The sequence below is a fragment of the Candidatus Poriferisodalis sp. genome, assembly GCF_965221945.1.
GTDB lineage: Bacteria > Actinomycetota > Acidimicrobiia > Acidimicrobiales > Poriferisodalaceae > Poriferisodalis.
Genome location: NZ_OZ244925.1, coordinates 3202341 through 3257893, shown reverse-complemented (window position 1 = coordinate 3257893; position 55553 = coordinate 3202341). Strand labels below are relative to the sequence as shown.

Here is a 55553-nt window from a genome sequence, read left to right as displayed (position 1 = left end):
CGCATCGCCAAGTCTGGACTCTCGTCGACGTTGACCTTCGCGATGCGGATGTTGTCGTTCTCAGCGGCGATTTCTTCGAGGATGGGGGCGATCATCTTGCACGGCCCGCACCATTCGGCCCAGAAGTCCACCAACACGGGGCTGTCGGCGCTGCCGACGGTCTCGTCGAATGTGCTGTCGTCCAAGGTGGAAATGCCTTCGGCCATCGCCGGCTCCTCATCTCGTGATTGCCGCGAGGCTACCTCTCGGTCTGGCTCGACGGCGGTTGGACCGGCGGTCGTCAGTGTCCTTGGGCTTCCAGCCAGCGCTCGGCGTCGATGGCCGCCTGGCATCCCGAGCCGGCGGCCGTTACCGCCTGACGGTAATAGTCGTCTTGCACGTCGCCGCAGGCAAAGACGCCGGCGATGTTGGTGCGCGCGCTGCCGGCCTCGGTCACGAGATAGCCGTTGGGCTTGAGGTCGAGCCAATCCGCGAACAACTCCGTATTCGGCTGATGTCCGATCGCGATGAACAGGCCGGTCACATCGAGCGCGGAACGCTCCTGGGTCGCAGTGTCCACCAGCGTGACGCCTGCGAGCTGCTCATCACCCCGGATCTCCACCACCTGACGATTCCACAAGAACTCGATGCGCTCGTTGGCGAACGCCCGGTCCTGCATGATCTTCGAAGCCCGCAGCCGGTCGCGCCGGTGCACGACGTACACCTTGGAGGCGAATCGGGTTAGGAACGTGGCCTCCTCGAGCGCGCTGTCGCCGCCTCCCACCACTGCAATCTCCTGTCCCCGGAAGAAAAAGCCGTCGCAGGTGGCACAGGTGGATACCCCGTGGCCGATGAGGCGTTCCTCATTCGGTAGCCCGAGCAGCAGGCTCTGCGCTCCGGTCGACACAATCACCGTGCGGCTTTGGTAGCAGTCGTCACCTACCCAGACTGAGAACGGTCGTTCGCTAAAGTCCACCTTGGTGGCCTTGGCAGTGATGAACTCGGCACCGAAGCGCTCCGCCTGGGCCCGGAAGCTCACCATCAAGTCGGGACCCATGACGCCATCGGGGAATCCGGGGTAGTTCTCCACGTCGGTGGTCAGCATGAGCTGGCCTCCTGGCTGGTCGCTGGTGGAGGACGGCTCGCCCTCGATGACGAGGGGCGCCAGTCGGGCGCGAGCGGTGTAGATGGCAGCGGTCAGGCCAGCCGGTCCGCTTCCGACGATGATGACGTCGCGCGGCTCGGCGCCGTTGCTACTCATGTCCCCCTCGCCGTGCGTGGCCGCCGCTTGGACCACGCCCATGCACCAGCGAGGCCGAACGCGCCGCTCCCAATCAGGTACGCCGACCACACCTCGCCCGGCACGACGATGTCGAGCGCTCGGATGGCCGCGATTGCCACGAGCACCAGGACGCCGACGGCTGCGGTGGCGATGACGAGGCCGTACACCAGTGCTCGGCCAGCCGTGACCAGCGGTCCGCTGGTGCGGGCGCGCACGGCCTCGACCGCGTCCACGAAGCGAGCGATCGCTGCAGCCACGTTGTCGTCGTCCGCCTCGTGAGGGTCCGCCGTCGAGCTGCGCCGCCCCCGCTTGGAGATCATCGGCGGAAGCCTACGAGAACGATTGGCCGCTAGGGCGTGACGGCATCGGTGCTGGGTGGCGCCTCGGCGGCGGCTGTGGTGTCGATTTCGATCCGGGAAATGGTCACGCGATGCCCGCCGCTGGGCAGTTCATCACCGAGATTGGTGATCCACACGAGCACGGCCGCTGCGTCGGTGGTGGGCACGTCCAGAGCGGTCGAACCTGTGATGTCCTGCGCCGCGGCCAGGGGGCGACCCCAGTCGATCAGCGTGCGATTGCGCTCGCCCGATGCGTACACCTCGAAGGACCAGCCCACGGTGGGGGAGTCGACGGCCAAGCGCTCGATCGGGCGCGGCTCGTCTCCTGCGAGCACGACAATGAGTCCGACACCGTCTTTCAGGCCGCCGAAGTCGCGCGAGCTGTAGCGCGCCGTGCTCCACCCGGTCGTCGGGTCGCCGTTATTGATGAAGATCAGCCGTTCGGGATGCTCGACCCGGTCGTCACCGGCGGGATCGAAGTCGGTGATGGATTCGAGGAGGATCGACACGCGACGGACTTGGGTCGTAGTCGGTGCGGGCACGATGGCAGGTGTGGTCTGCGGCGCGATGGTCGCGGTCGCGACCGGGGCAACCGTGACGGCCGTCGGTGCATCAGGATCCGGGACAGTGGTCTCGACTGATGGCGTGGCATCTCCGCTGCGATCAGCCGGCTGCTCGATGAGCAGCGCGATGCCAACCAGCGTCGCCGCAGCGGCCACGAGTACGCCAACAGGGGCTAGCCAGTGCCGCTCCGCCTGCCACACCGACCTGCGGTCGGTGCGCACGCCGTCGGCTATTGGCAAGTCGTCCACAATCGATCGCAGCGCGAGCAGCATCGACGGCACGTCTGGCCACGGATCCGACGCACTCATTGCCCGCGCCAGCACAGGCGCCACAACGTCAGGAATGACGGAGTCGAGCTCCCACGTCCCGTCGGGACGCCGCTGGGGCGCCGCCCCGACGATCAGGCGATGCGCGAGCACAGCGAGCGACACCAGATCGGCTCGCCGAGTGGCCGGGATCGTCACGGCGTCGTCGGTCGGCGGGCCGTTGAGAATGACCCATCCCACCTCGGCGCGCCACCCGATGTAGTCCGCGTCGACGCCGCCGTGAGCGAAGCCCGCGCTGTGCAGGACGGCCAGCGCCTCCGTCACTGCAATGACGATGCGGACTGATTCGGGCGCGGTGAGCCGTCTCGTGTCTCCGTTGGGTGCCGTGAGCTCGTCGACGAGCAATCTCGTGGGCAACTGTTCGGTGACGATCGCGAAGTGGTCTGCTTCGTCGTAGGTGTCGAGGATGTGCAAGAGGCCGTGGTGCTCCACCCGCGCAAGCGCCTTGGCCTGCAGGCGCAACCGGTGCCCGATCTCGCTGTCGGCATCGGCGCGGCGAATGGTGACGGGTCGGTTGAGCGTGCGGTCGAGCCCCGACCACGTCTCGACGGCCCCCGGCTGCAGCAGCTCGCGCCGCTCGTACCGTTCGCTCGAGGCGGTGTTGGTCACTCCTGGCGCGGAGCGGACTCTCGCTCGATGAAGACCACACCGATGGTGCCGACACCCGCGTGCGCGCCGACCACGGGGCCGATCAGCATCACCATGGGCTCAATGTCTGTGAGCGGCGCGACCCGTGCCACGAAATCGTCGATGTCAGCGCAGTCCGCATGCATCACGGCGAGCTGGGAAATGTTGGCGCTCTGCGCTGACACCAAGTCGACCAGGTGCGTGAGTGCCCGAGTGCGCGTCCGCTGCTTGCCCGCAGGTTCGACGCGGCCGTCCGTGACCGTGATCAGCGGCTTGATCGACAGCACCGAACCGAGTAGTGACTGTGCCGCGCCGATGCGGCCGCCCTTGCGCAGGTTCTCCAAGGTGTCCAGGGCGGCGTGAACGCGGACCCGCTGCGCGGCCGCGCGCACAACTTCGGCAATCTCGGCCCCGCTGGCGCCGCCCGAGGCGAGCTCCGCCGCGCCGATGACGAGCAAGCCAAGGCCTGCGCTCACGGAGCGGCTGTCGACAACGTGGCACGTGATGCCGTCGGGGGGCTGCGACGCAGCTTGCTGTGCTGCTTCGATCGTGGCGGAGAGATCGCCGCTCAGCGTGATGACGACGACCTCGCTCGCGCCGGTGTCGCCAGCGCGTTGATACGCCTCGGTGAAGGCACCGGGAGAGGGCGCGGCAGTGGACGGCAGATCATCGCTTGCCCTGCACCGTTCCCAGAAATCGGCCGTGCTCAGCTCGACGCGGTCGGTGAACGTCTGCATGCCGAACCGGATTTCCAGCGGGACGATCGTGATGCCGAGTTCTGTGGCTACGTCGTCGCTGAGGTCGCAGGAGCTGTCAGTGATGATGTGAACCGGGGCTTGCGCTGTCATTGCGTCACGCCTCCTTCGTTGTCGTCAGTAGGCGACTGAACTGTGTCGTCGCCCGTGGTGCCGCCCGCGTTGTCGTGCGGGCGCTGCCGCCGGTTCAGTACGAGTCGGGACAGTTGCGAAGTTAGTGCTTTGGCCGCGGGCAGCCGGAGTGCGAGCCCGCAGCCGAGGTGGAAACCCGCCATGACCAGCACCGCGACGGCGGCTCGCAGTACCGAGGGCAGGACCTCCAGCGCCAGCGCTGTAGGGAGGCCGACGACGAATGCCACAGCGCCCGGCACCAAATGACGGCCGAGCGCGCCCCCGAACAGCCGCTGGTTCGGCCAGTCAGCTTGCCGTGGCAGCCCAGTTCGCGCGGAACGGCGTTGCAGGAGAGCTCGGCGCAGCAATCCCAATTCGACCCAAGCGCCGACTGCTGCGCCGATGGCCAGACCCACGGCGCCTAGGCGGGCTGGCAGCGCGGGATTGGAGCGAATCTTCGAGTCCAGCAACGACCAGGTGGACTCCAGCGAGAACAGATCGATGTCGCCGAACCCGGTGAGGGCACCGTCGACGACGAGCACCCGATCCAGCGGCAGCATCAGCGCAGCGCCGATGGCCAGCGATACTGCCAGCCGGATTGCTGCGATGGTGGCGGCCGTGCGAGTGTCGCGGGCAGCAAACAGGACGTTCTGGCAGAGCCGCGAAGCAACCAACGGCACCAGACCCACTGAGTAGGCGCCGAGCACCAAGGCGATCAGGGTGATGTCGTCATTTGCGATCGCGTTGCGGAGGCCGGCCAGATTGAACACCGTGTCGGTGAGGGGTCCTCCGGCTGCGAAGTAGATCGCCACCACGCCCGAGACAGCGAAGGCAGTGGCGCACAGGCGTCGAGCTGTGCGCTCTGCAATGGCTGCGGGATCGCGGACCCGGCTCAATTCGGTCAGCTCAGCCGCGGCGATGCTGGTGCCGATCAGGCTCAACGGCAGCAGGTACAGCGTCTGTGCAGCGGCCATTGCTGCCGCTGCCCCCACGCTGAGCAACGAAGCCAGGGCGAGATCCAAGAATGCGGAGATCTGCAGCACGCCCCGTCCAGCCACCGCAGGACCGAATCGCTTGATGACACCTGCCGCCTCCCGCTCGCGCCAGCCGAAGTTCAACGCGATCTGGGGGTCTGCCCGCCAGACGCCCCGCAGCTGCACCAGGACTTGGGCGGCCGCGCCAGCGGTCACGCCCCAGGCCAGCGCTGTTGCGCGGTCAGCGCCCGCGACCCCCCACGCGAGCACGCCGACGAGTACCGCAATCTGGGTGGCGTTCCACACCACCGGCGCCACATAGGACAGGAAGAAACGTCGATGGCTGTTGAGCACGCCCAAGCACCACGCGCTCAGCACCGCCAGCGCCGTCCCGCACACCGTGATGCGCACGAGGGTGACGGTCAGCTCGAAGCGTTCACCGACAAAGCCCCAGGCGATGAGCCGCACCAACGGCCGTGCGGCGAAGATGCTGATCAGCGCTGCGGTGGCCGTGGTCGCCACCAGGAAGGTTGCGATCGCGCCGGCGAGCCTTCCCGCCGCACGCTCATCGCGTTCGGTCAGCGAGCTGTACGCCGGGACGAATGCCCCCGACAGCGCACCTTCGCCCAGAAGGTTCTGCAGGAAGTTCGGGATGCGCATCGCCGCAGCGAAGGCATCGCCGATGGTGCCGATCCCGAGGACGTTGACGATGAGCGCCGTGCGTGCGAGACCTGACAGGCGAGAGACGCCGATGCCAGCGGCAGCTGCCCCGGCGCCCTGCGGTCGGCGCATCTTCGCGCCCGTTCGCTGCCCGCTCAGCCGGCGAGCCGCAGTTCCACCTGTTGGCGAGCCTCGTCCTCAGTGACGTCCATGCTGATGGACAGCTCCGACACGAGGATCTGCCGGGACTTCTCGAGCATCGACTTCTCGCCGGCCGAGAGACCCTTGGCGTTCTCACGAAGCGCGAGGTTCCGCACCACCTCGGCGACTTGGTAGATGTCGCCGGACTTCAACTTCTCCTGGTGATTCTTGAAGCGCCGACTCCAGTTGGCCGGCTCACGCACGTCCTTCTTGGCGAGCAGCTCGAAGAGATCCTCGACGTCGTCGGTGTCGATCGGCGGCCGCATGCCGACTTCGTCTACCATGTCGGTGGGGACCTTGACGGTCAGATCGCCGTGAGCAGTCTTGAGCACCAAGTACTCGCGGGCTTCGCCGAATTCGTCGCGCTCCTCCCGGGCTGTGATCTCCGCTGCACCGTGGTGGGGGTAGATCACGCGGTCGCCAAGCTCAAACTTCATCGTCACCTGCTCCGCCGCCGGCTGCTGCGGGAGCCCGTAGAGGCCCGCGCCGGACAGCTAGAAGGATGCCAGAAACTCCCACTGCTGCCACTGCCGGGCCGGACTCACTGAGCGGACGGCATTCAGGCTGCCCGGGTGTGTCCCCTGATCAGCTGGGGCCCAGCGGATAGCGCCGGATGAGGTGGTTCCAGCCGCACTTGGGACAAACCTCCACCTCGTAGGCCACGAAGTTCCCGTTTCGCTGTGCGACGCGTTGGAGTTCTACATCCGAGAGCACGCACTTGCCCCCGCTGCCCATCCGGGGCCCGAAGACATAGCCGACGATGCGGAGGTCACCGTCGGAGCACAGTGGGCAGCTGCGGCCCAGCGGCGGTGCTGCATTGCGAGCAGCCCGCAACAGGTCGGGGTGCGCATCGCAGGCCTCGGCACGTGAGATCACTCCCGCCTCCACATCGGCAAGCAGGCGCCGCCGCCTGAGGCGGTAGTCGACCGATCCGGGAACGGCCGGAGCGGGCTCGGGTGCAATGTGAGGCTGAAGCGTCACGCGGCTCACGCTAGTGCGCGGCCTCAAATGCACCCGTCCCCTATTGCGGCCGGCGTCGATCCCATTCCGCGAGCAGCGCGCAGGCACGTTCGGAACTCAACGGGCCGTGTTCGATCTGCTGGTTGCGCAGCCATGCCAGAGCTTCACCCACCACGGGACCCGACCTCCCGAGCACCTCCATGACGCAGTGGCCGTCCACGGGGAGGCGCCTGAGGGCTTCGCCTTCGGCTGTTTGGACCTCCGCCAGCAACCTGACGAACGTCTCGCTCAGCGAGCCGTCCCAAGCGGTCACGGTGGCGGTGGCAGCGTCCAGCTGCGGGCCATGATCCGCGACCAGTCGACGCGCAACCGGTCGCCCTGTGTCGGGTCCGCCGCCACCTGACGCCGCCGCGTCGGCGGAAGCCGTCTGGAGCGCACGCGCAGCCCGCCCGATCGCGATGGCCCCCTGGATTGTCGCGCCCCTGATACGAAGCGCAGACAGGCAGCGTGCCGCGGTGGCCTCGTCGTCGCAGACGAGTCCCAGCAGGATCGCCCAGCGAATCTCGACGCGCTCGTCAAGGTCGCCGACGGCGTCGAACCCCGGAGCCGGAATGGCAGTGCCGGACTGCTGCCACGGCGGCAACAGGTCGCCCAGCAGGCCCGTGTCGTCGAGGAATCTCACTCCGGCGGACGGCCGCGGCAGCTCCAGCAGCTTGGTGAGTTCCGTTCCGATGCGCTCACGTGACACGATGGCCAACCGGGGACGCATGCCGCGGATTGCCGTGACCAATTCCTGCGTCGGGGCGAGCGCGAGCTGCGCGCTGAATCGAGCCGCCCGCAGCATCCGCAGCGGATCATCGGAGAACAGTCCCTCTGGTTCCGACGGCGTGCGCAGGACACCGTTCGCCAGATCCGCCAATCCGCCGAACGGGTCGTACAACGTCCAGCCCGGCACCTCGATGGCCATGGCGTTGACGGTGAAATCGCGCCGCCCCAGATCGGTCACGATGTCGTCGGAGAAGCGCACGTGCGGCTTACGCGAACCGCTGTCGTAGGACTCGGCTCGATGCGTGGTGATCTCGACTGCGGTGTCTTTGCGGCGCGCACCGATGGTGCCGAAGGCCTTTCCCTGTTCCCACACCGTGTCCGCCCAGTCGGCGACCAGTTGCGCGATCTGGTCGGGAATCGCGTCGGTCGTGATGTCGATGTCGCCGGTGAGCCCGTGACCGAGCAGCGTGTCACGCACAAGCCCGCCAACGAGGAAGAAGCGGTGCCCTGCGCGGGTGAAGGCCGCTGCAAGCGGACCGATCCGCCCGCTCAGCTCTCGCCGGTCATCGTCACTCAGCGCTGGTGTGCCCGGCGGGGATGCTCGGGCCGGGGTCGATCCCACCACTCCGAGGGTACAAATCGACCGCACCCATGTTGGCAACCATGTTGGCCCGCACGTTCGCTGTACTCTGCGCCGCGCGAGCGACATGGACCGCCCCAGCCCTTCTGGCACGCCCACCTCATCAGGGTCGCCGACCTCGGGCGCCCCCCCAGGAGCCGCCCGTGAGCCGGTCCGGTCGGGCCGAGGTGCTCGGGCGACGCCGGCCTCTCAGCGCTGGGCGCGGCGGCTGTTGTGGCTGATATTGGCGTTGGCGATCGCGGTCGGCGTCGGCAGTCGAGTGTTTGACAGCCTGCGGTCGCCACCTGCCCATGCGGAGGTGATGCCGAGCGTGCTGTATGACCGCTACGGCACGCCGATTGCCGAGATCGGCCCGAGCGTCGCGCACGCTTCGCTGGGCCTCGAGGACATGGCACCTGCACTTGTCGACGCCATCGTTGCGGTGATCGACCCGAGCTTCTTGGAACGCGATGGCGTCGATGCCACGTCATATGCAGCTTCGCTGCGGCGGGTCTGGGATGAGCCGGACGCTCCGGGTGACGGTGACGGTGACGGTTCCGGTTCCGGTGACGGGGTCATGCGCAGGTATCTCGACACCGTCCATGACGATGACACCGGCGCGGTCGCCGAGGCGCGCATGTTGTTGGCAGAGCTGCGCCTGGGTCGCCAGCTCAGCCGACCAGAAATCCTTGAACGCTTTGCGAACGTCGCGTACCTGGGCCGTGGCTCCTACGGCGTGCATGCCGCCGCCACTGTTTGGTACGGCGTCCCGGCGTCCGATCTCACGGTGACCCAAGCGGCCTACATCGCTTCGCTCATTGACGCTCCCTGGGGTGTCGACGCGATATCGGATCGTCCCGACGACCCGTACCGACCGGCCCGACTCGGTCGTGACCGGGTACTGGTGGCCATGTACGAGCACGGTGTTCTCACCTCCGACGAGCTGGCAGCCGGGCGATCGGTGCCGGTCGAGTCTGACGTCCGAGCGGCTGGCTCCGACGCACTGGGGGAGGCGGCTGGCGGGTACGTCCGGATGCTCGTCGCCGACGCCGGCCTCGTGACGGCGGTGGGGGAGGCGTACTTGCAGCTGGTCGAGCGGTACGGCATTCATCGGATCGTCACTGCCGGCCTGCATGTCACGACCAGCCTTGACCTGCCTGCCCAGCGTGCCGCTGTTGAGACGGTTCGCAATCAGCTCGGTCCCGCAGCCGGCGCCGACGTCGTCGTGCTGGACCGCAGCGGTGACGTGCGCGTGCTCGTGAGTATCGCTGCCGCCGGGCCGGCAAGCGACGTCGATGTTGTGTCCAGATTGCGCCCACGGCCACTCGGTGATCTCCTCGTTTCGGCCGCGAGCGCCCTGGGTCCGTGGATCGCTCCGGACATCTCCTCCGACGTCGTCCCCCAAGTTGCCGACGTCGCCCAGGTTGCAGCAGCGTTCAGCGTTGTCGCCACCGACGGGGAGGAACGCACCTCTCGGATCGTGCTGGAGGCAGGTGACGCAGCACCGAGTCGATCGCTGCGAGTCCGCGACACCGACCGTTGGCCGGTGAACCGCCGGACCGTCTTCGAGGCGGCCGTGGTCTCGCAGCTACGTGCGGACATGGACACGATCACTCTGGCGTCGGGTGTCACAGCGCTCGGCCGAGCGGGAATCTCACCGGAAACCGGCGATGCATGGTTCGCGGGGTGGACCTCCCACTACACCGCTGTGGTGCGCATCACGCTGACCCCGCCACACGAACCGGTCGATGCCGCGGAGCGGGCGAGCCAGCTGTTCGCGGCAGTGTTGGATCCCTTGCAGTACCCGCCAGGGACACCTGGAGACTCAGGCTGAACGTGGTCTCGTGGCGCCGCAGGATTGCCGCCCGGCATGAGGGGCAACGGGTCGAAGCCACAGACTCGATAGAAAATGCAGGTGTGATCGACGAGCGCCGGGCCTAGCGTTGCGAGCGCACCACGGGCACTGCGTGCCCGTTCGGCCACAGGCGTCAGTGACGCTTGCCGCAAGTCCGCTCATTGGGGCCGGGCTCGCAAGGTGGGTGCATCAACCAGTCCCTGCCCCGAAAGGGGCCCCGCCCCGGCGGGTCCACAGGAGGTCGCCCCCAATTGCGCGCGTACGAGCTAATGGTCATCTGCGATGGTGACCTGGAAAACGCTGAAGCCCGCAAGGCCATGGATGATGTCCAAGGCCGGATTTCGGAGATCGGCGAGGTCGCCTCGTTCGACTTCTGGGGTCTGCGCGATTTTGCGTACGAGATCAACCACAAGACACGCGGCTATTACTCGGTCATCGAGCTGCGGGCTGAGCCCGGAGCGATGGACCCGGTAGAGCGATACCTGCGGATCGCGGACGAAGTCGTCCGCCACAAGCTCATCCGACTCCCCGACGACGAAGCGCAGCGACGCGGATTGATCGACGCGGGGTCGGCCAACAGCCACTAAGCGGAGGCGTCATGGCTGACAACACCATCACCGTGGTGGGAAATCTCACCCGCGATCCCGAACTTCGATTCACCCAGACCGGCCGCGCCCGGGCAGTGCTCGGCATGGCCGTGAACCGGCGGTGGATGAACCGCCAGACCAACGACTGGGAGGAGCAAGTCAGCTTCTTCAACGTCGTCTGCTGGGCCGAACTTGCCGAGAACGTCAGCGAGTCTCTGGCCAAGGGCAACCGCGTGGTCGTCACCGGTCGGCTCGAGCAGCGCAGCTGGGAGACACCGGACGGCGAGCAGCGCAGCGTCGTCGAGATCGTCGCCGACGAGATTGCACCATCGCTGCGCTGGGCGACTGCCGAAATCACACGAATCCCACGGGGACCGGCAGGCGAAGCTGGCGGAACCCGCGAACGCCGCGGCGGCGCCCCCGCTTCGGAGGCCAGCGACAGGCCACCGCAGCACTCACCTGAGGAGGAGCCCTTCTAATGCCGCCACGCAAGCGAACCGGTCGAGCGCGCACCAAGGATCTGCGCAATCGTCCGCGCCGGCGCAAGATCAGCCCGCTCACGACGTCTGGTGCGACCTACGTCGACTACAAGGACGCCGAACTGCTCCGGTCCTTCATCTCGGAGCGAGCCAAGATCCGCGCCCAGCGAGTCTCTGGGAACAATCGCCAGCAGCAGCGCGAGGTGGCGCGTGCCATCAAGACCGCTCGGGAGATGGCGTTGATCGAGTACGCGCGCCGGCCGATGACGCAGCGACGCGGTGACAAGCGACGCGGTCAACGCTCGGGCGACGACCGCCAGCCGCCCCCCGACCGGGCAGATGGGCCTGTGGACGACGAGCAGGAAGACCACGACAACGGGGTTGCAGAGCTCCTCGACGACGTCGTTGAACAACTGCCAGCGGCGGTTGACGGAGAGCAAGCATGAAGGTCGTGCTGCGCAGCGACGTCGACGGTGTCGGCACCGCAGGTTCTGTCATCGACGTCGCCGACGGGTTCGCCCGGAATCACCTGATACCTCGTGGGCTGGCCTTGCGAGCGACGGATGGCACTGTCAGCCAGGCTGCTGCCATGGCTCGGGCACGCTCGGTGCGTGACCTGCGCGACCGCGAGACGGCCGAGCGTGTCGCACAGCAGCTAGCCGCGGACGGTGTGACGATCGCTGCCCGGGCGGGATCGGGTTCGTACCTGTACGGATCGGTCACCACCAGCGAAATTGCCGTTGCGATGACTGCCCGTACGGGCGTCGAGGTCGATCGGCGCAAGCTGACGCTGCCCGCGCCGATCCGGACCGTGGGTTCGCACGAAGTCTCGGCGCAGTTGCATCCCGCGGTGGCGTTCACGTTCAACGTCGAGGTCGTCGCGCTCAGCTAGCGCTGCGCCGGCTGGTTCCTCCGACAAGGGGTTCGCCAGTCTTGGCGTCACACCCCCTCTGTTTGATGGGGGTGTGATCTCATCGGGTGCGCAGGGCATGTGGACAAGCGGCTGTTTGTCCACACCTTGGGGCCGAGATTTCCACCGGAAGTGGGACTGTCGGTCCCCAGGCAGTGCGCGAGAGAGTCACTGGCAATGAGTCTCACCGAGCTGCAGATCGATGTCGCGCGCCGACCGGGCGGGCGGGTCCCGCCGCAGAACGTCGATGCTGAGGAGTCCGTGCTCGGCGCGATGCTGCTCTCGAGCGATGCCATCGGCGCTGCGGTCGAGCGCCTCGGTGCCGACCATTTCTACGTGCCGGCGAACGGTCTCGTCTTCGAGGCGATCGAGGCGCTCTATGTCACCTCCGAGCCTGTCGACTGCCTGACCGTCGCCGATCAGCTCGAACGCACCGGCAACCTCGCCGCCGCCGGCGGCCCCGAGCGCCTGCTGACACTCGAAGCGGCAACGCCGACGCTGACCCACGTCGACCGTTACGCGCGCATCGTGGAGGACACAGCACTTCTACGGCGCCTGATCGCTGTCTCATCGGAAATTTCCGAATTGGCCTACAGCCGGCCCGGTGACACAGCCGCGGCCATCGATCAAGCGGAATCCTTGGTGTTCAGCGTGGCCGAGCGCCGCATCATCGACTCCACCCAGTCGTTGCACGACTTGTTGGACGAGAGCCTGGATCGGCTGGAGGAACTGTACGAACGGGGCGATGCATTCTCCGGCCTGGCGACCGGTTTCAACTCGCTGGACCGCATTCTGGCTGGCATCCAGCCGTCGTCATTGGTGGTCGTGGGCGGCCGGCCCTCGATGGGCAAGACAGCGTTCGCACTGACGATGGCTTCCAGCGTGGCTCTCGAACTGCAGGAGCCAGTGCTGCTGTTCTCGCTGGAGATGAACCATGCCGAGCTGACGGGCCGGCTGTTGGCCTCCGATGCCCGCGTCGATGCCACCCGCGTGCGTACGGGCCAGCTGCGCGCCGAGGAGTGGAACCGCATCACGCGCAGCGTGGGCCGCTTGGGCGACGCGCAGATGTGGATCGACGACAACCCGAACGTGACCGTCACCGAGATCCGTGCCAAGGCCCGCCGGCTGCGCAGCCGCCTGGGCGGCTTGGGACTCATCGTGGTCGACTACCTGCAACTCATGAGCGGCCGAGCGAACGCCGAGAACCGCCAAGTGGAGATTGCAGAGATCTCACGCGGCTTGAAGATCCTGGCCCGAGAGCTCGAGACGCCGATCGTGGCGCTCTCGCAGCTGAGCCGCAACCTGGAATCCCGCGGCGACAAGCGGCCGATGCTGTCTGACCTGCGCGAATCAGGCTCGATCGAGCAGGACGCCGACATCGTGATGTTCATCTACCGCGACGAGGTCTACAACGAAGAAACCGCTGAGCGAGGCATGGCCGAGATCATCGTTGCGAAGCACCGCAACGGACCGACGGGCACGGCGCGGTTGGCGTTCATGCCGCAGTACACGCTCTTTGCCGACATGGCCCACGAGAACTGAACACCGTGTTTCTTGGCGAAGATCTCATCCCGTACCTGGTCTTGGCGTTGGGTGGCGCGCTGTTCGTCGGCAACGTGGCAGCCATGGCGCGGCCGCGGCGTGCCGGCGAAGGAGGAGAGCTGGTACGAGCGCCCGCGCGACGCGCCGTGCCGCTCGCGCTCGTGGGACTCGTCGCGGCCATCTGGGGGCTCGCGACCCTCCTGTGGGGGTGAGTGAGCGGGTGAGGGGAATCGAACCCCCATTATCAGCTTGGGAAGCTGAAGTTCTGCCATTGAACTACACCCGCGGACCGACGCAAGAGCCTATTCAGTACGGGCATCTTGACGGGCGTCCTGAAGGGCTCGGCGGCGCTAGCGTCGCCCGTCGGCCCACCGCAGGAGTGGCGCCGGGAGCGTGCGGCAGAGGGGGACTGCGGTGATCCTGTCGGACCGGAGCATCCGTGAAGCCTTGAAGACCGGCCGCATCGTCATTGAACCGCTGGGCGATGCAGCAGTGCAGCCCTCATCGGTGGACCTGCGGCTGGATGCCAGCTTCCGGGTCTTCCGCAACCACACTCGCCGGGTCATCGACGTCATCGAGGACCAGACGGACCTGACCGAGGAGGTCGAAGTCGCCGCGGGTGACGCGTTCATCCTCCATCCCGGCGAGTTCGCGCTGGGCTCCACCCTCGAGCGGGTGGCGGTGCCAGACGACCTCGTCGGGCGCATCGAAGGCAAGTCGTCACTCGGGCGTCTCGGCCTGCTCATTCACACCACAGCGGGATTCGTCGATCCTGGCTGGGACGGCTACCTGACCCTCGAATTGTCAAACGTGGCCAACCTTCCGATCACGCTGTACCCCAGCATGAAGATCTGCCAGATCAGCTTCATGGAGATGACCACACCGGCCGAGCACCCATACGGCGCCGAGCTGCTGGGGTCCAAGTACCGGGGCCAACGCGGCCCGACCCCCAGCCGTTACCACGAGAACTTCCACTCTCGTCGCCTGTTGTAAGCGTTGGCGGACGCCGCGGGGCTCAGCCCTCGCCGGCTTCGAGGGCGTCGATGAGGTGGATGGAGATGTCGGCGACCTTGACCTGGTCGTCTTCGACCCCGTGACCCTTCACTCCGTCGTCGATCATGATGAAGCAGAACGGGCACGCCGTCGCGATGCGATCGGCGCCGGTGTCGAGCAGTTCGCGCGAGCGCTCGTCGTTCACCTTGGTGCCGATGGTCTCCTCCATCCACATGCGAGCGCCGCCCGCACCGCAGCACATGCCGTTGGTGCCGTTGCGGGGTGCTTCCACGATCTCGACGCCGCTCAGGCTGCCGATGACATTGCGGGGTGCCAGATAGATGTCGTTGTGGCGGCCCAGGTAGCACGAGTCGTGGTAGACGATCCGCTCGTCCAGCCGCGCACCTGAGAGGTCCAAGCGGCCGTCGGCGACGAGCTGCTCCAGGAATTGCGCGTGGTGGATGACCTCCCAGCTGCCGCCGTATTGCGGGTACTCGTTTCGCAGGGTGTTGAAGCAGTGCGGGCACTGCGTGATGATCTTGCGGACGCCCATGCCGTTGAGCGCAGCGATGTTCTCCGATGCGAGCATCTGGAAGAGATACTCGTTGCCGGACCGCCGGGCGCTGTCGCCAGTGCAGTTCTCGCCCGGCCCCAGGATGGCGAAGTCGACCCCGGCGCGATTCAGCAGCTTCGCCGTGGCCACCGAAACGCGACGGTTCTTGTCGTCGAATGATCCTGCGCAGCCGACCCAGTACAGGTATTCGTGGTCGAACGCGTCGTCGGGATTGACCACCTCGACGTCGAGCCCATCGGCCCAGTCAGCCCGCCCGCCATTGTTCAGGTTCCACGGATTGGCGTTGTTCTCCATGCCGCGGAACGCGCTGCCCAGCTCGGCGGGGAAGTCGCTTTCCATCAGCGTGAGGTAGCGCCGCATGTCGAGGATCTTGTCCAGGATCTCGATATTCACCGGGCAGGCCTCGTCGCACGCCCGACACGTCGTGCACGCCCAGAGTTCGTCATGGGTGATCCGCTCGAACATCGAATCGGCTGACACCGTGATCTCGGCATCGGTGCCGATGGGCGGCGTCACCGTGCCGTGAGAGCCAGTTGCCGCCATGATCTCGCCGGTCTTGAGCACGATCTCGCGGGGATCGAGCGGCTTGCCCGTGGCGTGAGCCGGACAGACGGCGGTGCATCGGCCGCACATGGTGCACGCGTCGGTGTCGAGCAGCTGCTTCCACGTGAACTCGTTGATCACCGACACACCGATGGTCTCGATGTCTTCGGCCTCCATGAGGTCGGGGACCATGCGCATGGCGCCCTTGGGCCGCTCGCGGTCGCGCAGGTACATGTTGAGCGGCGACGTGAACATGTGTCGCAGCATGGTGATGGGCAGCATCGCCAGGAACGCCATGAAGCAGCCCACGTGGGCGATCCACAGAGCTTGGTGCCACCCGGCGATGGGGCCGATGCTCTCGAATGCCGCCGACAGCGGGTAGCCGATGAACGACCACTGCTCGTAGGCGGGCCGGCCGTCGAGGACGATCCGCATGGCCTCGGCCACGAACCCGGTTGCGCCCAGCCCAGCGAGCACAATCAGAATGACCATGTGCTCGGGCCGGGACTTGATCCGGATGCGATACGGCCGAGCCGCGTACCGGCGAACGATCGCCCACACCGCGCCCACCAAGAAGATCAGCCCGGCCAGATCGCCGACGAAGCTGAATCCTTGGTACGTGGGGCCGACGAGGAACTTGGCCGCCGTGGGCAGCTGGTGATTGATCTCGAGCGTGGTGGTGACGGCCAGCAGCACGAGGAAGCCGTAGTAGAGCAGCGCGTGCATGACGCCTGCCGCCGGGTCGCGCAGCAGCGTCTGCATGAGCACGCCGCCGCGGTAGTCATGCAGTCGACGGCGGGCGTTGGCCACCGTGGTGGAGCGACGGTCGGGTGCGCCGCGCTGCCAGTTCCGCGTGCGCTGCGCGAAGTTCCACGCCCCGTAGATGATCAGCACACACGTCAAGACGTAGAACGCGAACTTGACCCCGCCCGGCACGTTGCCGAACACCTCGCGATGCGCGGCGTCGGTGTCTTCGTGGAATCCAAGGGTTGCCGCCGCAATGCCCGAGGCAGCGGTGATCGCAGCGAATGCGATGCCGATGCCCAGCACGAGCTGGTGCGGCCGGAGGGGTGGCTTGCTCACACTGGCGAAGCTAGTTGACGTCCCCGCGGGTACCGGGAGCCATAGACGCCTGCGGCGTCGAAGAACTCACGAGGCCGCAAGAACGCTGTGAATACTGGGGCGGCTCAGCCGTAGAGTTTGCGGTTTGCCTTGCGCAGGCGGGCAGCGAGCTCCGACAGCAGCTTGTGCGCAACCGACGGGGCGCTGTCGATGATGCCCTTCAGCGCTCGGCGCGACAGCATGATCGTCTCCATGTCGGTGGCAGCCACTACCGATGCAGTGCGCGGACCGTCGTCGAACAGCGCCATCTCTCCGATGGTCTCGCCTTCGCCAATCTCGGCAACCTTCCGACCGTTGCGGCGAACCACAGCGGTGCCGTGCACGATTACGTAGGCATAGCTGGCAGCGGCACCGCCGCTGCCCTCCTCGACAATGTTGTCGCCGGCGGTGTAGTCGACCTGCTCGGCGGCACGTGCGATGTGCTGGAGTTCCTTCTTGCTGCAGTCGGAGAACAGATCGATCTCACGCAGACTCTCCACACGATTCGCCACAGACATATCCCGCTCCTTGCCAGAGTGGCCGATTGCGCCAGGACCCTTAGGCCCTGCAAGCGCCGGACCGTAGCACTCGCCCGGCCCCCACGACGCGCCAGAGGTTAGCGCTTGCGTCCCAAGTTCAAAGGAAAGCCTCGCCACGATTCTGGTTGGTATCGGGTCTGACGTTGGGGATTGCTTGCGCATGCGGGCTGTTGAACAGGTTGCGTGCAATCGGGCACGCGGCGTGCGACCCTTGGGGTAGACGGCCCAACCGAAGGGCGCAGTCGGGAGGGCCAATGGTTGAGGCGTCGGTCGCAATGGTGACGGCAGTCATCAAGCCGCACCGTCTGGAGATGGTGCTCGAGGCACTTCGGGATCTCGACATCACAGGACTTACGGCATCAGAAGTACGGGGTTTCGGCCGTCAGGGCGGGCACACCGAGACCTATCGGGGCACCGAGTACCACGTCGACTTCATTCCGAAAGTTCGGATCGAGGTGCTTGTTGCCACCGAACTGGCGGAGCGGGTCGTGGATGCCATCGTGGAATCCACCCGTACCGAGCGCATCGGCGACGGCAAAGTGTGGGTCACCTCGGTGAACGGGGTCGTGCGCATTCGCACCGGTGAACGGGGCATCGACGCCCTCTAGCGGTGATAACTGGGGACGTTGCCGCTTAGCGCAGGTAGCGGTCTTCGACCGAGCACACTGTCGTGACCTTGAGGTCGGCGCCGAGTTCGTACACCAGAGGAACCCCGGTTGGGATGTTGAGTTCGGCGATCTCGGCGTCGCCGATCCCGTCGAGGTGCTTGACCAGAGCCCGCAGGCTGTTGCCATGGGCGGCCACGAGCACGGTGTGTCCCGACTGCAGGTCGGGGGCGATGCCGTCGTACCAGTAGGGCAGCAACCGCTTCACGACGTCGGCGAGGCACTCGGTGCGCGGCACGTCGCCCGCAGCCAAGCCTGCGTAGCGCGGGTCGCCGGCGACATCGAATTCATGGCCGGCGGGCATCGGCGGGGGAGGCACGTCGTAACTGCGGCGCCAGAGATGGACTTGGTCGGCGCCATGCCGAGTCGCCATCTCTGACTTGTTCAGCCCCGTGAGCGCTCCGTAGTGCCGCTCATTCAGGCGCCAATGACGACGTACCGGCAGCCAGCCTCGGCCCATCACGTCGAGCGTCGTATTGGCGGTCTGGATGGCGCGCCGCAAGAGCGATGTGTGGACGACGTCGGGCTCGATGCCAGCTGACGCGAGCGCGGCACCGGCGGCGCAAGCCTCGGCCTGGCCTTCGTCGGTCAAACCGACATCCCACCAGCCGGTAAAGCGGTTCTCGAGGTTCCAAGCGCTCTGGCCGTGGCGCACGAGCACGAGCGTGTGCGTGAGGGCGCCCGGTCCGCGTGAGGCGTGCTGATCGACGGGTTCGCCGGGTGCCGATGCCATGGGCGTGCACGGTAGCCCGCAGCCGTGTCCAGGGAAATGCCCTGACGCGACGCTCCTCGGCAGCCTTCGGGAGCCCCAGGTCCAAAGCGTCACTTAAGGAAGTTGCTAATGGTACACTCAAGTTATATGCTTGCCGTAGTCAACTTATCGATATTCCGGCCCGAACCGGCGCTGGGATGACTCATTACGAAAGGCACAACGATGCCCAAGGCTGTCGGAATCGACCTGGGAACCACGAACTCGGTGGTGGCTGCGATGGAGGGCGGCGAGCCTGCCGTCATCGCCAACGCCGAGGGTGATCGCACGACGCCATCCGTTGTGGCCTTTGCCCGCAACGGCGAGGTATTGACCGGCGAGGTCGCCAAGCGGCAGGCGGTCACGAACCCCGACCGGACCGTTGCCTCGGTCAAGCGGCACATGGGCACCACCTGGGGCAAGAACATCGATGACAAGAACTACACGCCGCAAGAGATCTCGGCGCGCGTACTGCAGAAGCTGAAGCTCGACGCCGAGCAATACCTCGGCGACACCGTGACCGAGGCGGTGATCACCGTACCGGCGTACTTCGACGACGCGCAGCGGACCGCCACCACCGAGGCCGGCAAGATCGCCGGGCTCTACGTACTGCGCATCATCAACGAGCCCACGGCTGCCGCGCTGGCGTACGGCCTCGACAAGGAGACCGACGACCAGACGATCCTGGTGTTCGACCTCGGGGGCGGCACCTTCGACGTCTCAGTGCTGGAGATCGGCGACGGCGTCTTCGAGGTGAAGTCCACCGCGGGCGACACCCACCTCGGCGGCGACGACTGGGACACTGCGGTGGTGGCGTGGCTGGTGGCGTCGTTCAAGGGCGATCACGGAGTCGACCTGAGCACCGATGCCATGGCATGCCAGCGGCTGCGGGAGGCGGCCGAGCAGGCCAAGAAGGACTTGTCGTCCAAGCAGACCACCCAGATCAACCTGCCGTTCATCACTGCAACCGACAGCGGTCCGCTCCATCTCGATTACGAGCTGACCCGAGCCAAGTTCGAAGAGCTGACCTTCGACCTGCTGAAGCGCTGCCGGTCGCCGTTCGAGCAGGCCATCACCGACGCAGGCCTCGCAAAGACCGACATCGACCACGTGATCCTGGTGGGCGGCTCCACGCGCATGCCTGCCGTGCAGAAGCTGGTGACTGAGCTCACTGGCCGCGAGCCCCACAAGGGCGTGAACCCCGACGAGGTGGTCTCGGTTGGCGCAGCGATCCAGGCCGGGGTGCTGAAGGGCGAGGTCACTGACGTTCTGCTGCTCGACGTCACGCCGCTGAGCCTCGGCATCGAGACCAAGGGCGGTGTGATGACGCGGCTCATCGAGCGCAACACCACAATCCCCACGCGCCGGTCGGAGATGTTCACCACCGCCGAAGACGGCCAGCCGTCGGTGGAGATCCACGTGTTGCAGGGCGAGCGGGAGATGGCCGCGGGCAACAAGACGCTGGGCAAGTTCCAGCTGGTGGGCCTGCCGCCGGCACCGCGGGGCGTGCCGCAGATCGAGGTGGCATTCGACATTGATGCGAACGGCATTGTCCACGTCTCTGCGAAGGACAGCGCAACCAGCAAGGAGCAGTCGATCACCATCACTGGGCAGTCGGCCATGTCGCCCGACGAGATTGAGCGGATGGTGTCCGACGCCGAAGCGCATGCCGCCGAGGACGCTCGCCGACGTGAAGAGGCCGAGGTGCGCAACAACGCGGACACGCTCGTGTACCAGACCCGCAAGCTGCTCGATGAGCAAGGTGACAGCATTGCTGCGCAGGACAAAGAACCAGTGGAGTCCGCTCTGGCGGCTGCCAACGAGGTGCTGGAGAGCGACGACCTCGACGCGATCCGGTCGGCAACCGAGACGCTTGCTGCCGCCAGCGGCGCCTTCAGCCAGAAGCTGTACGAGGCGGCGGCCGCGACCGCCTCTGGGGGCGCTGACGGTGCCGGATCCGACGACGATGTCGTTGACGCGGAGATCGTTGACGAGGAGAAGTGAGCCCCTCAACGTCCCAGCCGGTTCCGGCCGCCGATGAGCCCGCGCCGCATCTTGACGGCAGCGAGCACGAGATGCCGAACGATGACGTTGCCGATGAGCCCGCGCGCATCGATGCGGAGGCCCCCGATTTGGCTGCCCAGCTCGAGGCCGCGACGGCTGAGCGCAACGACTATCTGGATCAGCTGCAACGCCAGCGAGCGGAGTTCCAGAACTTCCGACGACGGGTCGAAGCAGAGCGACGCCAACAGGTGTCTGCTGGAGTCAGTCGTCTGGTCGAATCGCTGCTGCCAGTGCTCGACGGGTGCGCCGCGGCCACCGCGCAGGGCCACAGCGAAGTGGCAGCCGTGGGTCAGGCGCTCATGGTGGCTTTGGGCAAGGCAGGTCTCGAACGCATCGATGCAGTCGGGGAGCCGTTCGATCCCACCCAGCATGAGGCCGTGACCATCGAGGTGGCACCCGACCCAGATCCTGATCCCGACGAGGACGGCTCCGGCAATGGCGAGACATCCGGCGAGACAGCGGGGCCCGATGGTGCGGATCCGACCGCATCCGACGATCGCAACGACCACTACCAGGTAGTGACCGAGGAGTTGCGCAGCGGGTTCCGTTTCGACGGTCGCGTGCTGCGTGCCGCCATGGTCAAGGTGCGCACGGCGTAGGGAACGACGATGGACCCACGACGCGAGTGGTTCGAGACCGACTACTACGCGCTCTTGGGAGTTTCGCCTGATGCGTCGGATAAGGACATCACCAAGGCCTACCGGAAGCTCGCACGCAAGCACCACCCTGATTCGAGCGATGGCGACGAAGAGCGCTTCAAGCAGATCTCCGCGGCGTACGACGTCATCGGGGACTCCTCGAAGCGGGCCGCCTACGACGAGGCCCGTCGCATGGGTCCCGCAGGGTTCGGTCCCCAGATGGGCGGCTTCGCATCGGGGCCCGGCGGCTTCAGCATCCGAATCGAGGACTTGGGCGACCTGGGCGGCATCTTCGGCCACCTGTTCGGCGACGGCCGCGGGCGAACGGGCCGCGGCGGACCGATGCCGATGCGGGGACAGGATCTTGAGACGCGCGTTGGCGTCTCGTTCCGCGACGCAGTCGAAGGCGCGATCACCGAGGTCGCCGTGCCGGACTCGTCGTCGGGCGGCATGCGCAAGGTGAAGGTACGCATCCCTGCCGGCGTCGACGATGGCGACAGGATCCGGCTGGCCGGCAATGGGTCGCCGGGTTCAGGCGGCGGACCGAATGGCGATCTCTTCGTGATCGTCGACGTCGCGCCCGATGCCGATTTCGACCGGGACGGTCGCAACTTGACCGTCAGCGTGCCGATAACTTTTCCAGAAGCAGTGTTCGGCGCGGACGTGCGAGTGCTGGATTTCAGCGGAGACTCGGTCACGTTGCGCATCCCGCCGGGGACACCGTCGGGAAAGACCTTCCGGGTGCGCGGCCGCGGCGTCAAGACGCGCCGTGGCACCGGCGATCTGCTGGTGAGCGTCGAGATCGCCGTGCCGACGAAGCTGTCTGGCGCCGAGCAGGCTGCCGTCGAGGCGCTGCGCGACGTCACCGACTTTGAGGGAGCCTCGGGCCGGCGTCAGCGCAATGCGGATCCGGCACCGGCCACGCTCGCAGATGGCGAGCCGTCAGCCAACCGCTCCAACAGTCACGTCGCCAGCGGCGACAGCAACGCTGCTGGGACGACCGACACGAACTCCGATACCGCAGGAGTCACGCCGTAGGACTCAGGCCTCAAGGAAAGCTGCCATGAGCAACCAACCCCGCCCCAACCAACCAAGCCGCAAGCCATCGGCATCGGAACGCAACCGGGCGCTGTACGTCATCTCGGTAGCGGCCGAGCTCGCCGGGGTGCATGCTCAGACGCTGCGGATCTACGAACGAAAGGGTCTGCTGGCGCCGGCGCGCACCTCGGGCGGCAGCCGCCGCTACAGCGACCGCGATATCGCCATGCTCGACCGCATCAGCCAGCTCACCAGCGAGGGTCTCAACCTGGCTGGTGTCAAGCGAGTGCTGGAGCTGGAGGAGCGTGTGGCGTTGCTGGAACGCCGGCTGGCCGAAGCTCAAGCCGAGACAGCGGCCCTCGTGGCCGAGACACACCGCCATTACCGGCGTGACCTGGTGCCGCTGCCGCCGACCGATCTCATCCGGCGACCCGGTCCGGGGCCGGCCGCATCCACCTGAGGCTGCACCGGAGCTTTCCCCGATGTATCACTTGCCGAGTCAACAAAGTTGAGTGGATTAATATCAATTAATCTGCTAGTCTAGGACTCATGAATCACGACGCAGATCCTCGTAACCGCCCTCTGCCGTCCAGCCCGCTGACGCACAAGTGCCAGGAGGCACTGGCTGGCGCAGTTGCTAGCGCACAGAGCCAGGGCCACCCGGAGGTCACGAGCGCACACCTGATGGCAGCTCTGGTCTCTCAACCCAAAGGCCTGGTGCTCCCGTTGCTCACCCGCGCCGGCATCGAGCCGGTCGCCGTGCGTGCCCGTGCGACCGAGGCGCTCGGGCGTCTGCCGCGCAGCTTCAGCACGCAGCCGCAGTCGCCGCCCGGACTTGCCCGCGAGCTGACTGAGACGCTGCAGGCAGCCGACGCGGAACGCGCCCAGATGGGCGACGACTACCTGTCCACCGAGCACCTGTTGCTGGCGCTCGCTGACGATCTCGAAGCAGATCGTGACGTGCTGGCGAACCTGGTCGGCGAGTTGCGCGGCAGCACGCGGATGACGTCGCCGACTCCCGAGAATTCCTATGCCGCGCTCGAGCGGTTCGGGCGCGACCTCACCGCAGATGCTCGCGACGACAAGCTCGATCCGGTCATCGGTCGCGACGACGAGATCCGCCGGGTCATCGGGGTGCTGTCGAGGCGCACCAAGAACAACCCAGTGCTCATCGGCGAGTCGGGCGTCGGCAAGACGGCCATCGTGGAGGGTTTGGCCCGTCGCATCGCCGAAGGCGACGTGCCCGAGGGTTTGCGAGACAAGCGGGTCGTGGCCCTCGATCTGGCCGCCATAGTGGCGGGGGCCAAGTACCGCGGCGAGTTCGAGGAACGGCTCGAAGCCGTGCTCAACGAGATCGTCGAATCCGACGGTGAGATCATCACGTTCCTCGACGAAGTGCACACGCTGGTGGGCGCCGGCGCCGGCGGCGACAGCTCGCTCGACGCCGCCAACATGGCAAAGCCCATGCTGGCGCGCGGCCAGCTGCGTCTTGTCGGCGCGACGACGCTCGACGAGTACCGCCAGCACATTGAGGATGACGCGGCACTTGAGCGGCGCTTCGCGCCCGTCTACGTGGGCGAACCGTCGGTGACCGACGCAGTGGCGATCCTGCGTGGGCTGAAGGAGCGCTACGAGGTGTACCACGGTGTGCGCATCACCGATGCAGCGCTGGTAGCGGCGGTCGCCCTGTCGGATCGATACCTGCGGGAGCGTTTCCTTCCCGACAAGGCAATCGACCTCATGGACGAGGCCGCCAGCCGCTTGCGCATCGAGATCGACTCGGTGCCGCTCGAAATCGACGTGTGCGAGCGGCGCATCCGTCAGCTGGAAATCGAAGAGCTGGCGTTGAGCGGCGATGAGAAGTCGGACCAGCCCGGCGGCGCCCGGCGCCGCGACAACCAGCGCAGAAACGACATTGCGGAGGAGCTGGCATCTGAGCGCGAGCGGGTGGCTGCGCTCAAGGCGCACTGGCAGGCAGAAAAGGAAGCCATCGGCGAGATCCGCGCGCTGAAATCCGAGGCGGAGTCGCTCGCTGCCCAGGTGGATCGCGAAACCAACCTCGAACGGGCGGCGGAGATCCGTTTCGGTCAGCTGCCCGAAGTGAATCGCCGGCTCGACGAGGCCGCCGACGAGCTCGCACGGCTGCAGGCCGAAAAGCGAATCCTGCGCGAAGAAGTGGACGCGAGCGACATTGCCGAGGTCGTCTCGCGCTGGACCGGCGTCGCCACCAGCCGGCTGCTCGAAGGCGAGGCGCACAGGCTGACTCACCTCGAATCCACGCTCGCCGGCCGGGTCGTGGGCCAGCGCCATGCAGTCGCCGCAGTCTCGAACGCCATCCGCCGCAGCCGCGCCGGGCTGAGCGAACCGGATCGGCCCATCGGCAGTTTCCTGTTCCTGGGCCCGACCGGCGTCGGGAAGACCGAGCTGGCGCGAGCGCTGGCCGAGGCACTGTTCGACGACGAGCGTGCGATGATCCGTATCGACATGTCCGAGTACCTCGAACGGCACTCTGTGAGCCGACTGATCGGCGCGCCGCCCGGCTACATCGGCCATGACGACGGCGGCCAGCTGACCGAGGCGGTACGGCGCCGCCCCTATTCGGTGGTCCTGCTCGATGAAATCGAGAAAGCGCATGCCGATGTGTTCGGCGTGCTGCTGCAGGTGCTCGACGATGGGCGGCTCACCGACGGTCAAGGCCGCACCGTGGACTTCTCCAACGTGGTGCTCATCATGACCTCGAACCTGGCAGTCGACCCCGCCGAGTTCTTCGCCCCGGAGTTCATCAATCGCGTCGACGAGATTCTGCGATTCGATGCGCTCAGCCGCCGCGATGTGGCTGCCATTGCCGAACTGCAACTGGAGATCCTGCGCACTCGCCTCGCCGATCGCGAGATCACGTTGCAAGTGACGAAAGCCGCGGCCGAGCTGCTGTCGGGCCGTGGGTACGACCCCGCCTACGGCGCCCGACCGCTTCGACGGCTGATCCAGCGCGAGTTGACCGACCCGCTCGCGGCTGGCCTGCTCGACGGCACGTTGGCCGGCGGCGACACGGTTGTCGTCGACAACGTCGAGGGCTCATTTGGCCTGAGGACGGTTGGGCAGGCGGCCGCCGCCGCTTCGGAGGCCCCCGAAGACGCACTGCCGCTGTTACAAGCCTCCTGAAGGACCCTATCGACAGCAAGAACCGGCTGACGACGGGTGCGCGCTCGTAGGCTGGCTCAGTGACTGGCTTGGTGGCGACTCGCCGACTTGCGCCCGCAACGGCGACCGGGCTTTCGGACACCCTGGCGAGGTAAGCAGTGCCTGGCTCGATCGTCGTAGGAACGCAGTGGGGCGATGAGGGCAAGGGCCGCATCGTCGACATCGTCGCCAAGGAATGCCAGCACGTCGTTCGCTACCAGGGCGGCCACAACGCCGGGCACACGATCGTCGTCGACGGCGAGACCTTCGCCCTGCAGCTCATTCCCAGCGGGGTGCTGTACGACCATGTGACGCCGATCATCGGCAACGGCGTGGTCGTCAACCCGTGGGTGCTGATCGACGAGATCGACATGCTGCAGCGCCGAGGCGTCGACTGCGGCCGGCTCATGCTGAGCCCCGCTGCGCACCTCGTGCTGCCGTACCACCAGATCGCCGACGAACTCGCCGAAGCCCAGCGCGGCGACGCCAAACTCGGCACCACCAAGCGCGGCATCGGGCCTGCGTACGCCGACAAGGCGGCACGGGTCGGATTGCGCGTCGAGGATCTGCTCGAGCCGAAGGCACTACGCGAGCGACTGCTCAGCGTGCTCGCCGATCGCAACTCCTACTTGCAGCGGGTGTTCGACCATCAGGGCGTCGATCCCGATGAGCTGGCCGATCAGCTCATCACCGAGGTGGCGCCCCGACTTACGCCGCTGGTGGGCGACACCGTGGGCTGGCTGCACGAGGCGCTGCATGCGGGTGAGCGCGTGCTGTTCGAGGGCGCCCAGGCCACGTTCTTGGACCTCGACCACGGCACCTACCCCTTCGTCACGTCCTCGAACCCGGTGGCGGGATTCGCGCTGGTCGGCTCGGGCATCGGTCCTGGCGCCATCGACCAGGTCATCGGCATCGCAAAGGCGTACACCACCCGGGTCGGCTCGGGACCGTTCGTGACCGAACTGCACGATGAGATCGGCGACGAATTGGTCGAGCGTGGTGCCGAGTTCGGCACCAACACCGGTCGGCGCCGCCGTTGCGGCTGGTTCGACGCCGTCATGGGTCGTCAAGCAGTGCGGCTCAACGCCTGCACCGAGATCGCGCTCACCAAGCTCGACGTGCTCGACGAGATCGACACGATCAAGGTGTGCGTGGCCTACGAAGTAGACGGTCGCCGCTACGACTACCTGCCGCACCTGCGGTCGCTGTGCGACCGTGCTGAACCGGTCTATGCAACGCTGCCTGGCTGGAAGACACCGCTCGACAAGGTGACTGAGCGGTGGCAGCTGCCCCGGCAGGCCGTGGACTACATCGTTTTCCTCGAACGCCACCTCGGCTTGCCGATCCGGTACGTCTGCGTCGGCCCGGGCCGCGAGCAGTACATCCGCTTCGCGGCCTGAGTCGGGGAGCGTCGATGAAGGTCTGTGTGGTTGGCCAAGGTGGGCGTGAGCACGCGTTCGCGACCACCTTGGGGAGAACGGCCGAGGTGGTCGTCACGCCCGGGAATCCCGGCATCCCGGCGAGTACCGGGACACCCCCGACCGAGATCGATGCGGACCTCTACGTCATCGGGCCGGAGGGTCCGCTGGCAGATGGCCTGGCGGATCGCCTGCGTGCAGACGGCCGGCTGGTATTTGGACCAGGTGCCGACGGTGCCGCGCTGGAGGGATCCAAGGCGTGGATGAAGGAAGTCGTCAGCGCTGCGGGCGTGCCGACCGCGGCCTACGCCACCTTCAACGACGAGCCGGAGCAGCACCGAGCAGCGCATGCCTACCTGGAGACGCTGTACCCGCCATACGTCATCAAGACCAGTGGGCTCGCCGCAGGCAAGGGCGTGCTGGTCACCGAAGAGCTGGCGGAGGCCCACGCTGACGTCGACGCCAAGCTCGACGGCACTGCGTTCGGGGATGCCGGCCGTCGCATCGTCATCGAGGAGGGGCTGCGAGGTCCCGAGGTGTCGCTGTTCGCACTCTGCGATGGCCGCCGTGCGGTGCTGCTGCCCACAGCCGTGCGCGACCACAAGCGCATCGGTGACGGCGACACGGGGCCGAACACCGGCGGCATGGGCTGCGTCTCGCCGCTGGCAGATGTCGATCGGGCAGCCTGCAAGGAGCTGGCCGCGATGGCCTTCGAGCCGACGCTGGCCGAACTGACCCAGCGGGGCGTCGACTACCGCGGTGTGCTGTACGCAGGCTTCATGCTGACGCCCGCCGGGCCGCGCCTGCTGGAGTTCAACGTTCGGTTCGGCGATCCCGAGGCTCAGGTCACGTTGCCGCGCATCGAGAACGATCTCGCTGGACTGCTGGCGTCGGCTGCAGCGGGTGAGCTGACCGACGAGGTCGTCGTGTCCGACGACGCCATGGTGTGCGTCGTCTGCGCCGCTGCGGGCTACCCGGTCGCACCCCGTACCGGCGACGTCATCGAAGGCCTCCAGCGAGCGCGCGAGGTCCCCGGCGTGACGGTGTTGTGCGCAGGAGTCGCGGAGGTGGACGGCCGGGCTTCCCCGGGGGGAACTCTGGTGACAGGAGGCGGCCGGGTGGTGAACGTGTGCGGACGTGGAGCCGACGTGGCGACGGCGCGTGACCGGGCGTACGAAGCTGTTCGATGCATCAGCTGGCCCGGCATGACCTACCGCACTGACATCGCTGCAGCCGAAACCCTGCTCGTCGCTGGCGACCGCTAGTAGCTGTGCACGCGGGTGTGTTTCGGCGCTGCGAGCACGGACTCGGGTATCTCCCTCTTGGGTACTCCGGGCGGCGAGACTTGGATCGACCCGACACTGTTTCATTCGCTATCTCACTCATTGGCTCATTCGCCGGCAGGCAGCGGGCCCACCGCCGCGCAGGACACGTCAGGGGAGCACATCGATGAAGGTCGCAATCTTGATGGGTTCGCCGAACGATGGGCCGAAGATGGAAGCCGCTGCCGAGATGCTCGACCGGTTCGGCGTTGGCCACGTGATCGAAGTGATGAGCGCCCATCGCACGCCAGCAGCCGTGGCGGCGTTCGCTTCGGGAGCACGGGACGCTGGCTTCGCTGCCGTCATCTGCGGCGCGGGAATGGCGGCTCATCTTGCTGGGGTCGTGGCCGCACACACGACTCTGCCGGTGATTGGCGTGCCGCTCAGCGGCGGCCTCGCCGACGGCCTCGACGCGCTGCTGTCCACCGTGCAGATGCCGAAGGGCATTCCTGTCGCGACAGTCGCAGTCAACGGGGCAGCCAACGCTGCGGTGCTCGCCACCGAGATCATGGCGGTGAACGATGAGCAGCTCGCCGCCCGCTTGGCAGAGTTCCGCGGCGCGGGTGCACGGTGAGGCTGACGTGAGCCGAGCCGAGGTCCCCAACTATCTGGCGACACGTTACGCCTCTGCGGAGATGGCCGAGCTGTGGTCGCCCAGGCACAAGGTCATTCTTGAACGCTGGCTGTGGATCGCTGTGCTCGAAGCCCAGCGCGATGCCGGAGTCGACGTTCCCGATGGCGCTCTGGAGGCCTATCGCGAGGTGGCCGACCAGGTTGACCTCGAGTCCATCAACGAGCGCGAGCGGGTCACGCGACACGACGTGAAGGCGCGCATCGAGGAGTTCTGCGCGCTGGCCGGCCACGAACAGATCCATCGCGCCATGACCTCGCGGGATCTCACCGAGAACGTCGAGCAGTGCCAGGTGCGTGAAGCGCTGCAGCTGGTCACCGAGAGGATGGCGGCGTTCATCATGCGCGTTGCCGCTCTGGCGACCGCCCACCGCGATCTCGTGATGACCGCCCGCACCCACAATGTGCCTGCGCAGGCCACCACGCTGGGCAAACGATGGGCCAACGTCGGCACTGAGGCGCTGGTGGCCACCGAACGCCTCGAAGATCTGACAGCCCGCTACCCGCTTCGCGGCCTGCGTGGCCCTGTGGGAACGCAACAGGACCTGCTCGAGCTGCTGGGCGGCGACGCCGAAGCAGTCGACCGTCTGGAGCGCCGCATCGCCCACGAGCTGGGCTTCGCCCGTGTGCTGGGCTCGGCTGGTCAGGTCTATCCCCGCTCGCTCGACCTGGACGTCGTCGCTGCACTCGTGGGCGCCGCCGCCCCGCTGGGCAATCTGGCGCTCAGCGTGCGCCTGATGGTCGGACACGAGCTGGTGACCGAGGGCTTCGCAGAGGGTCAGGTGGGATCGTCGGCGATGCCGCACAAGATGAACACCCGCTCGAGCGAACGCATCAACGGTCTCGTGACCATCCTTCGAGGACACCTGACGATGGCATCGCAATTGGCGGGCGACCAGTGGAACGAGGGCGACGTCAGCTGTTCGGTGGTCCGGCGCGTGGTCCTTCCCGACGCTTTCTTCGCACTCGACGGGGCACTTGAGACAGCGTTCAGCGTCCTGGGCGGCTTTCGCGTGTTTCCCGGACGCGTCTCAGCCGAACTGGACGAGTACCTGCCGTTCCTCGCGACGACTCGCCTGCTGGCCGCGGCGGTCGCGGCAGGTGCTGGCCGGGAGCAAGCGCACGAGCGCATCGGCGCCCACGCGACCGCTGCAGCACTAGCGCTACGCGAGGGAACGGCCGAGCACAACGATCTTGACGAACGCATCGTCGCCGATCCCTCCCTGGCGCTCGACGCCGACGACGTCGCAGCGGCGCTCGCCGATCCGGCCTCGTTCAGCGGCCGCGCTGTCGACCAGGTCGATGCCTTTGTGGCAGCCGCCAGCGAAGTAGCGGAGCGATACCCCGCTGCTGTGACCTACACAGGGGGCGAGGTGCTGTGAGGCTCGCAGCACTGAGCGCACCGAACAGTTGGATCTCGAAGGGAGCACAGTGAGCGAGCTTGAGTTGGTCCACCGCGGCAAGGTGCGCGAGATGTACTTCGTCGACGACAGGCACCTCTTGATGGTCGCAAGCGATCGCATTTCGGCATTTGATGTCGTGTTCACAGAACCAGTGCCCGACAAGGGCCGCGTGCTGACCGCCATGACGGCCTGGTGGTCGTACTGGCTCGGTGACATAGCGCCGACCCACGTGGTCTCCAGCGACCCGGCCGACTTTCCGGCGGCCGCACGTCGGAGCGAGTGGATCGGCCGCTCGCTCCTGGTCCGCCGGGCGGAGATGCTGCCGATCGAGTGCATTGTGCGCGGCTACATCACAGGTTCGGCGTGGAAGGAATACCGGGAGCACGGCACGATGCATGATGAGCCGTTGCCGGCTGGGTTGCTCGAATCGCAACAGCTTCCCGAACCAGTCTTCACACCATCGACCAAGGCCACTGATGGGCATGACGTCAACATCTCGTTTGCCGCGGCCGCCGACTTGGTCGGAGCCGAATCGGCTGAGGCCGCGCGCCGGATATGCGTCGATGCGTACAGCACTGCGGCCGCCCATGCGTTCGAGCGAGACATCATCATCGCCGACACCAAGTTCGAGTTGGGCTTTGTCGACGGCTCGCTGGTCATCGCCGACGAATGGCTGACACCCGATTCGTCTCGTTTCTGGCCCAAGGCCCACCACAAGCCCGGCGCAACGCCCCCGTCGCTCGACAAGCAGCCGGTTCGAGATGCCACCGAGGCCACCGGCTGGAACAAGGAGCCACCGCCCCCGCCGCTGCCCGACGATGTGGTCGCTGCCACACGCGCTCGGTACATCGAGGCGTACGAGACATTGACCGGCGAGTCATTCGAGGACTGGGTGGCACAGCCAGGCGTCTTGGCGGAAGCCACCGCTTCATGAAGCGCTGGGACGTCTTGGTAGAGGTATCGCCTCGAGCTGAGATCGCCGACCCGGCCGGATCCACGATCGAACGCGCATTGGCGGCGCTGGGTTTTGGCGGCGTCAGCGGCGTCAGGGTCGGCAAGGCCATCCGCATGGAGCTCTTGGCGGCAGACGCGGTCGAGGCGCGGATGGTGACGGAGCAGATGTGCGACCGCCTGCTGGCGAATCCGGTGATCGAAGATGCCCGTATCGAATTGCGTGCCGCGGAGCAGGATCGCGGCACGTGAGCGTCACCGTCGGCGTCGTCCGATTTCCCGGCACGAATTGCGATCTCGACACACTCGATGCGTTGGAGGAGTTGGGGACGAAGACCGAATTGCTGCGGAGTGACGACACGTCGCTGCAAGGTGTTGACGCAGTCGTGATACCGGGAGGATTCGCGCACGGCGATTACCTCCGAACCGGAGCAATCGCTCGATTCTCGCCGATTATGGACGCTGTGGCGTTGTTCGCGAGCGCTGGTGGTCCCGTCGTCGGCATCTGCAATGGATTCCAAGTGTTGACCGAAGCAGGCCTACTCCCCGGGGCTCTGCGTCCGAATGCCGGGCTCTCCTTTCTGTGTCAACCGCAGCAGGTCGCCATGGCTTCCGTGAACCATGTGCTCGGGCATGGGTTGGCACTGTCGGAAGAACTGAGCATTCCGATCAACCACTTCGAAGGCAACTACGTGTGTGATCCCGCGACTTTGCAGCGTTTGCACGACAATGACCAAGTAGTGATGCGATACATCGGCAACCCGAATGGATCGGTGGACGATATCGCCGGAATCTGCAGCGAATCTCGCAATGTCGTGGGCCTCATGCCCCACCCAGAACGCGCTACTTCCGAGCTATTGGGCTCAACAGATGGGACCAGACTGCTCAATGCGTTGCTGCACGCGGCAAGCACCTGCCAACTGACGAGCGCCACACGGCTTGAAGAGGAGTAATAGGTACTATGATCCAAGCTTCTTGCGCTGTGGCTGGGATGGTCTGAAGTGTCAGCCGCCCCGTGTGATTCCCGCACGGGCCAGCATTTCTGCTGGGACGCCGAATTCACGCCAAGTGGCGTACTGTATTCCCTTGCGTTGCCCGTAGTTGACGGCGTGGGTGACAAAGCCCTCTTCGACGGAAGCCATATCGGGTTCGACCTGCAACGCCTCAATAGCCGCTTCAACGTCCCGGCGTTCTTGCATCAAGAGCAGGCGCTTGATCGGCTTTGCCTCGGCAATCTGGGTATCAATTGCGTCCTTCTTGGCATTCAACGACTCGGTGCTCTGTCGGCGACCCGGCCGCGGCCGATGCGTTTCGAGGGCCTCAAGATAGTCGCGCACTGCAGCGGCTTCGATGCGCCCAGCAGCAATTGCAGCCTTGTGCTCGTCGGACATTGTTCGTTCGCTCATGGTGCTTGTATAGCACGTTCGCAACCCAGTTGTATGTCCCAGAGTCGATGTGACCGGTTGATGTGACTGCAGTGTCTCCCACTTCTTCGAGCATTCATGTGGCGCTCGGTCTCACTGACCCTGAATACAACCGCATCTCCGAACTTCTGGACCGCGAGCCAAATCATCTTGAGCTCGCGATGTATGCAGTCATGTGGTCGGAACATTGTTCGTACAAGTCATCGCGTCGGCATCTTGCTCGTTTGCCAACTGAGGCGCCGTGTGTGCTCGTCGGTCCCGGTGAGAACGCGGGGGTAGTCGATGTGGGCGACGGGATCGCCGTTGCATTGCGCATCGAGAGCCATAACCACCCCTCGGCTATCGAGCCGTATCAAGGTGCGGCGACCGGAGTCGGGGGCATCTTGCGCGACATTTTCACCATGGGCGCGCGACCTATTGCCTTAGCCGATCCCTTGCGCGTCGGACCACTTGACGAGCCACGAAGCAATTGGATCGCTGAGGGAATCGTCAGCGGGATATCTGGTTATGGCAATAGCGTCGGTGTTCCCACCATTGTGGGCGAGTTCGTGTCGTGTGAGACCTATCGCGACAATCCGCTCGTCAATGTGGCCGCACTCGGGATCATGCCGACGGAGCGTCTTGTCTTGGGTCGTGCGACCGAAGTGGGCAGCTTGGCTGTCCTGATGGGCGCGAGCACGGGTCGCGATGGAATTGGGGGCGTCAGTGTGCTGGCGTCTGCGGGCTTCGACGAAGGAGTCGACGACACAGCCAAACGGCCGAGCGTTCAGGTCGGCGATCCCTTTGAGGAGAAGCGTCTCATCGAGGCATGCTTGGAGATGCTCGATGCAGGACTCGTCAGCGGAATCCAAGACCTTGGTGGAGCCGGGTTGACCTGCGCCGCGAGCGAGACAGCTTCACGGGGCGGGACCGGCATGGAGGTTGATGTCACCGCGGTGCCGTTGCGCCAAGTCGGCATGGTCCCGTTCGAAATCATGACGTCGGAATCTCAGGAGCGAATGCTGGCGATTGTCTCGCCGGGCAACGTTGATCAGGTGCGCGCGATCTGCGAAGCGTGGGAAGTGACGGCAACGGTCGTCGGGCGTGTGACCGGCGACGGGATGCTGCGTGTGCGCGACGGTGCCGACGGCGAGGTTCTCGCCGAGATTCCTGCCGCCACGTTGCACGACGACGCACCGACGTATGACCGGCCCATGCGGCCGCCCGCCGACATGGCGGCACGCCGGGACGTCGACCCAGCCACCGGCTCGGGCGACGTCAGCCCGGGCGAGTGTGCGGGGGATCTGCTGGCGATGCTGGCGGATCCGCTCTGGGTGTACCGGCAGTACGACCATCAGCTGTTCTGCAACACGGTCGTCGGTCCCGGCCACGACGCCACGCTGCTGCGATTGCGCGACCCCCGCTCCGGCACGCCCACGGGCCGGGGCCTGGCGGTCTCGGTCGACGGCAATCATCGCTGGTGCGATGCTGATCCTGGCCGGGGCACTGCCATGGTCGTGATCGAATCGGCGATGAACCTTGCCTGCGTCGGGGCTGATCCGCTCGCACTCGTGAACTGCCTCAATTTCGGCAATCCGACGCATCCCGAGGTGATGTGGCAGCTGTCAGAGGCCATTGACGGCATGACCGAAGCCTGCGATGCGTTGGGTATACCGGTCGTCGGAGGCAACGTCAGCCTCTACAACGAGACCAACGGCATCAATATCGCTCCGACGCCGGTGGTGTGCATGATCGGTATCCACCCTGAACTCGTGCGGCCGCCGGTCCCCGACAGCTTGCGAGCTGGGACCGAACTCGTGCTCCTGGCTGCGCCCGAGGTTGCGCCCGGCAACATTCGCGGGCCGCAAGCCCCCTCGGCGCAGCCGGTCCCGCTCGGCGGCAGCCGGTGGGCATGGGAACGCCGCCACTGCCGAGACGGGGCGTTGCCGGTGATCGACCTCCCCGGTGCGGTCGCAACCGCCCGCTTCGTGGCCGCAGCGGTGCGGGACAAGCTCATCCAGTTCGCCCACGATGTCTCTGACGGGGGGATTGGGTTGGCCATTGCAGAGATGTGCTGCCGCGGGGGCGCGGGCGTGCAAGCCCGGATCCCGCCGCTTGGAGCATCTGCGCCCGCGGTCCGTACGTTGTTCGCAGAGCCACCGGGTCGCGTCCTGGCGGCCGTCGAAGGGGGTGACGTCGAACGCCTTGCGCGTGTGGCTTCGTCGGCGGGCGTCGAGTGCCGCCGCCTTGGCCGATTCGGCGGATCGAGGGTGCAGATCGGCCGCCGTGGGGAGCCCGGCTACGACATCGACCTTGCGCTCGCCGACACCGTCGCCGGGTGGCGCGGCGCCTTGCCCCAATCGTTCGCGGGGCCGATCGATGGAGCAGCGGCATGAGCGAGGCTCCCGACGAAGGCGTGGATCTCATCAAGCCGCGCGAGGCCTGCGGTGTCTTCGGCGTGTACCTGCCGGGTGGACCGGTCGCTCACCTGTGCTACCTCGGGCTGTACGCACTGCAGCACCGTGGGCAGGAATCGGCCGGCATCGCAGTGTCCGATGGCACGCACATCACGGTGGTGAAGGACATGGGCCTGGTGGCCAGCGCCTTCGACGACCGCGTGCTGGCGGGACTCGAAGGCGACCTCGCCATCGGTCACACCCGCTACTCCACGACGGGTTCCAGCTCGTGGCGGGCGGCGCAGCCGTTCTACCGCGGTCTCGATGGAACCGAGTTCGCCCTGGGTCACAACGGAAACCTCACCAACACGGCTGAGCTGGCGACCTCGTCAGGGATGCTGGACGGCGTCGTCACCAGCGACAGCGACTTGGTCGCTGAGCTGATAGCGCAGCGCGTCACCGCTACCCCGCAGACAACCCGCACCCGGCCGCGCGAGGCGGTGGCCGAGGCGCTGGCACACGTGCTGCCCAGCCTGCGCGGCGGATTCACGTTCGTGGTTGCCGACCGCGACCGCCTGATTGGGGTTCGCGACCCGCACGGCATCTGGCCGTTGTGCGTCGGGCGCCTTGACGGTGGTTGGGTGCTGGCTTCGGAAAATCCCGCGCTGGAGGTTGTCGGGGCATCGTTCGAGCGCGAGATTCAGCCGGGCGAGATGATCATCATCGACGCAGCCGGGTGCCGCTCACTGTGGCCTTTCGCAGGCGGCGGAAGGGCTGGCGAAGGCGCGCCCTCGCGCCTGTGCGTCTTCGAATTCGTGTATTTCTCGCGTCCCGACACCACCCTGGCCGGACAGAACGTCCACGTTGCACGCCAGCGCATGGGGGCCCACCTGGCGACCAATGCGCCAGTCGAGGCCGACTTGGTCATGCCTGTACCCGAATCGGGCATTCCCGCAGCACAGGGCTACGCACGCGCCAGCGGAATTGCCTACGGCGACGGACTGGTCAAGAACCGCTACATCGGTCGCACGTTCATCACTCCGAACCCGCTCGTCCGGTCGCTGGGTGTACGAACGAAGCTAAATCCGATCAGCTCCAACATCGACGGGCGCCGGCTCGTGGTGGTCGACGATTCGATCGTGCGGGGCACCACCACTCGATCCATCGTGGACTTGCTGCGCGGGGCTGGCGCCACCGAGGTGCACCTGCGCATCTCCTCGCCCCCGTACCGCTGGCCGTGCTTCTACGGCATGGACACGGGCACGTCCGATGAGTTGCTGGCGGCGAACCGCGATCTGGAACAGATCGAGGCGTTCCTGGGGGTCGACTCGCTGTCCTACCTCAGCCTCGACCAGCTCATCGAAGCAACCGGCGTGCCGGGCGGCGGTTTCTGCCATGCATGCCTGACGGGTGCATACCCGGTCGAGATTGGCGCTCAGGCACGAGCGGAAGTCTTCGGCGGCGGCGCCAGCGAGCCCAGCCGCTCGCTCATCGCGACGGGCAGCGTACAACCGGCCGCCGTCGCGGGATCCGTCGCGGGATGACAGACGAACCTGTCGCCACGCCTGCCGGCATCACCGCGGCCAGCGACACGGGGCCGTTGACGTATGAGACAGCAGGGGTGAGCATCGCAGCCGGCGACGAAGCGGTCCGCCGATTGGCGCCGCACGCTCGCAGCACGTTCCGGCCAGAAGTGCTGAGCGACATCGGGGCCTTCGGCGCGGTCACGGCGCTGCCGGACGGCTTCACCGAACCGGTGCTGGTGAGTGCGAACGACGGTGCCGGCACCAAGCCGCTCATCGCCGCGGCGCTTGGCCGCTGGGACACCATCGGGATCGATGTGGTGGCCATGTGCGTCGACGACATCGTCACGCTCGGCGCGCAGCCCTTGCTGTTCCACGATCAGATCACTGCGGGGCGACTCGAGCCCGATGTCGTCGAGGCGATTGTGTCCGGCTTGGCGGCCGGCTGCCGCAGCGCCGGCTGTGCCCTGGTCGGTGGCGAGCTAGCGGAGCATCCCGATGCGCTCGCACCCGGAGAGGTTGACATCGCCGGCTTCGCTGTGGGCGTCGCCGAGCGCGCGCGGCTGCCTCGACCGCTCACCGGGGAACCCGCTGTGCTCGTTGGGCTGGCATCGGGCGGGTTGCGATGCAACGGCTACAGCCTCGCCCGCCGCGTCCTGCTCGGCAGCCCGCCCGAGCCGGGCCTGCTCGATGCGCCGGCTTGGCCAGGTGCCGATCGCACGCTGGGCGACGAGCTGCTGGCGCCGTCGGTCATCTACGCCCCGACGGTGCTAGCGCTCTTCACCGAGTGCGATGCTCGTGGGGCCGCCCACATCACGGGCGGGGGACTGGCCGCCAACGTGGCGCGCATGCTGGGACCCGCCGCCGACGCCGTGGTCCGGCGCGGCACCTGGCCGGCGCCGACCATCTTCAGCCACATCGCCAGCACCGGACCGGTGATGCCTTCGGAGATGGAACGCGTCTTCAACCTGGGGATCGGCATGGTGGTTGCTGTGCCGCCTTCACAAGCAGATGCTGCGGTCGCCACGGCTCACGCTGCGGGCTACGAGGCTTGGATGATCGGCGAAATCGGGCCTGGTACCGGCACCGCCCGCCTCGTCAACCCTGATACCTAGCCGGCGCCCAATACCCTGCCAGCGCTGCAGCCGCGCCAGGAGCACTGATGACTGCCACCGCAGGGTCTCGACCCACCGCCGCCTTCTCCGCCACGCTCGAGGTCGAGCTTGCCCACGTTCCGGGCACACTCGGCCGGCTGTGCATGGCCATCGGTGACGTCGGGGGCAACATCCAAAGCCTCGACGGCTTCACCATCATGCAAGGAACCCTGACCCAGCACATCGTCGTGGACGCTTCCAGCGAGGCCCACATCGCCCAGATCTGCGCGGCGGTGAACGGCCTCGAAGGCATCACGGTCATCTCAGCCCTCGACCGCACCTTCGAGCTCCACGCCGACGGCAAGCTCGAGACGGTCAGCCGCATCCCGCTGCGAAATGCCGACGACCTCTCCATGGCGTACACACCCGGTGTGGCCCGGGTGTGCCAGGCAATCGTGGACGAACCCGAGCGCGTCCACGACCTGACCATCAAGGGCAACACGGTGGCGATCGTCACCGACGGCACAGCGGTGCTTGGTCTCGGCGATATCGGTCCCGCCGCGGCGATGCCGGTGATGGAAGGCAAGGCGCTCCTGTTCAAGGAATTCGCCGGAGTGGACGCCTTCCCGATCTGCCTGGACGTGAACGATCCCGCAGAAATCGTCGAGACCGTCATCCGGCTGGCGCCCACCTTCGGCGGCATCAACCTCGAGGACATCGCTGCGCCCGGAGCCTTCGAGGTGGAAGAGGCGCTGCGCGCTGCGCTTGACATCCCCGTGTTCCATGACGACCAGCACGGCACTGCCGTGGTGGCGCTGGCCGCGCTCGAGAACTCGGCGCGCATCGTCGGCAAGGAGATGGCGAATCTGCGCTGCGTCATCCTGGGCGCGGGCGCCGCGGGCGTTGCGACGGCCAAGATCCTGCTCGGTGCGGGCATCGGCGACGTGATCGCGTGCGACCGCAAGGGCACCATTCATCCCGGGCGCACTGACTTGAATCACTCCAAGGCGTGGCTGGCGAACAACACGAACGTCGATCGCGTGGCGGGGTCGGTGTCCGACGCGATGGCGGGCGCTGAGGTGTTCCTGGGCTTGAGCGGCCCCGGCCTCATCACGCGCGCCGACGTCGAGACGATGGCCGAGCGGCCGATCGTGTTCGCGATGGCCAATCCGGATCCCGAGATCCTGCCCGACGCCATCGCCGACATCGTCGGGGTCATGGCGACGGGTCGCAGCGACTATCCCAACCAGATCAACAACGTGCTCGCATTCCCGGGCATCTTCCGCGGCGCATTCGACGCTGGCGCCACCGACATCACCGAGAACATGAAGATTGCGGCTGCCGACGCCATCGCGGCAGCGGTGTCCAGTGACGATCTCAGCCCCGATCTCGTCATCCCCACCGCGTTCGACCGCTCAGTCGTTCCGGCAGTTGCAAACGCGGTAGCCACGGCCGCAATCAGCGACGGCGTAACACGCAACACCAACTGAGGCTCGCGAGTGCGGCGGAGCCTTGCACTCGCAAAAAGTGGTCGGGACCGGCGTCGATCCGGTGACCTCACGCTTTTCAGGCGCGCGCTCTGCCAACTGAGCTACCCGACCGCGGTCCCGACGGGATTTGAACCCGCGACCTCTGGCTTGACAGGCCAGCGTGAACTCCAGACTTCACCACGGGACCAGCTGTATTGCTGTGTGCTTGCACCAGCGTTGGGGCCGAGGTCCCTGCTGGTGCAAGAGCAGCAACGATAGCCACCTCGATCATCAATCAGCGCGGCCCAGTGCCACGCGAAGTCGGTCAGCGAGGTCGCCGCGGGGCTCCACCGATACACCCTCACCTCCGCACCACGCCGACAGCGAGCGCAGTTCTGTCGCCAAGGCCTCGAGCGCTCGGTCTTCGGCGGTGATGCCGGTGGGCCACCACCCTGGCTCGGCCCAAGCGGCGGGTACCTCGAGCCGTCCGCGCTCGCGGTCGAAGCGCAGGTCAAGCCGTGCTACGAGGGCGTCGTCGTGCAGGAACGGCAGTACGAAGTAGCCGTACTGACGCTTCGCCTTGGGCGTGTAGATCTCGATCCGGTAGTGGAACCCGAAGAGCCGTTCAGCGCGCGGGCGGTACCACACCAGGGGATCGAAGGGGCTGAGCAGCACAGAACGGGAACGCTTACGGGCGAGCTGAACGTCTGCGGGAACGTACGCGGGAACGTCCCAGCCCTCGACCGCCCTTTCGCACAAGGCACCGTCTTCGGTCAATTCACCCAGACGCGCCCGCGCAATGCGCTTGGGCAGTCGGTGGTAGTCGATCAGATCATCGGCTGTCGCAATGCCCAGACACGCCGCCGCCTGACACAGCAACGCCCGATGTGCGTCCGGTTCGTCGATGTCGCGTGGCAGCACATCACCGGGCAGCACTCGTTCGATCAGGTCGTAGCGCCGTGTGAAACCGACACGCGCTGCCACCCCCACGTGGCCAGCCCAGAACAGCCAGCCCAGCGCCAACTTGGCGTTGCTGCGCGTGCCCCAAGGACCGCGCACGCCGGGACCCCAGCCCATTGCCGAATCCAGCTCAGAAGACGTGGCAGGCCCGTTGCTGGCGAGCCATCCGATGACGTCGTCGATGCGCGCTCGCTCGTCGCGCTCGAATCGGACGTACAGGGGCCACATCTCGCCCTCGGAGCCCCGCCGCATGCGCCAGCGGTACAGCGGCCAGTCGCGGACCCGCACGAACGAGGCCTCATGGCCCCAATACTCCGTGAGCTCGCGCCGCTCGGGCTGGCGTGGGTATGCCGCCCTTTCCAGCAGCCCCAGTGCGGCCTCATGGCTGCCGCCGAGCCGGGCCCGCAACACCAGCAGGTGTGAGCGTGCCAGCACGCTGACGGCGTCGATCTGCAGCAGACCCATGCGGTTCATGGCCGTGCGCAGGTGCCGGACATCGAGGCGGGCGGCTGGCAGCGGTGCCGCCAACCCCTGGGCGCCAATGGCGAGGCGCCGCGCTGCCCGCAGGCTCAGGCGCGTCGGCCGCGCTTGTGTCATTCGAGGCCGGTCGGCGCATCGCATGACGATGCGCGCAATCAGAAATCTCCGGCGCCGCTCAGCGTTCTTCTCTGAAGATGACGTGGCGACGAAGCACCGGGTCGTACTTGCGCAACTCGATGCGGTCGCGGGTGTTCGTCTTGTTCTTGCGCGTCGAGTACGTGTAGCCGCTGCCTTCGGTTGACTTCAGCTTGATGACCGGCCGCTTGTCGCTCTTGGGCATCAGATCTTCTCCCCACGCCGGCGCAGGTCAGCAACCACCGACTCGATGCCGCGCTTGTTGATGGTCTTGATGCCCTTGGCGCTGACCGTCAGCGTCACCCAGCGGTGCTCGTTGGGCACCCAGAAACGCTTCCGCTGAATGTTCGGCTTAAACCAGCGCTTCGTGCGGCGGTGCGAGTGGGACACGTTGAAGCCCGAATGCGGCCGACGACCGGTGACTTGGCAGATGTTGCTCATTCCCAGCATCTCCAGCGGGTGGGCTTGACAGCAGCGCACGAGGCTACCGAAGTGTCGGCGCGCATCGTCGTGCGATGCGCTGTTCTGTCGGCGCGCATCGTCGTGCTAGTCGGCCTGTAATAGAGGGAGGATCTCGCGGCCGACTCGCTCGAGTACTTCGTAGCGAGGGTCGAAGTTCGGCAGGATCATGATCTGGTCGAGCCCGCGCTCGCCCAGGTCCATCAGGCGCTCGGTGACCACCTCGCCAGTGCCAACAAGGCAGGTGGCGTCGATGAGCTCGTCGGTCAGGAACTGAGTTTCCTCTGGCAGCACCCAGCAGTTGTGACCGGCATGGATCCGCTGGTGGATGCGTTCGGGGTCGGTGTCGTCGAGCATCGCGCAATACTCGTCCCAGATGGCTTCCAGCCGGGTGCCGGGAGCACGGCCGTATTGGCGGTACTGGTCGTAGGAGTAATGCACTGAGGCCATCGCGAACGCTCCGGCCTCGTGGTACACGCGCTCGCGCTGGCTAGCCAGCGTCTCGCCGTCGTTCAGCACCACGATGGTCGTGAGCGAGCACATCAGATAGTCGCTGCGGTCAATCGTGCGGCCCGCCTCGGCGGCGCCGGCTTCGATGAACTCCCACACACGTGCGGTGGCCGAGCCGTCGGGCGGCACCGACAGGACTGCGCCGTCGCCGTACTGGCCCGCAAGACCCAGCGAACGCGGCCCGAAGCCCGAGATGTACAGCGGGATCGGATCGTCGAAGTTGACGAAACCGGCGTCGGGCATGATGTGACGGATCGGCTCGGCGGTGCCGCCGAAGTGATGGATGGCTTCCTCGCCACGCAGCAGCGGCCGCAGCGCCGCGAGATACCGGTCGAATTCGGCGATGCGCTGCGGCTTGTGCCCCATGATTCGCATCGCTGTGTTGCCCGTGCCGATGCCCAGGAACGTCCGGCCCGGAGCGAGCGCGTTGATGGTGGCGATCGAAGCCGCCGTCACGGGTGCGGGACGAGTGCCGGAGACCGATACGCCGGTGCCGAGCTGAATCGTGCTGGTCCGCTCGGCCGCGAGTGCCAGCGTGGCGTAGCAGTCCGACCACAGCATGTGGCTGTCGGCGAACCAGGCATGGGTGTAGCCGAGCTCTTCAGCGCGCGTGACGTACTCCAGGTCGCCGATGTGCGATGCGATGCAAATCCCCAAGTCCATAATGAATCCTCGTGCTGAGTTCTGTTGGCCCGACAAGCACGCCGCGGCTGGCGCAGACACGCTAGACACGAACCGTGGCACAGGACATGCCTGAGTTGTCGGAGAAGCGGTTGTCGGAGAAGCGGTCTTCGAAGAAGGGGTCCGCAAGGAAGGACCAGAAGAACATCCCCTCCGAGGCGTCGGCAAAGCCTCGCCGCCGTCACGTCGAGTGGGGTCGCTATTCCAACGCTCCCATGGACCGGGCAGCCGGAGGCGTGGTGTGCCACGAGGGTTCGGTGTTGGTGGTGCACCGCCCTCGCTACGACGACTGGTCGCTGCCCAAGGGGCACCTCAAGCGCGGCGAGACCTGGGCCGAGGCGGCGCTGCGCGAAGTCCGAGAGGAGACCGGGGTGCGATGCGCGATCACTTCGGCGCCGTATCCGGTCAGCTACCTGATTGGCGACCAGGTGCCGAAGATCGTGCTGTTCTACGCGATGACGCCGGCGAAGATGCCGAAGCGGCTGAAGGGCGATCCCGGCGAAGTTGACGAGGTGGCCTGGTGGGACATCGCTGATGCCGTCCGGGCGCTGAGCTACGACATCGAGCGCGACGCCTGCTCGGTACTCACGATCCCGCACCTGCGTCGCCGCAACTCCGCCGCTGGATGAGCGGCCACCGCCCGGGCCCGCCGGCATTCTCATGGGATTCTCACCGTCTGGATTCCAGAATGGGACTGTGGACCCTGACCGGCCGGGCGGCAACGGTCCCGCTGTAGCCGTCGTCGACGACGATCAGCGGATCCGTGCGGCATTGCGTCGCGCCCTGCAGATCGAGGGTTATTCGGTGCTCGAGGGTCGCGATGGCCTCGAGGGAGAGGCATTGGCCGGCAGAGCTGACGTGATGGTGCTCGATGCCACTATGCCGAATCTGGGCGGCTTCGAGCTGTGCCGTCGCTTGCGTGCTGCTGGGAGCAGGTTGCCGATCCTGCTGTTGACGGCCCGGGGTTCGACCGTCGACCGGGTGGAAGGCCTCGATGCCGGAGCCGACGACTACCTGGCGAAGCCGTTCGCGCTCGACGAGCTGCTGGCACGGCTGCGGGCACTGCTGCGCCGGGGTGCAGCTTCCGAGGCCTCTGGAGGCGATGAGCGGCTGGCCTGCGGCGACATCGTCATGGACACGGCCAGCTACGAGGTGACGTGTGCCGGTGAGACGGTGACACTGACGCACACCGAGCATCAGCTGCTGGAATTGTTCCTGCGCAACCCCGATCGCGTTCTGACGCGTGATGAGATCTACGACACGGTCTGGGGTTACGACGCCTCGCTCGCCTCGAATTCGCTGGAGGTGTACGTCGGCTATCTGCGCCGCAAGCTGGCAGAAGCGAACACTGGCACAGATGGGCGTGGACCCATTCGCACCGTGCGCAGCGTGGGATACGTGCTGAGAAGCTCGTGAGCTTCCGAACACGCCTGGGTCTGCTGGTGGCCGCTTCGGTAGCGGTCGCAGTGTTGGCGGTGTTGGGGGTCATGTTGTGGATCGCGCGCAGCGAGGCCCGCTCGGCGATTGACGAGCAGCTCGAGGAACGTGCGCACGTCCTGGTGACTGCTGATGGCCGCTTTCGCCAGAGCGTCGGGATTCGCGCGTTTGGCAAGCACGTCCCCTACGACGTGCTGGTCCAGGTGATTGGGCCCAAGGGAACGGTGAGATACATCTCTGATGACGTGATTCCGGTCTCGCGCGGCGACCTTGAGGTCGCCTTGGGCCACGCGAAGACTCACTCCGCCGATGTCGCCACCGACACGGTGAGGCTCCGGGTGTTGACGGTCTCGCTGGGGCCACGCGGAGCACTCATGGTCGCCCGGCCGTTGAGCGAGTTCGACCACTACGCCCACGGAGTGCGTGAGGCGCTCGCAGTAGTGGCGATCGCTGGCGTCGCTCTCGCGGGTTTACTGGGCTTCCTTGTAGCTGGCCGCGCAATGGGCCCGGTGCGTCGACTGACGGCCGCGGCGCAGAACGTCGCCCAAACCCAGGATCTCGACCAGCCCATCGAGCCCGAGCGTGACGACGAGCTTGGCGAGCTGGCGCGCAGCTTCAACGCGATGCTCGAAGCACTTGCCCTGTCGCGCGCCCAACAACAGCGGTTGGTGACCGACGCCGGCCACGAACTTCGGACGCCGCTCACCAGCATCCGTACCAACATCGAGCTGCTGTCGCGTGCCGAAGCCACACAGGACTCCGATGGGGCGGCCGCGGTGCTCGATTCCAATGAGCGCCGCCGGATGCTTGACGACGTCCAGTTCGAGCTGGATCAGCTCACCGAGCTGGTGGGCGAACTCGTCGAGTTGGCCAGTGATCAGCGTGCCCAGGGCGAGCCGACGCCAGTCGATCTCGTCGACATTGCGGCCTCGGTGGTGGACCGGCACCGTCGTCGCGCCGAGGTCGACTTTGTGACCGACTTTGAGTCGTGCGAGGTGGTGGTCAACGTGGCGTTGGTGGAGCGTGCCATCAGCAACCTCATCGACAACGCCCTCAAGTGGTCACCGCCCGGTGAGCCCATCGAGATCAGCGTTGCGCATCGTGAAGGCCTAGCGATCGTTTTGGTGCGCGACCGCGGTCCCGGAATCGACCCCGCCCTGCGGGAGGTGGTCTTCGAACGCTTCTACCGGGCTCCCGAGTCTCGCTCGCAGCCCGGTTCGGGCCTCGGGCTGTCCATTGTCGACTACGTCGCTCGCACCCACGAGGGCTCCGCGGCCGTCATCGACACCGAAGGCCCGGGAGCCACTGTCGAGCTGCGTCTGCCGCTGGCCGAGCGCGACTGAGATGGTCGCGGAATCGCAGCACCCCCAACGGGATTCGAACCCGTGCCGCCGGCGTGAAAGGCCGGTGTCCTAGGCCGCTAGACGATGGGGGCAGGGCATCTCAGGCTAGGCCGGAGCCGTCTGGGGGCAACGACCGCAATGGCACCGCCGGGATCAGCGGTGCGCGGCGTCAATGAGTTCGGCGAGCAGGCCCCCAAGGTAGTGGTACCGCAGGCGCGGCCGCTGGCCGGGATCGTGCGGGTCGACATCAGTCGAGTCATCTTCCTCGGAGATGTCGAGCTGGGTGCCGAGGACCAGGCGCAGCTCGTTCAGACCCTGCACCCAGGCGGTCACCTGGTCGTCGTCGAGGTGATCAGCTTCGAGCGTGCCATCGAGCAGATCGAGGTGATCGAGCCGCTCGGCCAGCAGCTCGTCGCGCATGAGGCGCTGGTAGTCGGCGTCGCGATCGGGATCGCTCAGGTAAGCCGGCGGGAACAGGCGCCGGAGCGATGGATCCAAGCCGTCCCCGCCGTCGCGTGCTGGCGTGTGATCCAGCAAGTTCCTGCGCAGCTCTCCCACCATCTCGGCAAGGAGTCGCCGCTCCCAATCGGCGAGATGCACGCTCACCAAGGATCCGCGAGCTCCAAAACGCGTTCCGGTCACGAGGTCATCTTTGTCGTGCCACCGGGAGTCAGCCGCCAGCAGCGTGCAGCGGACACCGCTCAGGTGTCCTTCTGCATGGTGGCCCACAGGCCGTACTCGTGCAGGCGAAAGACATCGAGCTCGGCCTTCTCGCGCGTCCCCCAGGCCACCGCCGCACGACCCTTGTTGTGCACGTCCAGCATCAGCTCGGTCGCCTTGGCCTCGCTGTACCCGAACAGCTTCTGGAACACATACACGACGTAGCTCATCAGGTTGATCGGGTCGTTCCAGACCAGAACCACCCACGGCACATCGGTGCTGTGTTCGTCCTCGGTCGTCGGATCGCGGATGACCTCAGGGTCGGCGACGGCCGGTGCAGGCGGGCTCACGGCATCATTTTGCGAAGCCGCGGGACGCGATGCCAACCGATTCGTCGACCGGCGGCTGCGCTGAGAGGGTTTGCGTGGCCGCAGGCTGTGTTGAATGGATCCCGGTTGCCAGCACCAAGCGGGTCATGGCGATGGTTGCCAGTGTGGCGCCAGCGACATGCAGCGCAACGAGCAGCACTGGCAGTTCGGTGAAGTACTGCACATAGCCGATGGCGGCCTGTACGGCCATGACACCGATCACCGTGCGCACCCTCCGCCCCAGTTGCGACGCACATGTACCGAACGCACTACCGCGATGCGCGATGGCCACGCGCCGCACGCGAGCGCCGAGCACCAAGGTGACGACAGCCAGGATCACCACAGTGATGCCGTGGATGCGCGCTACCGACGGCAGCGCGAACTGCAATCGCTCGACGTGCTCGTCACCGCCGTGGGGGCCCGTGCCGGTCACCACCGTCCCGGTCCACAGCGCTGCCGCGGTCAACGCCGCCGCGAGCCAGGCGTGCGCCCGGATCGGCGTCCCAAGCGCAGCGCTCGTGTTCCCGCCAGCCCGCGGCTCGATGCCTGCCCGGTGTTGCAGCACGACCGCTGCCGCCACCAGCACCTGCGATGCCAAGAAATGCGACATGACGATCGGCGGCGACAGGTGCGTCAGCACGGTGACCGCACCGAGGCCGATCTGAAATGCGACGCCCACAACCAGCGCAAGCGACCACCACATCAGGTCAGCCCGCCGGGGATCCCGCCACAACGACGCGCCGACGGCCAAGACAACCGCCACCGACACCAAACCGGTCACGATGCGGTTTCCGAACTCCACCCAGCCGTGGAAGTCCGCAGCCGGCACGAACTCGCCGGGCTCGCAGTTCGGCCAATCGCTGCACCCCAGCCCGCTGCCAGTGAGTCGCACCAGCGCGCCGGTAATCACAATTGCCACGAGCGCCCAGAGCGCCCAACGGGCTACCAGTGCGAACCGCCTCGGCGTTACACACGGCCTGCGCCCCCGCAGGCGCATCTGGTACGGCCTGCGCCCCCGCAGGCGCATCAGGTCCAGCCTGCCCTCCCCGACACGCGCCTGACGCAGCAAGCTCACGCCGAAACGCTAGAGGCGACACGTACGCTCACAGCAATGCTGGCGACGCTGCGCCCAACACTCTTTGGATCAACATTGCGGGGGTATGTCGCGCTCACGAAGCCGCGCATCATCGAGCTGCTGCTGGTGACAACGGTGCCGCCGATGTTTGTCGCCGAAGGTGGCGTGCCCAGCCTGGCGCTTGTGGTGCTCACCGTCGTCGGCGGCACGCTGTCCGCGGCAGGTGCCAACACCTTCAACATGTACATCGATCGCGACATCGATGCCACGATGGCTCGGACGGCGCATCGACCGCTGGTCGTCGGCACCGTGACGCCCCGCGCGGCCCTGATCTACGGCGTGGTGCTCGAGGTGTTGGCCTTCGGGATTCTGTGGTGGGGCGCCAATCTGCTGGTAGCGCTGCTGGCGCTGGCGGCCTGCCTGTTCTACGTGTTCGTGTACACGCTGTGGCTGAAGCGGACGTCCGCCCAGAACATCGTCATCGGCGGGGCGGCGGGCGCGGCGCCGGTGCTCGTCGGCTGGGCGGCCGTGACGGGCTCGCTGTCGCTTGAGGCCTGGATCGCTTTCGCTATCGTCTTCTTCTGGACGCCGCCGCACTTCTGGGCGCTGGCAATTCGCTATGCCGACGACTACGGCGCTGCCGACGTGCCGATGCTGCCGTCGGTAGCGAGCGAGCGCTCGGTGCTGGTGCAGATGACGCTGCACACGGTCGCGGTGATCGCGCTGTCGCTGTGGTTCGCCGTGGCCGCCGAAACAGGAGCGCTGTACTTGGTGGCAGCGGTGTCTGGGGGTGCAGCATTCGGGTGGCAACTGCTGGCGCTCTGGCGCTCTCTGAACCCTGGTACCGCAATGCGCGTCTTCCACAGCTCCATCGCATACCTCGGCCTGCTGTTCGTGGCGATGGCAGCCGACGTGATTGTGCGGTTCGGCTAGTGACGGGGTTGTGGTGGGGCACCGGCGTGCAGCCAGTGCGGAAGACCGCCGCGATTTGGTCGCAGACAATCTGGTTGAGGAGCCCGCGGGTCGCTAGAGTGCCCCGTTGGTGTCGCCCCAAAGCGGCGCTGCCCGCCGAGTCCGGGAATCACTTCGCCGCATGACCGACGCCACTACCGAAGCTGAGCATTCGGAAGGATCTGCCGTGGCTTCACAGGCAGAAGACCCCACGGCGTTCGGCTGGCTCAATACCACCGACCACAAGCGCATCGGTCGCCTGTTCATCGGCTGTTCCCTGCTGTTCGCTCTGGCTGGTGCGGTCACCGACCTGCTGGTGCGCTTCGATCTTGCCTCAGCAAACGGCCACACCGTTCTGAATTCCGACACCTTCGTGCAGGCGTTCACGTTCACGCGGGACGCTTTGGTGTTCGGCATGCTCATCCCGCTGTTCCTGGGCATTGCGATGTATGTGGTCCCGCTGCAGGTGGGTGCCCCCAACGTGGCATTCGGCCGGGCAGCAGCTCTGTCGTTCTGGGGCTGGCTGATCTCGTTCGGCATCCTCGTTGGCGCGTACATCGCCAACGGCGGGCCCGGTGGGGGCTGGGACGACGGCGTCGACCTGCACTTGCTGGCGGTTGCCGGGCTCGTGATGTCGCTGCTCACCGGCGCCATTTGCGTTGCCGTCACCACGCTCACCATGCGTGCCCCGGGCATGTACATGGACCGCACGCCCCCATTCGCGTGGTCGGCGCTCGTGACGGCGTCGATGCTGGTGGTCAGCCTCGGCGTGGTGCTCGGCCAGATCGTCATTCTCTACATCGACCACCGCTACGGCCGCGTGTTCCTCGAAGGCAACTACGGCATCTGGTCCCGTATCGACTGGATGTACCGGACGCCGCAACTGTTCATCTATGTGGTGCCGGTTCTGGGCGTGGCCGCCGAGGTCATGCTGGCCGCAGCCCGGCGCTGGGTATTCGAGCCGCTCGCGCTGTACTTCACGATGGGCCTCGTTGGGCTCTTCGGATTCGGCGCCTGGGCCAACTTTGGCATCACCGCCGAGGGTGCCGACATCGTCGATGGCCTCGAAGGCATCGTGCTGGTCGGCCTGTACGCCGGCGCGCTGGCGGGTGTCTCCGGATTGCTGGCGCTGCTGGGCTTCACCGTGTGGCAGAGCCGCAAGTGGCCGCGTCCCAACACGGCGGTGCTGGCCGCATTCTTTGCCGGCCTGCTCGTGGCGGTCGCCGCGCTGATCGGACTGATCGGCGCGGCTGTGGACTGGCTGCAGATCGCTGGCCGAGGCATCGACGGAAATGCCCCACTGCGCATGACCACGTGGGTGACGGGCCAACAGAGCCTGCTCATCTACGGCGCAGGGCTGCTCGGAGCGCTCGCTGCGCTGCACTGGTGGGCACCCAAGATCTGGGGCCGGCGCCTGTCCGAGCTTGCAGGCTTGGCGAGCTTCGCTGCCATTGGCGGTGGCGCATTCCTCGCATGGCTCGGCCCGACGCTGTCAGGTGCCTTCACCGAGCAGCCGCAGTTCGTCTACCACGACCCGCTGCTCACGACCGGCTATGCGGGCCTCGTCGATGCATCGGGCGCGGAGGGTCTGTCGGTTCTCGGCGCCATCGGCGTGATCGGGGTGCTGGCCGGGTTGGCGCTCGTGGTCCTGAACATCCTGGTCTCGGTTGCAATGGGCAAGGGCGCCGAAGCCGAAGCCGACCCCTGGGGCGGGCTCACCCCAGAATGGCTGCTCGACTCGCCGCCCCCGCTCGGCCCCGCTGAAGCATTGCCTGAGCTCACGTCCGGCACGCCGCTGCTCGACGCGGAACTCAACGGCAGCGTTGCTGCAGGCGAACGTGAAGCGCAGGAGGTGCCGGCCTGATGCCAGCATCCATCGCCAACCCAGCCAGCGCCGCGAGCACGGTTGAGGGCCAGCAACCCGGCCGCTATGTCGTTCCCGGCCTACCGCCGCGCCCGCGTAGCCAGCTGGTCGGCACGGGCTTTGCAATTGCAGCCGGGGCCATGGCAGTCGCCGGAGCGCTGGGCCACTACATGGCCCGCCGGCACGCCTCGGGCATGGACCCGGGCCACGAATGGCTGGCCGGCCACGCTGTACCGAGTCCGCAGCTCGTCTATGCCCTCATCACGCTGCTCGTCTCGGTGGTGACTGCGCACTGGGCCGTGTGGGCAAGCGGCCGCGGCGAACGCGGTCACACCTGGGTGGGCATGGCCATCACGCTGGTGATGGGCTTCGCCTTCTTCAACATGGTGATGTTCAGCCTGAACCGCATGGAGGTAGAGCTCGGCTCGGGCGAGTGGGCCAACCTCGCGTTCGCGGTAACCGGGCTCTCGCTGGCCATCCTGATCGTCGGAATGTTCTACCTCGGCCTCATGACGCTCCGGTCGCTTGGCGGCGGCGTCGGCCGGGACCGTTCAACGCCGCTGGGCGCAGCGGTCTTCTTCTGGGACTTCGCCGTGCTTGCGTGGGCAGCCACCTGGTACGCCGTGTACGTGGTGAAGTAGGGGATCGATGGTCGGCATCGCCAGCAGATACTTCGCCGGTCGCATCGCGCTGGCCGCCGCAGCCGCAGTGGTTGTCGGCGTGCTCACCGGCATGGACGACACGGGCCATGTGGTCATGTACGCCACCATCGTGCTGGGTGTCGCTGCTGCGGCATTTGCGTTGCTGTTCGCCCTGGCACTGACGGTGGGCGACGGCGACTCGCCCGACCGGGCGCATTCGCACGACTACCGGCCGACACCGGCCTACTGGCCGATCATGGCGGCGGTGGGCATGGGCGTGCTCATGGTCGGCTTGGTGACGGGCTCCCTGCTGACCATTGCAGGCGTGGCGCTGCTGCTCATTTCCGCTGTCGAGTGGACGATGAGCGCGTGGGCAGAGCACCTCTCCACTGACGCAGCATCGAATGCGGTCGAGCGGGCCCGGTTGCTGCGGCCCTTCGAGATCTCGCTCTATGGCGTGCTGGGCATCGGTGTGCCGGTGGTGCTGGCCTCCCGGATCTTCCTGTCGGTGAGCAAGACCAAGGCGAGCTTGGCGGCAATCGTGATTGCAGCGATGATCCTGGCGTTCGCGTTCGTGGTGTACGCCAAGCCCCAGATCAGGCGTTCGGTGATGGCCTCGACGCTGGTGCTGGGTGGCGTTGCACTCATCGTGGCGGGCATCGCTTTTGGGGTGAGGGGTGAGCGCGAGTTTCACCCGGAGGGCGGCGCCGAGATCGCTGGCGATCACGGCGAACCTGGCGAGGAGGGCTCAGGCGAATCGGACGAGTCTGGCGAAACCGGCGGGGGACACGAGTGATGGGCACCGGTTTCGCTCGACGCTGGCGCCTGGTCGCGTTGGCCCTGCTGGGGTTGATTGCAGCAGGCTGTGCCACCGGTCGCCTCGATGCCACCAAACCGGTCGGGGAGAACGCGCAGAAAATCGACGGCCTCATGCGCCTGTCGGGCTGGATGGCCGTCGGTGTCGGCATCTTCGTGGCGGCTGCGGTTGCCACGATCATCGTGAAGTTCCGGGCCAAGCCCACCGACGACCCCGACGACCTGCCCCCGCAGATCCACGGCAACCGCAAAGCCGAACTTACGTGGACGATCATCCCGACGATCTTGCTGATCTTCCTGACCGTGATCACCTTGCCGACGGTGTTCGCGCTCGCCAAAGAAGGTGACGGAATCACGATCAAGGTTGAGGGCCAGCAGTGGTGGTGGCAGTTCAGCTACGACATCGACGAGAACGGCCAGTACGACATCGTCACTGCGAACGATCTGGTCATCCCCACCGGCGAAGAGATCAACCTCGAAATCCATTCCAACGACGTCATCCACTCGTTCTGGATCCCCCGGCTGAACGGCAAGAAAGACGCTGTGCCCGGGCGTGTGCACGATTGGCGGATCAGCTCCAACGAGCCGGGCATCTTCTACGGAGAGTGCGTGGAGTTCTGCGGCCTGAGCCACGCCAACATGCAGATGCGGGCCATTGCGCTCGACCCCGACGATTTCGATCGCTGGGTGCGCCAGCAGTACGACGGGCAGACACAGGCCCGAGACGTCGCACCCGCTGAGGGGACGCCCGAAGCCGCCGGAGCGACGCTGTTCGAGACCCACTGCATCAGCTGCCACGTCGTCGACGGTGCGTACGAGAGCGCCGCCGGCGGCAACGCGAACCTCCTCTCAGGCCTCGCGCCGAACCTCACCAACCTGATGGGCCGCACGGCGTTCGCCGGGGCGCTGTACGACACGTACCTGCCCGACGGCAGCCTCAACATCGCCAAGCTTCGTGAGTGGGTGCGCAATGCGCCGAACATGAAGCCGGCCCGCGCGGACAACCAGCAGGGCATGCTGGACTTCTCCGAGGTGCTGACCGATCAGGACCTCGACAACCTCATGGCGTACCTGAAGACCCTCGGCAGCCCGCCCGTGCTGCCCCAATGAGCACGGCCCGGACTTAGGGGGACGACCCGATGGCAATCATCACCGATCGCCCAGAAGGCGAAGCATCCGGCACCGAGCTCGAGGTAGCCGGCGATGCCCCCCACGTCACCGACGACTCGCCACGCACCGGCGTCTTTGCACGCCCCACTCAAGCGACGGGCTGGCGCTCGTGGCTGTTCACGGTGGACCACAAGAAGATCGGAATCATGTACGGCGCTGCCGCCATGTTCTGGTTCCTCGTGGGTGGCATCGAGGCCGGGCTCGTCCGCCTGCAGCTGTGGGGGCCGGACGCCGGGGTGTTGAGCGCCGACTCCTACAACCAGCTCTTCACCATGCACGGCGTCACCATGGTCTTCCTGGTGATCATGCCGCTCGCGAACGCGTTCGCGAACTATCTGGTGCCGCTGCAGATCGGCGCCCGAGACGTGGCCTTCCCCCGGATGAATGCCCTCGGATTGTGGATTTTCGCCTTCGGCGGAATTTTCTTGAACCTCAGCTGGTTCCTCGGCGGTGGCGCGGACGGCGGCTGGTTCGCCTACGCACCCAATACCGGGCTGGCGTTCAGCCCCGGGAACGGCATGGACTTCTACGCGATCGGCTTGCAGATCGTCGGCATCGCCTCGCTGCTGGGCGCGCTCAACCTGCTCGTGACCATCCTCAACATGCGCTGCCCAGGCATGTCGCTGCTGCGCATGCCGGTGTTCACCTGGATGATCCTGGTGGTGCAGTTCCTGCTGGTCTTCGCACTGCCGGTCATCACTGTGGCACTCGTGCTGCTGACCTTCGACCGCACCTTCGATTCGAACTTCTTCGACGTGACCGCGGGCGCCGATCCGCTGCTGTGGCAGCACCTGTTCTGGATATTCGGCCATCCCGAGGTGTACATCCTCGTCCTGCCGTCGTTCGGCATCGTGTCTGAGACGCTGCCGGTGTTCAGCCGCAAGCCGCTGTTCGGCTATCCGATCGTGGTGTTGTCGGGTGCCGCCATCGGCTTCATGGGCTGGGGCGTGTGGGCGCACCACATGTTCACCTCCGGCATGGGACCGGTCTCGGTGGCGGCGTTCTCAGCAACGACCATGTTCATTGCGGTGCCCACCGGCGTGAAGATCCTGAACTGGATCGCGACCATGTGGGGTGGCAAGGTCCGCTTCACGGTGCCGATGATGTTCTCGGTATCGCTGGTCTCCATGTTCACCATCGGCGGCCTGTCCGGCGTCATGCACGCCATTGCGCCCGCCGACACCCAGCAGACCGACACGTACTTCATCGTGGCGCACTTCCACTACGTGCTGTTCGGCGGCGCGCTCATGGGCCTGTTCGCGGGCATGTACTACTGGTGGCCCAAGGCTTTCGGATACCACCTGAATGAGCGGCTCGGACGCTGGCACTTCTGGCTGGTGCTGGTGGGCTTCAACCTCACCTTCGGGCCGATGCACATCGTTGGCCTGCAGGGCATGGCTCGGCGCCACAGCGTCTACGGGGAATTCGACGGATTCGAATTCTGGAACAAGATCGCCACGATCGGCTACTTCATCATCTTCATCTCCATGGTGATCTTCGCCGTCAACATCTTCCGGACGTGGGGCCGCTTCCGCCGGGGCCTTGAGCCGAATGCCGAGGCGGACCCGTGGGACGGCCGCACGCTCGAATGGGCGATTCCTTCGCCGGCACCCGAGCACAACTTCGACTACGTGCCCGTGGTGAGCGACGTCGACGACTTCTGGCACAAGAAGTACCAACACGACGAAAGCGGCAAGTTGCGCCGGGTCGCCTATGGCAACGACATCGCCCAGCTTGGCGACCAGCACCCGCACCTGCCGTCGCCGTCGTACTGGCCCATCGTGCTCGCCATGGGTCTCCCGCTGATCGGCTTCGGGCTGATCTACAACCTCTGGATCACCGGTATCGGCCTGCTGCTGCTGGTCGGTTCGATGTTCGGCTGGACTCTTGAGCCGCCCACCGATCCCGATGCGGGGCATGGCCACGGCCACGATGACCACGGCCATGACGGTCACGACGACGATCATGACGGCGGTCCCGACGGCCACGCTGACGGGAACGGCGTGCTGGTGGCCAGCACGCCGAATGGGGAGGCCACCGGTGACTGAGACCGCTGAAGCCGCCGTCGAACCAGTCGATCCGGACGAGCCGCAGATCGCGTACCCGCGCACCTCGTGGGACGACTACGAGATGGTGCCGCCCACCACGAGCCTGTCCAACGAGAAGATGACGATGTGGGCCTTCCTGGGCTCGGATTGTCTGCTCTTCGGCGCGCTGATCTCGACGTACCTGCTGCTGCGCAACCGCAAGCCGCCATCGGGCGAGGAGCCGTTGGCGGCGGCTGATCTGTTCGACATCCCGTTCACGTCGGTGAGTTCGTTTGTGCTGCTGATGAGTTCGCTCACGATGGTGCTGGCGGTGTCGTCGATTACCCGTCGCGAAATGGAACGCTGCAAGCTGTGGTTGCTGAGCACTGCCGCGCTGGGCGCGGTGTTCATCGCCGGGCAGGTGTACGAGTTCACGAGCTTCTACCGGGAGGGACTCGGGTACACGGTCAGCATCTCGTCGTCGGCCTTCTACACGCTGACCGGTTTCCACGGCGTACACGTGTCGCTGGGCGTCGTCATGCTCGTCACGCTGTGGATGCTGGTGAACCGTGGAATTCTCGGGCCTGAACGGGCGGAAACCGTCGAGATCATCGGCCTGTACTGGCACTTCGTCGACATCGTGTGGATCGTGATCTTCGCGGTCGTCTACCTGATCCCGTAGGGAGTGCAGCGATGAGCACCGCCACCGAAACCGCTCCCGAAGAGGTTCACGGCGACCACGGCGAC

General features: G+C 66.4%; 55 protein-coding genes, 4 tRNA genes and 1 pseudogene (2 of these 60 cut by a window edge). 36 read left to right on the top strand and 24 right to left on the bottom strand.

What is annotated here, in order from left to right:
* From trxA to ACOQPH_RS15315, 9 genes are all read right to left on the bottom strand, one after another.
* On the bottom strand, positions 1-206 hold the 5' portion of the coding sequence (gene trxA / locus ACOQPH_RS15355; protein ID WP_420622209.1) for a thioredoxin. Its footprint begins 118 nt before the window's first position; only the first 206 of its 324 coding nucleotides appear in the window; the start codon lies at positions 204-206; its stop codon lies beyond the left edge, outside the window.
* 74 nt (positions 207-280) lie between these two features.
* Entirely contained in the window at positions 281-1240 is a 960-nt protein-coding gene (trxB, locus tag ACOQPH_RS15350; protein ID WP_420622208.1) for a thioredoxin-disulfide reductase, read from the bottom strand.
* Positions 1237-1581, bottom strand: coding sequence for a hypothetical protein (locus ACOQPH_RS15345; protein WP_420622207.1), 345 nt, complete (start codon positions 1579-1581; stop codon positions 1237-1239). The genes trxB and ACOQPH_RS15345 overlap by 4 nt, the downstream gene beginning before the upstream one ends.
* 29 nt (positions 1582-1610) lie before the next feature.
* Positions 1611-3098 (bottom strand): hypothetical protein, encoded by a 1488-nt coding sequence (locus ACOQPH_RS15340; protein WP_420622206.1) that lies wholly within the window; start codon positions 3096-3098, stop codon positions 1611-1613.
* A complete protein-coding gene (locus ACOQPH_RS15335) occupies positions 3095-3964 on the bottom strand; it encodes a DegV family protein (protein ID WP_420622205.1) in 870 nt (289 codons plus the stop codon). The genes ACOQPH_RS15340 and ACOQPH_RS15335 overlap by 4 nt, the downstream gene beginning before the upstream one ends.
* Positions 3961-5748: a murein biosynthesis integral membrane protein MurJ gene (gene murJ / locus ACOQPH_RS15330; RefSeq protein ID WP_420622204.1), complete on the bottom strand. Its 1788-nt coding sequence runs from the start codon at positions 5746-5748 to the stop codon at positions 3961-3963. The genes ACOQPH_RS15335 and murJ overlap by 4 nt, the downstream gene beginning before the upstream one ends.
* Positions 5749-5771: 23 nt before the next feature.
* Entirely contained in the window at positions 5772-6254 is a 483-nt protein-coding gene (locus ACOQPH_RS15325) for a CarD family transcriptional regulator (RefSeq protein ID WP_419551332.1), read from the bottom strand.
* A 148-nt stretch (positions 6255-6402) separates the two neighbouring features.
* Positions 6403-6798, bottom strand: coding sequence for a DUF5318 family protein (locus ACOQPH_RS15320; protein WP_420622203.1), 396 nt, complete (start codon positions 6796-6798; stop codon positions 6403-6405).
* Positions 6799-6838: 40 nt separating this feature from the next.
* On the bottom strand, positions 6839-8167 hold the full coding sequence (locus ACOQPH_RS15315; RefSeq protein WP_420622202.1) for a CCA tRNA nucleotidyltransferase: 1329 nt from the start codon (positions 8165-8167) through the stop codon (positions 6839-6841).
* Positions 8168-8486: 319 nt separating this feature from the next.
* Here ACOQPH_RS15315 and ACOQPH_RS15310 point away from each other — a divergent pair, with 319 nt between their 5' ends.
* The 7 genes and pseudogenes from ACOQPH_RS15310 to ACOQPH_RS15280 all read left to right on the top strand — a co-directional run bounded on the left by ACOQPH_RS15310 (position 8487) and on the right by ACOQPH_RS15280 (position 13749).
* Positions 8487-9998, top strand: a complete 1512-nt coding sequence (locus tag ACOQPH_RS15310; RefSeq protein ID WP_420622201.1) for a transglycosylase domain-containing protein — start codon at positions 8487-8489, stop codon at positions 9996-9998.
* A gap of 272 nt (positions 9999-10270) precedes the next feature.
* Entirely contained in the window at positions 10271-10606 is a 336-nt protein-coding gene (gene rpsF, locus ACOQPH_RS15305; protein ID WP_420622200.1) for a 30S ribosomal protein S6, read from the top strand.
* 11 nt (positions 10607-10617) lie between these two features.
* Entirely contained in the window at positions 10618-11085 is a 468-nt protein-coding gene (gene ssb / locus ACOQPH_RS15300) for a single-stranded DNA-binding protein (protein WP_420622199.1), read from the top strand.
* Positions 11085-11351: pseudogene (gene rpsR / locus ACOQPH_RS15295) on the top strand (30S ribosomal protein S18); the annotation flags it as partial. The gene ssb and the pseudogene rpsR, both read left to right, overlap by 1 nt.
* Before the next feature lie 176 nt (positions 11352-11527).
* Positions 11528-11977 carry a 50S ribosomal protein L9 gene (rplI, locus tag ACOQPH_RS15290; protein ID WP_420622198.1) on the top strand — a complete coding sequence of 150 codons (450 nt, stop codon included), beginning with the start codon at positions 11528-11530 and terminating at the stop codon, positions 11975-11977.
* Positions 11978-12172: 195 nt separating this feature from the next.
* The gene (dnaB, locus tag ACOQPH_RS15285; protein ID WP_420622197.1) at positions 12173-13537 is read left to right on the top strand and encodes a replicative DNA helicase; all 1365 of its coding nucleotides are present in this window, start codon (positions 12173-12175) and stop codon (positions 13535-13537) included.
* A gap of 5 nt (positions 13538-13542) precedes the next feature.
* Complete coding sequence (locus ACOQPH_RS15280) at positions 13543-13749, top strand: hypothetical protein (RefSeq protein ID WP_420622196.1); 207 nt, start codon at positions 13543-13545, stop codon at positions 13747-13749.
* Positions 13750-13752: 3 nt separating this feature from the next.
* On the opposite strand, the gene ACOQPH_RS15275 is transcribed toward ACOQPH_RS15280, so the two are convergent.
* Positions 13753-13823, bottom strand: a tRNA-Gly gene (locus ACOQPH_RS15275).
* Between the two features lie 128 nt (positions 13824-13951).
* On the opposite strand from ACOQPH_RS15275, the gene dcd reads away from it, so the two are divergent.
* Positions 13952-14530: a dCTP deaminase gene (gene dcd, locus ACOQPH_RS15270; protein ID WP_420622195.1), complete on the top strand. Its 579-nt coding sequence runs from the start codon at positions 13952-13954 to the stop codon at positions 14528-14530.
* Positions 14531-14552: 22 nt separating this feature from the next.
* On the opposite strand, the gene ACOQPH_RS15265 is transcribed toward dcd, so the two are convergent.
* Both ACOQPH_RS15265 and ACOQPH_RS15260 read right to left on the bottom strand, forming a co-directional pair.
* On the bottom strand, positions 14553-16730 hold the full coding sequence (locus tag ACOQPH_RS15265; RefSeq protein ID WP_420622194.1) for a heterodisulfide reductase-related iron-sulfur binding cluster: 2178 nt from the start codon (positions 16728-16730) through the stop codon (positions 14553-14555).
* A gap of 104 nt (positions 16731-16834) precedes the next feature.
* Positions 16835-17266 (bottom strand): Crp/Fnr family transcriptional regulator, encoded by a 432-nt coding sequence (locus ACOQPH_RS15260; RefSeq protein WP_420622193.1) that lies wholly within the window; start codon positions 17264-17266, stop codon positions 16835-16837.
* Positions 17267-17541: 275 nt separating this feature from the next.
* Here ACOQPH_RS15260 and ACOQPH_RS15255 point away from each other — a divergent pair, with 275 nt between their 5' ends.
* Complete coding sequence (locus ACOQPH_RS15255) at positions 17542-17895, top strand: P-II family nitrogen regulator (protein WP_420622192.1); 354 nt, start codon at positions 17542-17544, stop codon at positions 17893-17895.
* 25 nt (positions 17896-17920) lie between these two features.
* Here the strand turns inward: ACOQPH_RS15255 and gpmA are convergent, their stop codons facing one another.
* The gene (gpmA, locus tag ACOQPH_RS15250) at positions 17921-18685 is read right to left on the bottom strand and encodes a 2,3-diphosphoglycerate-dependent phosphoglycerate mutase (RefSeq protein WP_420622191.1); all 765 of its coding nucleotides are present in this window, start codon (positions 18683-18685) and stop codon (positions 17921-17923) included.
* A 201-nt stretch (positions 18686-18886) separates the two neighbouring features.
* Between gpmA and dnaK the strand changes: the two genes are divergently transcribed.
* The 12 genes from dnaK (at position 18887) to purQ (ending at position 32297) form a co-directional block, all read left to right on the top strand.
* Entirely contained in the window at positions 18887-20704 is a 1818-nt protein-coding gene (gene dnaK / locus ACOQPH_RS15245) for a molecular chaperone DnaK (RefSeq protein ID WP_420622190.1), read from the top strand.
* Entirely contained in the window at positions 20701-21363 is a 663-nt protein-coding gene (locus ACOQPH_RS15240; protein ID WP_420622189.1) for a nucleotide exchange factor GrpE, read from the top strand. Before dnaK ends, ACOQPH_RS15240 begins: the two co-directional genes overlap by 4 nt.
* A 9-nt stretch (positions 21364-21372) precedes the next feature.
* A complete protein-coding gene (locus ACOQPH_RS15235) occupies positions 21373-22440 on the top strand; it encodes a DnaJ C-terminal domain-containing protein (RefSeq protein WP_420622188.1) in 1068 nt (355 codons plus the stop codon).
* A gap of 25 nt (positions 22441-22465) precedes the next feature.
* Positions 22466-22900, top strand: coding sequence for a heat shock protein transcriptional repressor HspR (locus ACOQPH_RS15230; RefSeq protein ID WP_420622187.1), 435 nt, complete (start codon positions 22466-22468; stop codon positions 22898-22900).
* Positions 22901-23022: 122 nt separating this feature from the next.
* Positions 23023-25602 (top strand): ATP-dependent Clp protease ATP-binding subunit, encoded by a 2580-nt coding sequence (locus ACOQPH_RS15225; RefSeq protein WP_420624365.1) that lies wholly within the window; start codon positions 23023-23025, stop codon positions 25600-25602.
* A 137-nt stretch (positions 25603-25739) separates the two neighbouring features.
* The gene (locus tag ACOQPH_RS15220) at positions 25740-27020 is read left to right on the top strand and encodes an adenylosuccinate synthase (RefSeq protein ID WP_420622186.1); all 1281 of its coding nucleotides are present in this window, start codon (positions 25740-25742) and stop codon (positions 27018-27020) included.
* Positions 27021-27034: 14 nt separating this feature from the next.
* A complete protein-coding gene (gene purD, locus ACOQPH_RS15215) occupies positions 27035-28303 on the top strand; it encodes a phosphoribosylamine--glycine ligase (protein ID WP_420622185.1) in 1269 nt (422 codons plus the stop codon).
* 184 nt (positions 28304-28487) lie between these two features.
* Complete coding sequence (gene purE / locus ACOQPH_RS15210) at positions 28488-28934, top strand: 5-(carboxyamino)imidazole ribonucleotide mutase (RefSeq protein ID WP_420622184.1); 447 nt, start codon at positions 28488-28490, stop codon at positions 28932-28934.
* A gap of 61 nt (positions 28935-28995) precedes the next feature.
* A complete protein-coding gene (purB, locus tag ACOQPH_RS15205; RefSeq protein ID WP_420624364.1) occupies positions 28996-30372 on the top strand; it encodes an adenylosuccinate lyase in 1377 nt (458 codons plus the stop codon).
* Positions 30373-30463: 91 nt separating this feature from the next.
* Positions 30464-31327, top strand: a complete 864-nt coding sequence (locus tag ACOQPH_RS15200; protein WP_420624363.1) for a phosphoribosylaminoimidazolesuccinocarboxamide synthase — start codon at positions 30464-30466, stop codon at positions 31325-31327.
* Positions 31324-31596 carry a phosphoribosylformylglycinamidine synthase subunit PurS gene (gene purS / locus ACOQPH_RS15195; protein ID WP_420622183.1) on the top strand — a complete coding sequence of 91 codons (273 nt, stop codon included), beginning with the start codon at positions 31324-31326 and terminating at the stop codon, positions 31594-31596. Before ACOQPH_RS15200 ends, purS begins: the two co-directional genes overlap by 4 nt.
* Positions 31593-32297, top strand: a complete 705-nt coding sequence (purQ, locus tag ACOQPH_RS15190) for a phosphoribosylformylglycinamidine synthase subunit PurQ (RefSeq protein ID WP_420622182.1) — start codon at positions 31593-31595, stop codon at positions 32295-32297. Before purS ends, purQ begins: the two co-directional genes overlap by 4 nt.
* Positions 32298-32348: 51 nt before the next feature.
* On the opposite strand, the gene ACOQPH_RS15185 is transcribed toward purQ, so the two are convergent.
* Positions 32349-32735 (bottom strand): hypothetical protein, encoded by a 387-nt coding sequence (locus ACOQPH_RS15185; protein WP_420622181.1) that lies wholly within the window; start codon positions 32733-32735, stop codon positions 32349-32351.
* 77 nt (positions 32736-32812) lie between these two features.
* Between ACOQPH_RS15185 and purL the strand changes: the two genes are divergently transcribed.
* From purL to ACOQPH_RS15165, 4 genes are read left to right on the top strand one after another with little or no spacing between them, the layout of a single operon-like run.
* Positions 32813-35143, top strand: coding sequence for a phosphoribosylformylglycinamidine synthase subunit PurL (gene purL / locus ACOQPH_RS15180; RefSeq protein WP_420622180.1), 2331 nt, complete (start codon positions 32813-32815; stop codon positions 35141-35143).
* Positions 35140-36687: an amidophosphoribosyltransferase gene (gene purF / locus ACOQPH_RS15175; protein WP_420622179.1), complete on the top strand. Its 1548-nt coding sequence runs from the start codon at positions 35140-35142 to the stop codon at positions 36685-36687. Before purL ends, purF begins: the two co-directional genes overlap by 4 nt.
* Positions 36684-37781 carry a phosphoribosylformylglycinamidine cyclo-ligase gene (gene purM / locus ACOQPH_RS15170; protein WP_420622178.1) on the top strand — a complete coding sequence of 366 codons (1098 nt, stop codon included), beginning with the start codon at positions 36684-36686 and terminating at the stop codon, positions 37779-37781. The genes purF and purM overlap by 4 nt, the downstream gene beginning before the upstream one ends.
* Before the next feature lie 47 nt (positions 37782-37828).
* Complete coding sequence (locus ACOQPH_RS15165; RefSeq protein WP_420622177.1) at positions 37829-39250, top strand: NAD-dependent malic enzyme; 1422 nt, start codon at positions 37829-37831, stop codon at positions 39248-39250.
* Between the two features lie 38 nt (positions 39251-39288).
* Here ACOQPH_RS15165 and ACOQPH_RS15160 read toward each other — a convergent pair.
* The 6 genes from ACOQPH_RS15160 to ACOQPH_RS15135 form a co-directional block, all read right to left on the bottom strand.
* A tRNA-Phe gene (locus ACOQPH_RS15160) sits at positions 39289-39361 on the bottom strand.
* A gap of 1 nt (position 39362) precedes the next feature.
* Positions 39363-39437: transfer RNA gene (locus tag ACOQPH_RS15155), tRNA-Asp, on the bottom strand.
* 83 nt (positions 39438-39520) lie between these two features.
* The gene (locus ACOQPH_RS15150; protein WP_420622176.1) at positions 39521-40786 is read right to left on the bottom strand and encodes a winged helix-turn-helix domain-containing protein; all 1266 of its coding nucleotides are present in this window, start codon (positions 40784-40786) and stop codon (positions 39521-39523) included.
* A 58-nt stretch (positions 40787-40844) separates the two neighbouring features.
* Positions 40845-41009, bottom strand: coding sequence for a 50S ribosomal protein L33 (gene rpmG, locus ACOQPH_RS15145; RefSeq protein WP_420622175.1), 165 nt, complete (start codon positions 41007-41009; stop codon positions 40845-40847).
* Complete coding sequence (gene rpmB, locus ACOQPH_RS15140; RefSeq protein ID WP_419551298.1) at positions 41009-41245, bottom strand: 50S ribosomal protein L28; 237 nt, start codon at positions 41243-41245, stop codon at positions 41009-41011. The genes rpmG and rpmB overlap by 1 nt, the downstream gene beginning before the upstream one ends.
* Before the next feature lie 105 nt (positions 41246-41350).
* Entirely contained in the window at positions 41351-42436 is a 1086-nt protein-coding gene (locus tag ACOQPH_RS15135) for an LLM class flavin-dependent oxidoreductase (protein ID WP_420622174.1), read from the bottom strand.
* 74 nt (positions 42437-42510) lie between these two features.
* On the opposite strand from ACOQPH_RS15135, the gene ACOQPH_RS15130 reads away from it, so the two are divergent.
* The 3 genes from ACOQPH_RS15130 to ACOQPH_RS15120 all read left to right on the top strand — a co-directional run bounded on the left by ACOQPH_RS15130 (position 42511) and on the right by ACOQPH_RS15120 (position 45234).
* Complete coding sequence (locus ACOQPH_RS15130; protein ID WP_420622173.1) at positions 42511-43083, top strand: NUDIX hydrolase; 573 nt, start codon at positions 42511-42513, stop codon at positions 43081-43083.
* A gap of 67 nt (positions 43084-43150) precedes the next feature.
* Positions 43151-43870 carry a response regulator transcription factor gene (locus ACOQPH_RS15125; RefSeq protein ID WP_420622172.1) on the top strand — a complete coding sequence of 240 codons (720 nt, stop codon included), beginning with the start codon at positions 43151-43153 and terminating at the stop codon, positions 43868-43870.
* A complete protein-coding gene (locus ACOQPH_RS15120) occupies positions 43867-45234 on the top strand; it encodes a HAMP domain-containing sensor histidine kinase (RefSeq protein ID WP_420622171.1) in 1368 nt (455 codons plus the stop codon). The genes ACOQPH_RS15125 and ACOQPH_RS15120 overlap by 4 nt, the downstream gene beginning before the upstream one ends.
* Positions 45235-45253: 19 nt before the next feature.
* On the opposite strand, the gene ACOQPH_RS15115 is transcribed toward ACOQPH_RS15120, so the two are convergent.
* The 4 genes from ACOQPH_RS15115 to ACOQPH_RS15100 all read right to left on the bottom strand — a co-directional run bounded on the left by ACOQPH_RS15115 (position 45254) and on the right by ACOQPH_RS15100 (position 47337).
* Positions 45254-45326 (bottom strand) — tRNA-Glu (locus ACOQPH_RS15115).
* Positions 45327-45387: 61 nt separating this feature from the next.
* On the bottom strand, positions 45388-45840 hold the full coding sequence (locus ACOQPH_RS15110) for a DUF2017 family protein (RefSeq protein ID WP_420622170.1): 453 nt from the start codon (positions 45838-45840) through the stop codon (positions 45388-45390).
* 95 nt (positions 45841-45935) lie between these two features.
* Complete coding sequence (gene clpS, locus ACOQPH_RS15105) at positions 45936-46244, bottom strand: ATP-dependent Clp protease adapter ClpS (RefSeq protein ID WP_420622169.1); 309 nt, start codon at positions 46242-46244, stop codon at positions 45936-45938.
* A 4-nt stretch (positions 46245-46248) separates the two neighbouring features.
* Positions 46249-47337, bottom strand: coding sequence for a COX15/CtaA family protein (locus tag ACOQPH_RS15100; RefSeq protein WP_420622168.1), 1089 nt, complete (start codon positions 47335-47337; stop codon positions 46249-46251).
* Positions 47338-47373: 36 nt separating this feature from the next.
* On the opposite strand from ACOQPH_RS15100, the gene ACOQPH_RS15095 reads away from it, so the two are divergent.
* The 8 genes from ACOQPH_RS15095 to ACOQPH_RS15060 form a co-directional block, all read left to right on the top strand.
* Complete coding sequence (locus tag ACOQPH_RS15095; protein WP_420622167.1) at positions 47374-48270, top strand: heme o synthase; 897 nt, start codon at positions 47374-47376, stop codon at positions 48268-48270.
* Between the two features lie 205 nt (positions 48271-48475).
* Positions 48476-50152: a cbb3-type cytochrome c oxidase subunit I gene (locus tag ACOQPH_RS15090; protein WP_420622166.1), complete on the top strand. Its 1677-nt coding sequence runs from the start codon at positions 48476-48478 to the stop codon at positions 50150-50152.
* Entirely contained in the window at positions 50152-50793 is a 642-nt protein-coding gene (locus tag ACOQPH_RS15085) for a cytochrome c oxidase subunit 3 (protein ID WP_420622165.1), read from the top strand. Before ACOQPH_RS15090 ends, ACOQPH_RS15085 begins: the two co-directional genes overlap by 1 nt.
* Before the next feature lie 7 nt (positions 50794-50800).
* Positions 50801-51589, top strand: a complete 789-nt coding sequence (locus ACOQPH_RS15080; RefSeq protein ID WP_420622164.1) for a hypothetical protein — start codon at positions 50801-50803, stop codon at positions 51587-51589.
* The gene (coxB, locus tag ACOQPH_RS15075) at positions 51589-52719 is read left to right on the top strand and encodes a cytochrome c oxidase subunit II (protein WP_420622163.1); all 1131 of its coding nucleotides are present in this window, start codon (positions 51589-51591) and stop codon (positions 52717-52719) included. Before ACOQPH_RS15080 ends, coxB begins: the two co-directional genes overlap by 1 nt.
* A gap of 29 nt (positions 52720-52748) precedes the next feature.
* Positions 52749-54827 carry a cytochrome c oxidase subunit I gene (ctaD, locus tag ACOQPH_RS15070; protein WP_420622162.1) on the top strand — a complete coding sequence of 693 codons (2079 nt, stop codon included), beginning with the start codon at positions 52749-52751 and terminating at the stop codon, positions 54825-54827.
* Positions 54820-55488 (top strand): cytochrome c oxidase subunit 3, encoded by a 669-nt coding sequence (locus tag ACOQPH_RS15065; protein WP_420622161.1) that lies wholly within the window; start codon positions 54820-54822, stop codon positions 55486-55488. Before ctaD ends, ACOQPH_RS15065 begins: the two co-directional genes overlap by 8 nt.
* An 11-nt stretch (positions 55489-55499) precedes the next feature.
* A protein-coding gene (locus ACOQPH_RS15060) for a cytochrome C oxidase subunit IV family protein (RefSeq protein WP_420622160.1) crosses the window boundary here: on the top strand, positions 55500-55553 show its beginning. It continues 315 nt past the right edge of the window; only the first 54 of its 369 coding nucleotides appear in the window; its start codon is at positions 55500-55502; its stop codon lies beyond the right edge, outside the window.

What these genes read in the sequence shown, in the direction of transcription:
- purF (WP_420622179.1), top strand. Translation starts at nt 35,140, where the DNA reads ATGAGCGAGGCTCCCGACGAAGGCGTGGATCTCATCAAGCCGCGCGAG.
- rpmB (WP_419551298.1), bottom strand. Translation starts at nt 41,245, where the DNA reads ATGAGCAACATCTGCCAAGTCACCGGTCGTCGGCCGCATTCGGGCTTC.
- ACOQPH_RS15325 (WP_419551332.1), bottom strand. Translation starts at nt 6,254, where the DNA reads ATGAAGTTTGAGCTTGGCGACCGCGTGATCTACCCCCACCACGGTGCA.
- ACOQPH_RS15235 (WP_420622188.1), top strand. Translation starts at nt 21,373, where the DNA reads ATGGACCCACGACGCGAGTGGTTCGAGACCGACTACTACGCGCTCTTG.
- purM (WP_420622178.1), top strand. Translation starts at nt 36,684, where the DNA reads ATGACAGACGAACCTGTCGCCACGCCTGCCGGCATCACCGCGGCCAGC.
- purD (WP_420622185.1), top strand. Translation starts at nt 27,035, where the DNA reads ATGAAGGTCTGTGTGGTTGGCCAAGGTGGGCGTGAGCACGCGTTCGCG.
- ACOQPH_RS15085 (WP_420622165.1), top strand. Translation starts at nt 50,152, where the DNA reads ATGCCAGCATCCATCGCCAACCCAGCCAGCGCCGCGAGCACGGTTGAG.
- rplI (WP_420622198.1), top strand. Translation starts at nt 11,528, where the DNA reads ATGAAGGTCGTGCTGCGCAGCGACGTCGACGGTGTCGGCACCGCAGGT.
- purE (WP_420622184.1), top strand. Translation starts at nt 28,488, where the DNA reads ATGAAGGTCGCAATCTTGATGGGTTCGCCGAACGATGGGCCGAAGATG.
- ACOQPH_RS15255 (WP_420622192.1), top strand. Translation starts at nt 17,542, where the DNA reads ATGGTTGAGGCGTCGGTCGCAATGGTGACGGCAGTCATCAAGCCGCAC.
- ACOQPH_RS15150 (WP_420622176.1), bottom strand. Translation starts at nt 40,786, where the DNA reads ATGACACAAGCGCGGCCGACGCGCCTGAGCCTGCGGGCAGCGCGGCGC.
- ssb (WP_420622199.1), top strand. Translation starts at nt 10,618, where the DNA reads ATGGCTGACAACACCATCACCGTGGTGGGAAATCTCACCCGCGATCCC.
- dnaK (WP_420622190.1), top strand. Translation starts at nt 18,887, where the DNA reads ATGCCCAAGGCTGTCGGAATCGACCTGGGAACCACGAACTCGGTGGTG.
- ACOQPH_RS15335 (WP_420622205.1), bottom strand. Translation starts at nt 3,964, where the DNA reads ATGACAGCGCAAGCCCCGGTTCACATCATCACTGACAGCTCCTGCGAC.
- coxB (WP_420622163.1), top strand. Translation starts at nt 51,589, where the DNA reads ATGGGCACCGGTTTCGCTCGACGCTGGCGCCTGGTCGCGTTGGCCCTG.
- murJ (WP_420622204.1), bottom strand. Translation starts at nt 5,748, where the DNA reads ATGCGCCGACCGCAGGGCGCCGGGGCAGCTGCCGCTGGCATCGGCGTC.
- ACOQPH_RS15230 (WP_420622187.1), top strand. Translation starts at nt 22,466, where the DNA reads ATGAGCAACCAACCCCGCCCCAACCAACCAAGCCGCAAGCCATCGGCA.
- purB (WP_420624364.1), top strand. Translation starts at nt 28,996, where the DNA reads ATGGCCGAGCTGTGGTCGCCCAGGCACAAGGTCATTCTTGAACGCTGG.
- trxB (WP_420622208.1), bottom strand. Translation starts at nt 1,240, where the DNA reads ATGAGTAGCAACGGCGCCGAGCCGCGCGACGTCATCATCGTCGGAAGC.
- ACOQPH_RS15260 (WP_420622193.1), bottom strand. Translation starts at nt 17,266, where the DNA reads ATGTCTGTGGCGAATCGTGTGGAGAGTCTGCGTGAGATCGATCTGTTC.
- ctaD (WP_420622162.1), top strand. Translation starts at nt 52,749, where the DNA reads ATGGCAATCATCACCGATCGCCCAGAAGGCGAAGCATCCGGCACCGAG.
- purS (WP_420622183.1), top strand. Translation starts at nt 31,324, where the DNA reads ATGAAGCGCTGGGACGTCTTGGTAGAGGTATCGCCTCGAGCTGAGATC.
- ACOQPH_RS15165 (WP_420622177.1), top strand. Translation starts at nt 37,829, where the DNA reads ATGACTGCCACCGCAGGGTCTCGACCCACCGCCGCCTTCTCCGCCACG.
- dnaB (WP_420622197.1), top strand. Translation starts at nt 12,173, where the DNA reads ATGAGTCTCACCGAGCTGCAGATCGATGTCGCGCGCCGACCGGGCGGG.
- ACOQPH_RS15095 (WP_420622167.1), top strand. Translation starts at nt 47,374, where the DNA reads ATGCTGGCGACGCTGCGCCCAACACTCTTTGGATCAACATTGCGGGGG.
- ACOQPH_RS15080 (WP_420622164.1), top strand. Translation starts at nt 50,801, where the DNA reads ATGGTCGGCATCGCCAGCAGATACTTCGCCGGTCGCATCGCGCTGGCC.
- ACOQPH_RS15310 (WP_420622201.1), top strand. Translation starts at nt 8,487, where the DNA reads ATGCCGAGCGTGCTGTATGACCGCTACGGCACGCCGATTGCCGAGATC.
- ACOQPH_RS15345 (WP_420622207.1), bottom strand. Translation starts at nt 1,581, where the DNA reads ATGATCTCCAAGCGGGGGCGGCGCAGCTCGACGGCGGACCCTCACGAG.
- ACOQPH_RS15185 (WP_420622181.1), bottom strand. Translation starts at nt 32,735, where the DNA reads ATGTCCGACGAGCACAAGGCTGCAATTGCTGCTGGGCGCATCGAAGCC.
- gpmA (WP_420622191.1), bottom strand. Translation starts at nt 18,685, where the DNA reads ATGGCATCGGCACCCGGCGAACCCGTCGATCAGCACGCCTCACGCGGA.
- ACOQPH_RS15135 (WP_420622174.1), bottom strand. Translation starts at nt 42,436, where the DNA reads ATGGACTTGGGGATTTGCATCGCATCGCACATCGGCGACCTGGAGTAC.
- ACOQPH_RS15200 (WP_420624363.1), top strand. Translation starts at nt 30,464, where the DNA reads ATGTACTTCGTCGACGACAGGCACCTCTTGATGGTCGCAAGCGATCGC.
- rpmG (WP_420622175.1), bottom strand. Translation starts at nt 41,009, where the DNA reads ATGCCCAAGAGCGACAAGCGGCCGGTCATCAAGCTGAAGTCAACCGAA.